Below are 55,392 nucleotides of genomic sequence, written 5' to 3'. Positions count from 1 at the left end.
GCCATCGGGGTCAACTTCTTGAACCAAGATTCGGAAAAAACGCTGTTCGTCACGTTCGACCCAGAACCGGGACAGACGCTTGACGACTCAATCGCGGCTGCTGAGATCGCCGAGACGTACTTTATGGAAGACCAGCCTAACGCGACCGACGTCCAGTTCACGGTCGGTGGCGAAAACCCGCTCAACCCGGGGAATAACAAGCAAGGGATCTTCATCGTCCAGTACGACCCGGACACAGAAGACTTTGCCGACGTCAAATTGGCAGACATCGAACAATTGAACGAACTTGCCTCAGGCGGAGAATGGAAAGAACAAAACTTCGCCGGCGGTGCCGGAACGAGCGGTGTGACGTATAACGTCTACGCCAACTCGCTCGAAGATCTTGAAGCGATTGTCCCGACATTCATCGAGACGATCGAAGAAGAGACGGACTACGTCCGCCAAGCGACGTCTGATCTTCGTGAGTCATACGTCCAGTACACGTTCAACGTCGATCAACAAGCAGCAGCTGAAGCTGGCGTCTCGGCCGCTCAACTCGCTCAAACGATCGGTCAGTTCCAAGCACAGGCCAGTCCGCTCGCCAGTGTGACGATTGATGACAAACAGCTCGACGTCATCATCCCGACGGAACAAGTCACGTATGACAGCATTGAAGACTTGCAAGCGCAAGAAGTGACGACGCCGTTCGGGCCGCGCCCAATCTCAGACTTCATCGAAGTCGAAGAAGGCACGACGCCGGACACGCTCGTCCAGCGCGACGGCAAGCTCCTTGCTACCGTCAGCGTCGAACTTAGCACGGACAAGGCGACGGAAGCGTCGACCGCCATCGAAGAACGTGTCTCTGACATCGATCTCCCGACGGGCGTCTCGTATGATGTCGGCGGCGTGACAGAACAGATTCAAGAATCGTTCACGCAGCTCGGCCTTGCGATGCTCGCAGCCATTGCCATCGTCTACTTGGTGCTCGTCGTCACGTTCGGCGGTGCCATCACCCCGTTCGTCGTATTGTTCTCGCTCCCTTATGCGATCATCGGCGGACTCGTCGCCCTCTTGATCACGGGAGAAACGATTTCCGTATCTGCTTTGATTGGTGCGCTCATGTTGATCGGGATCGTCGTCACAAATGCGATCGTCTTGATTGACCGCGTCATTCATAAAGAAGAAGCCGGTCTATCGACGCGTGAAGCGTTGCTCGAAGCAGCCGGTACGCGACTTCGTCCGATTCTCATGACGGCGCTCGCGACAATCGGTGCCTTATCACCACTCGCTCTCGGACTCGAAGGCGGCGCACTCATCTCGAAAGGTCTCGGTGTCACCGTCATCGGCGGACTCACAAGTTCGACGTTACTGACGTTGCTCATCGTCCCAATCGTCTATGAGTTCTTCGCTCGGTTCCGCAAGAAACAACAAGCATAATTCAAAAAGAGATTTGACCGAGAGCCGGTCAAATCTCTTTTTGTTGTGTTCAGTAACATTGCATGATCATTTCGGTCTCCTCGAATCGTTTGGCCTGAAGCGCCTCTGTCGGAATCAAAAAGTAGAGGATCCCGACATCGCCGAACATGATATCGAGCTCTTCTGTCGAATCCATTTGGAAGAGCAGGAACGGCCGCTTGAAGCGGTCACCATATGTGTCCTGAACCTCTTCGAACACATCATTTTGAATAGCGTTCGGATGACCGCCGATTGCGTGAAATTCCTCATCGTCAATCAGCTCTTCGAACGCCTCGAACTGATCGTCATTCAATAGATGGGCGAGCACATCAACGTTCGGTGCGTATGATTCATCAAACGAGACTGCCCGTTCGTTCAGCGCCTCTCCGACTTTGACACGTTCAAGGTCTGTGTCTTCCGTGTACACAACACGCCAAAGATGACGTTCGTCCGTGTCACCCCACGGTTGTTCTTCCATATCGTAAAAGAAAGACAGCAGCCCTTTTTTTGGAAGCGCCTCGACCGACTCACAGCCGGCAAAGTCGCTTAAGCGAAATTGCGCCAAAAACGTCAAGTTCTCTCCAGGATGGTCCGACCCGATCGGTAAATCTGGATAACCGCCAAATTTCGAGTGGCCGATTGCAACCTCTTCTCGTGTCGTTCGAGGCACCATACTCAAATTGATTCGTTGTTGGAACGCGTTCAAGACGTCTGCCCCATGTTTGATTTGATGTTCTTGAATGAACCGTTCGACTGCCGTTTGTTCCATAAATACACCTCATTTGTTAGTAGTGAGCTCATTATACCACCCCGAACATACGTACCCATAATCTTTTTTGTCATAGCCTCCATCTTGACCTAGATGATAAAGTTTGAGAGAATTCATACGTTTTGAATGTATATGCGAAAGGATGAATCACATGCAACGTCTTATCAAATGGATTATCGGCCTTTCGCTCTTATTTGGCTTGAGCGCGCTCGGGAATTGGATCGTCGCCGTGCTCGCTTTAAAAGTGCCAGGGAGCGTCATCGGCATGGTCCTGTTACTGCTCTTATTGATGACCAAGATCATCCGCGTCGAATGGATCGAAGATAGCGCCGGCTTCTTGACGAAGCACCTCGCCTTTTTCTTCATCCCGATCGCGGTCGGGCTCATGTCGTATAGCTCGCTTTTAAAGGCAGAAGGCGTTCCGCTCTTCCTTGCCTTGATCATCAGCATGACGATCGGCCTCGTCGTGACGGCGCTCGTTTCCGGAAAACACGGTGAGGCGTCATGACCGTCTTCTGGATATTGATTACCATTGCCGTCTATATGTTGAGCCGGAAGCTGTCATTCAAATGGGCGTCCCCGTTCACGAACGTCGTCTTTTTGAGCACGCTCACGCTCATCTTGTTATTGCTCGTCTCTGGACAGACGTACGACACGTATGCGCCGGCGAAAGATGCGATCACGACACTGCTCGGGCCGGCGACAGTGGCGCTCGGTTTGCCGCTCTATCGCAACTTGCCGATCCTGCTCGCTCGGGCTAAACGAGCGCTCGGTGCCATCGTGCTCGGGACGTTATCAACGATTTTCGTCGCTGTCGGTCTCGGGACCGCACTCAAGTTGACGGATCACGTCTTGCTCGCCTTGTCCGTCAAATCGGTGACCTCGCCGATTGCGCTCGAGCTGGCACGACAGTTACAAGGTGACGCCGCGCTCGCCGCTTCGGTCGCCGTCGCCTGCGGCATCCTTGGCGCCATGCTCGGCCCAGTGATTTTATCTATGTTCAACGTGACCGACCCGTTCACGCGCGGACTCGCCCTCGGGACGATCAGCCACGGCATCGGGACAGCCCAAGCCGCGACCGAACATCCGCTCTCAGGCGCGACCGGTGGTGCCGCAATGGGACTGACCGCCATCTTCACGTCGTTTTTGTTGCCGTTGTTGCTCCCTATCCTTTTCTAATGCCAATCGTTCAAAATATTTCATAATATGTGACATCTCATATTATAAGTGAACTACTCACCACTTATTTGCTTCGCAACTTGAAGTGGGAGCTTCTTGGGAAGACCATGCTTTTACCAGCCACGGTTGTGGACCAAGCGCGTCGGGCAGTCCCTGCCCTGAAGGTTTTCAGTCGGCAAGGCGCAACAGGTTGAGGCTCGCGTTGACGTCGCGGTCATGGAGCGCCCCGCATGCGGCGCATGTCCATTCGCGGACGTCTAGCTCCTTCCTGCCGCCGTTCTCGCCGCAGGCCGAACAGACCTGGGTCGAGGCGAACCACGGGTCGGCCTGGATGAGTGTCCGTCCATAGAACCTAGCCTTATATTCCAATTGGCGGACGAACTCCCCCCATCCGGCATCCCCGATCGACTTCGAAAGGCGGCGGTCCTGCATCATCTCCCTCGGCTTCAGCGTCTCGACCACGACGACTTGGTTCTCGTCGACGATGCGTCGCGACAGCTTGTGGAGGAAGTCGTGCCGTCGGTTCTTGACCTGCTCGTGCTTCTTGGCCAATAGGAGCCGTGCCTTCTCGCGGTTCCGGCTGCCGGGCTTCTTGCGGGACAGCGCGCGCTGCGCACGTTTGAGCCGCGCCTCGGCCTCGCGCAGGTTGCGCGGGTTCGGGATCTTCTCCGTGACGAGCGCGTCGTTCGTCGTGTAGGACGCGCGCGCCTTCCGTTTCGACTTGAACACCGGGAAGCCGGCCGTCCCGGCGAAGAACTTCGCGAACGCCGCGTCAAGGTGAAGCTTCGCGTTCGCGAGCGCGAGGCTGTCCTCGAGCAGCTTGTTGTAGACGAACCGGGCGCAGCCGATCGTCCTGACCAGGAAATCGGCCTGTGCCGCCGTCGGATAGAGCCGGTATTTATAGCCCTTCAGCATGTCTGTCCCTCCTTCACACCCGGCGTCAGGATGATTCTCTTCCCATTCCGATACCCGCGGCGGGGGAAGGGAATCATCCTGACGGAATCAAGAACTTATGTTCGTAATTATGTCACATGGGTGCCCAAGAGGTTTATGTACGGGCGATTCATCTCCCACCTACGTTGGGCCTCGCCCCAGACGCTTAGAGGTGGGAGAATTCTCGCTTAATGATGTTAAAGAAGACGGTTGCTTTCTTTTTTGAAAAGGAGGAAGGACAATGAAACGTGTACAAGGTGGAGTCGCGCTTGTGACGGGCGGTGCCGCTTAAACGAATCGGAAAGCCGGCCGACGTCTCGAACCTCGTCTTGTTCCTCGCCTCAGACGAGTCGAGTTACTTCACGGGCGCCGAGTTCGTCATTGACGGCGGTGTCATCATCCAGTAAACGATGGACAGGCGCTTCGGTCGCCTGTCCATTTTTCAAACAATTTTGATACTTCTCCAAACGGTTCCCGTGCTACACTAAAACGGATGAGAAACGATAAGGGGAGGTATTTTTATGCAAGCAAAATTGATTGAACGCTTGATGACGTATGCCAAAATTGACACGCAATCTGACTTTACGAGTGAGACGACGCCGTCGACGGCGAAACAATGGGATTTGATCCGCCATCTCGAGGCCGAACTGAAGGCGATTGGGCTCGAGGACGTCGAGACCGACGAGTACGGCTACTTGTTCGCGACGTTGCCGAGTAACGTCGACCATGACGTGCCGACGATCGGGCTGCTCGCTCACGTCGATACGGCGACCGATTTTACCGGCACAAACGTCAATCCGCAACTCGTTGAACATTATGCGGGTGGCGATATCGTCTTGAACGAGGCACTCAATGTTATCTTGTCACCGCGTGACTTCCCCGAACTTGATGATTACGTCGGCCATACGCTCATGACGACGGACGGGACGACGCTGCTCGGTGCCGATGATAAGGCCGGCATGGCTGAAATCGTCACGGCGGTCGAACACTTACTGGCGCATCCGGAAATCCCACACGGACCGGTCCGGATTGCGTTCACACCGGACGAAGAGATCGGGCGCGGCCCCCACAAGTTCGACGTCGCCCGCTTCAACGCCGACTTCGCCTACACGATGGACGGCGGTCCGCTTGGCGAACTTCAGTATGAGAGTTTCAACGCCGCCGGAGCGACCGTCACGTTCCACGGCACGAACGTCCACCCGGGCAGCGCCAAGAACAAGATGGTCAACTCGATGAAACTGGCGATGGCGTTCCATAACCGCCTTCCGGCCGACGAGGCACCGGAGCATACGAGCCATTACGAAGGATTCTTCCACTTGAACGGATTCTCGGGTGATGTCGAGACGACAGTTCTCCAATACATCATCCGCGACCACGACCGGACGAAGTTCGAAGCCCGGAAAGTCTTGCTCGAGAAACTTGTCGCCGAATGGAAACAAAAATACGGCGAGGCACGCGTCGACTTGAAGATGGACGACCAGTACTACAACATGGCCGAGAAGATCGAGCCGGTCAAACACATCGTCGACACCGTCGCCGACGTCATGCGCGAGCTCGGGATCGAACCGGTAATCGAACCGATCCGCGGCGGGACCGATGGCTCGCAACTGTCGTATATGGGTCTCCCGACGCCAAACATCTTCACTGGCGGCGAGAACTATCACGGCAAGTTCGAGTACGTCTCCGTCAACAATATGGAAAAAGCGACACACGTCATTATCCAGACGCTCCGCACGTTCGCCGAACGCGCGCGAGCATAACACATGCGCCTCCAATCATTCTCTTCTACACTAGAGACATTGGAGGCGATTTTTATGAAGCATACGTTTCACATGAACCTTGACTGGACCGGCGGACGTAACGACGTCGGCACGATCGAGGCCGAACGGTTGAAGACGCAAATTTCGATTCCCCCGGAAATGGACGGACCTGGTATCGGGACGAATCCCGATGAGATGCTCCTCGGAGCTGCGGCGACGTGCTATATCATCACGCTCGCGGCCATGCTTGGACGGAGCGATCTTTCCCATCAAGGCATCACGATCGACGCCGAAGGTATCGTCGACGTGACGAACGGCGTGTTCACATACGAGACGATCCGTTATAAAACCGTGATCAACGTCCGCGCTGCGGCGACCGACCGGGATATCACGCTCGTCGAACGGATTGCTAAGAAAGCTAAAGACGGCTGTATGATTTCACGCGCCTTGGCCGGCAACGTGACGTTCGAGCTCGACACGACGGTCGTCCGCACGGGCTGACGATGTACCGGTTTGAACGACCGTTAAAAGAAGGGGTGATCGTCAAGCGGCGCAACCGCTTCGTCATGGACGTGTTGCTCGATGACAAGATTGTCGCGTGCCACTGTCCGGTCACAGGGCGAATCGGTGATCTCGTCTTCGACGGTGTGCCTTGCCTCGTTTCGGCGGCAAACAATCCGCGACGCCACACTGCTTTCACGGTGGAAGCCATCTCGATTGACCGGGACAAGCGCTGGATCGGCATCCATCAAGGACGGGCCAACGACTACGTCGAACATCTCTTGAAAGCGGACGCTTTGCCGGTCTTTCCGTCTCTAGAACGTGTCGAACGTGAAATCGTGTCAGGCGGTTCACGCCTCGATTTCAAAGTCGATGCAGTCTACATGGAAGTGAAAACACCGCTGACGGAACTGTTCGTGACGCCGCTCCCTCGCTTTGAAGGAAACGCAAGGAAAACCCCTGTCGAGACGAAACGGTTCATCCGTCATCTTGAAACACTGACCGCGACGTTGCCACAAGCAGGACGGGCCGTTTTATTGTATGTCTTTTTATATGATGCGCCTGTCTTCACCGGCAATCCGAAGCGGAGACACGACGAGAAGATCCGCCGGCTGATCCGTGACGCGATCGCGGACGGGTTCGAAGTCTGGCAGTTGAACTGCGAAGTCACCATAGAAGGCATCACCCCGCTGCGCTGTCTCGAGACGACACATCACTTCAAATAAAAAAAGCCATCCTGCGATGACTTTCATTGCAGCAAGAGCGGCGTGACGTACGCCTCGATGACAGCGGAGACAGCGAGGAGCGGGACCGCGATAAATAAGAACGTCTTGATCCCTGCGAGCAATAGCGCTTTGAACGTGACGTCCGTCTCTTTTCCTCGTAACTTCTTCCATACATGACGGTTGAGCGACAGTCCCATCGCCGCCCCGAGCAGAATCGCCGAGATTTCGGTGACGCCGTGCGGTAAAATCCCGAGAACGAGCACTTTAATGACCGACTCGCCCGTGAAACCGACGAGCATGGCGACGAGACCGATGACGGCGGCGTTGATGACGACGAACACATATGGGATGAAGAGTGGGATCATCCCGAGCAAGAAGGCGAGCAACGTGACACGTGTATTGTTCACGAACAAGGCGATCATCGCGTCGCGTGCGCTCGAGTCGAACGTCAGCCCGCTCGCTTCAAACGATTCGCCGAGTTGGGCTAAAATCTCGTCGACTTGTTCGGCCGCGACGAACGTGCGGAATAACCAATACGAGACGACGCCTGTCACGAAGAACACGAGCAACAGTCGGACGAAATCTTTGCGGTAGTAGTCGTTCCACGCCTCGCGGATCGATAGTGATGTTTTCATGAACGATTCCCCCTTATCCATTCATACGAATCCGTTCCACATTTGTTTCATATTTACCCGCGACTGCGCGTTTTTAAAAAACGTGATACAATACACGTCGTAAACAAATCAGAAAAACGAGGTATTCTATACATGATTACAGTAAATAACGTAAGTCTTCAATTCGGTGGCCGTAAGTTGTTCGAAGACGTGAACATCAAGTTCACACCAGGCAACTGTTACGGCTTGATCGGCGCGAACGGTGCCGGTAAATCAACATTCTTGAAAATTCTTGCCGGTGAGCAAGAGACGTCAACGGGTGACGTCAGCTTCTCACCTGGCGAACGTCTCGCCGTCCTTAAACAGGACCATTATGCGTACGAAGACCAGGCTGTGCTTGAAACAGTCATCAAAGGCCATGAGCGCTTGTATCAAGTCATGAAAGAAAAAGATGCAATCTATATGAAAGAAGATTTCTCTGACGAAGACGGCATGCGTGCCGCTGAACTCGAAGGTGAATTCGCTGAGATGAACGGTTGGGAAGCCGAGTCGGAAGCCGCAACCGTGCTTCAAGGTCTTGGCATCACTGACGCGTCGCACCATAAACTCATGAGCGAGCTCACGGGTGGCGAGAAGGTCAAGGTACTCCTTGCCCAAGCGTTGTTCGGTAAGCCAGACATCTTGCTCCTCGATGAGCCGACGAACGGACTTGACATCAAAGCGATTCAATGGCTCGAAGAGTTCTTGATCAACTTCGAGAACACTGTCATCGTCGTTTCCCACGACCGTCACTTCTTGAACAAAGTTTGTACGCACATGGCTGACCTCGACTTCGGTAAGATTCAACTGTACGTCGGGAACTACGACTTCTGGTACGAGTCGAGCCAACTCGCATCGCGCATGGCCAACGACCAGAACAAGAAAAAAGAAGAGAAGATCAAAGAGCTCCAAAACTTTATCGCCCGTTTCAGCTCGAACGCCTCGAAGGCGCGTCAAGCGACGTCGCGTAAAAAGTTGCTCGATAAGATCACACTGGACGACATCCGTCCGTCATCACGCCGTTATCCGTTCGTCGGTTTCTCGATGGAACGTGAAATCGGAAATGACGTCTTGTACGTCGACAACGTCTCGAAGACGATCGACGGTGTCAAAGTACTCGACAACGTCACGTTCTCATTGAACAAGATGGACAAAGTCGCTTTCGTCGGTCGCAACGACGTCGCCATCACGACGCTCTTCAAGATCCTCATGGGTGAGATGGAGCCAGACACGGGTACGGTCAAATGGGGCGTGACGACGATCCAGTCGTACTTCCCGAAAGACAACTCGGAATACTTCGAAGGCTCAGATAAGAGCATCTTGGACTGGTTACGCCAGTTCTCGCCAGCTGACGAGTCAGATACGTTCCTCCGTGGTTTCCTCGGCCGTATGCTCTTCTCTGGCGAAGAAGTCATGAAGAAAGCGTCTGTCCTCTCAGGGGGAGAGAAAGTTCGTTGCATGCTCTCGAAGATGATGCTCTCGAACTCGAACGTGCTCGTCCTTGACGATCCGACGAACCACTTGGACCTCGAATCGATCACAGCGCTCAACAACGGACTCGAGACGTTCAAAGGCGTACTCCTCTTCAGTTCACATGACCATCAGCTCATCTCGACGATTGCGACACGCATCATCGAAGTGACGCCGAATGGGATTGTCGACAAAGAAGCGACGTACGACCAGTTCCTCGAGAACGAATCGCTTCAACAACAAGTCGAATCACTTTACCAAAACGCATAATAAAAATCGATCGGCGCGTGCGCCGATCGATTTTTTTATTTGACTTCGACTGTCTCCATGACGTGTTCATGGATGTCGTGTCCTTTCGTCACATGGACTTGGACGTTGTACGTACCGGTCTCCGGGAACGTATGCTCACCCGCATAGCTTCCGTTTTCCGTTTCCTCAAGCTTCACCCAGTCGTGCTTATCCGCACCGTCTTTGAATACTTCAAGTTGAACGTCCGCACCTGTCAGCACCTCATGGTCAATTTCAACGTTGACGGTGAACGGGCTCGCTTCATTCGCCGTCACTTGCTTTGGATCGAGTGTGATATCGGCCCCGGCGTGTTGGTGATGGTCTGTTTCAGCCTCGGCTTCGGCTTCTGTTTCTGGATGACCGACCGTCACCTTCGCTGTCGGCATCGTGTGCATTGCCCGCGCCGTCACGTGGACTTGGACCGTATAGACCGCTTCATCCGCAAACGTTGCTTCCGTCTCATAGACCCCGTCTTCTGTGAGCGAAGCTTTCATCATCTCGCTCTCTTCTTTGGCGCCGTTCTTCCACACTTCGAACTTGATCTCGTCCGCATCATCGACCCCTTTGCCGTCTTGCGTGACGCGAACCGATAACGTGACCGCTTCATCTATTTCCGCTGTCGCCGGTACGTTCAATTCTGCTTCGACGGGTTCCATCGACTGCACCGTCTCCGTCGCATTGTCCGCCTCTTCTGTCCCGCATGCCCCAAGGACGAACAGACCGATTATTCCTGTCGCCATCCCGATTCGTTTCACTGTTTGTCTCATTATGAATCCCCCCTAGTTAATCGCTTACACGTTTCACACATTGTTCATGATATCATCCTTTTTCAAGAATTGTGTGAGGATTTTGTGATATTTACCACGTCACCTGCTCATAAATTGAACACAAAATTTGAGAGTCATTATCCAAAAATTCCTTTGCCTATTTTTAGGATTATCACGTGTTCACCACCAAAACGGGGTATATAAAATATATACACAGCTCAATATATGGAAAGCCTTGACACCAAGATACATACACCAAGAATGGAGGCGAAAGGAAAAATGAAGAGCAAATTTGTACGGTTATTGATGGCTTTGTTGATCATGCTGGCACCGTTAGTCACCTATCCAAAATCAGCTGATGCCGCTGCTTCGAAGTTCATAACGAGCGTGAACACGACGAGTAAAGTCGTGGCGTTGACGTTCGATGACGGAGCGGATGGTGCGAATACGAACAAGATTTTGGACATACTTGCCAAGAACAACGTCAAAGCCACTTTCTTTTTGACTGGAACCGGCGCCAACCACCATCCTCAATACATTAAAAACATCGCAGCTAAAGGTCACCAAGTAGGTAACCACTCGTACAGCCACCCATACTTCACCCAGTTGACCGCCACTCAAATGAAGACCGAACTCGACCGTACCGAAGCAATTGTTAAATCACTGACCGGTAAAACGACAAAACCGATCTTCCGGGCTCCGTTTGGCGCCGTGAACAGCGCCGTCTTGAGCGGTGTCGGCGCTGCCGGCTACGCTTATACGATCCAATGGAACATCGATACGATTGACTGGAAAGGACTCACTGCTAGCCAAATCAATACGAAAGTCCAAACGAACATCAAACCAGGATCGATTGTCCTCATGCACACCGGTGCTGGTGCGCCAGGCACACCGCTCGCCTTGCCGACGATGATCTCGCAACTGAAAGCAAAAGGCTACAAATTCGTGACAGTTTCCCAATTGCTCGCTTACCAATCTACTTCAACCTCTAAAACGTATACTGTCAAATCAGGCGACACGCTCTATAGCATCGCTCGGGCTTACAACGTCACAGTCGCTGCACTCGCTGCCGCCAACAAGATCACGAACTACAACTTGATCAGTGTCGGTCAAGTGCTCGTCATTCCAGGAACAAGCGTCACGCCACCCCCAACGACGACTGTCAAATATACGGTAAAAGCAGGCGATACACTCTACAAGATTGCGACACTGTACAAAACGACCGTCGCCAAAATCGCTGCTGCCAATAACATCACCAACATCAACCTGATCAGCGTCGGTCAAGTCCTGGTCATCCCAGGAACAACCGTCACTCCTCCGCCAGCGACGACCGTGAAGTATACCGTCAAGTCAGGCGACACGCTCTATAAGATTGCGACGACATATAATACGACCGTCGCCAAAATCGCTGCCGCCAACAACATCACGAACATCAATTTGATCAGCGTCGGTCAAGTGCTCACGATTCCACGCTGAGCAAGTGTAATGTATGAAACTTTTTTATCAAACGCCTCGTAAATGGAAATTAAGAATGATTCATCCATTCATTGAGGGGAGAAATTGAAATGGGACGAACGATGCTACGTCTTGGAATCGAAACAGTAATCGGAATCGGGTTATCTACCGTTATCTTCTTTACTGTGATTTGGCTAGGTTATTCCGATGCGCAAACGACCGGAGATCCGATCACATTCGCTAATATCGAAATTTTTCGAGTGACGAACGAGAACGAAATAGCGAATAACGAAAATATGACTTGGATTGGAATTGTGATCACGGGTGCTTGTGTCGCATTGGTTGAGACGTATCGTTCTCTTCGAAAGAATCGGTATGCAAAAACAGCCGCATAAAAAAGATGTCCATCGGCCTCGATGGACATCTTTTTTATGCACCGAGACACTCATCGACCATGGCGACCGCAACATGCGGGTCGTTGACACCGTGGACGAGGACCCGACCATCTTTGAATAAGAGCATCCGGTGACCTCGCCACCGCCATTCTAACGTGAATGGCGTCTTTTTCATTGTGATGTCAGCGCGCTCAAGTTGGTTCGCGATCGGCTCAAGTCCTTCGATGGACCGACGAACTTGAACAACGTCACGTCCGCATAGAAGAGCCGTCTGTTGCCGGTTCGAGACGAGACTCGGATACTCGTTCTGTTGGCACGACGGACACGCCGCGTCGACAAGCCGTTCGACATCGAGTCGTTGCGACTGATTTTCCCATAAGTCCTCAATCAAAAGTCGACGTTCCAATTTCTCATGTCGCCCCGTCAAATATTTCAACGCCTCGACAGCTTGCCGGCTCGCGACGTGGTGGACGATTGGCGCCACGACTCCGGCTGTCGCACACGTCTGCCCAGCGAGCGGCAAGTGGCGCATGAGACAGCGGAGACAAGGTGCCTCACCCGGCAATACGGTATAGTTCATGCCATACGCCCCGACGCAAGAAGCGAACAAGAACGGAATGCCTCGCTCGAGCGCGAAATCGTTCAACAACAGACGTGTCTCGACGTTGTCCGTCGCATCCAAGACGAGGTCGACGTGAGGCAAGGGACGAAGCCAGTCCCATGAGACGTCGGCGATGTGCGCGTCGATTTCAACGTCTCCGTTGATTGCTCGCAACCGCTCAAGCGCAGCGATTGCTTTCGGCGTCTCCGCTGTCGCGTCTTGTTCCGTATACAGCGTTTGCCGTTGCAGGTTCGTCACTTCCACATAATCCCGGTCGACGATGACGAGTGCGACACCGGCCCGAACGAGCTGATCGGTCACAGCCGCACCGAGCGCGCCGAGACCGACGACAAGTACGCGCTTTGTCATCAGTTCCGCTTGCCCGTCCGCCCCGATTCCATGAAAACGGGCTTGCCGTGCATAACGTTCCGACAGGTGTGTCATCGGATATAGTCTCCTGACTTCCCGCCGTGCTTCTCAAGCAAGTAGGTCGGTCCAATGACGATGCCTTTATCGACGGCTTTCGTCATATCGTAAACGGTCAACGCCGCAATCGTCGCGGCCGTCAATGCTTCCATCTCGACACCGGTATCACCTTTTGTTTTAACGAATGATTCGATGATGAGATCGGTGCCATCCCATTCAAACGTTAAATCAATTTTCTTCAAGGCGAGCGGATGACACATCGGGATGATTCGGCTCGTCTCTTTGGCGGCCATGATTCCGGCTACTTGTGCCACAGCGAGGACGTCACCTTTCTCAAGCCCGCCGTTTGTGATGAGCTGTTTGAGCGAACTGCTCAATTCGACTGATGTCCGGGCGCGAGCAGTTCGCGTCGTTTCTTCTTTTCCTGATACGTCGACCATCCACGCTCGTCCCTGTCCATTCATATGCGTCAATTCCATCGTGTCACCCTCCACTCACCATCGGGATCACAGCGACCGTGTCGCCGGCCTCGACCACATACTCGTCAGTCTCATAGCGTTCGTTGACCGCGAACATGAGACGCTCTGCACCCGACACGCCCCTGTCCGACAATCCTTTGCGCAGGGAAGCGATTGTTTGCGGAGCGGGAACTGTATAAGATCGAACTGACAATTCTTCTGCCACGTGGGCAAAACATAATACTTTAATCATTTAAGCGTCACTCCTTCCGGGCGTCCAGGCTGCTGTTCTTTTTGATCTCCGATCCATTTCGTGCCATCCGTCCAGTGCTCCCGTTTCCAAATCGGGACAATTTCCTTAATTCGTTCGATTGCGTACCGATTCGCCTCGTAAGCGTCGGCGCGGTGGGCCGAGCTTGTCGCAATCACGACTGCTTCTTCCAAAATATCGAGCTGGCCAATTCGGTGATGAATCGCAGTTAAAGCGCCAGGCCAACGCTCATCGACTTCTTTCGCGATTTGTTCGAGCATTTTCTCGGCCATCGGCACGTAGGATTCGTACTCGAGTAGTTCGGTCTGTTTCGTTCCGGTCATCTCCCTTACCGTTCCGATAAACAGGACGACGGCCCCGACGTTTCGGTGCCGGACCGCTTCGTAGAGTGCCATCGGCTCGAGGGGACGTTCATTCACTTGATACCAGTTCATATGCCATCCACCCTTCCACCGAACTCATCAAGTGATTCCGGTCTTTCACGGAATCACCGATTGCGATCACATTCGTCAAGTTGACCGGTTGTTCAAAACCTTCTCGAACGAGTACCACTTTCGGATAGTTTTTCTGCTTGTAGCCTTCAATGAGCAGCACATCGACGTGCGCTTCATACCAATTCACGAGTAATTCAAACGTGTCGACGGCTTTCCACTCGATGAACGTCCCGTTCTCACTGATCACACTCGATAACACGGCTCCGGCTAGGGCGTGGCGATGCGAGTCAGTCATTGGCAGGTCGAGCGCCCCTCCATGTCCGTGGTGTTTGATCACCCCGACACGGAGCCCCGTCGCTGACAACCGTTCTGTCAGCTCGGAAACGAACGATGTCTTTCCGCTATTTTGATAGCCGACCACTTGCAAGATCGTCAAAGTTGATCGATGATTCGACATCGTACCATGTCCCCTTTCTGAAATCCTCTCGTCCCGCCCGGTAGATGGATCAACGCGTTACATGACGCGAGTGAGGAGACGATACCAGACTTATCTTTTCCGCTCGGATGAACGACCGCGTGTCCGGTCGAATCAATCGTCACATGGGCACGTACGAACCGGTCGAACGGATTCGGTTTCGAAAAATCAACACCGAGTTCCGCCTGTACGACCGTACGCTCGGCTTGTCCATATAGCGTCTTCATATATGTCCCGACAAACAATTCCGTACCGACGAAGCAAGCGGACGGATTCCCGGATAACCCGAACAACAATCGGCCTTCGACGTTCGCGACCGTCGTGACGGACCCCGGGCGCATCCCGACTTTGTTGAACAATACAGACGCACCGAGTGCTTCGTAAACGTCCGGTAAGTAGTCAAAATCTCCGACCGACACTCCACCCGTCGTGACGATGGCGTCACTCGTGTGTAGCGCTTCTTCGATCGCATGTTTCGTCGCGGGAAACGTATCGGGAAGAATCCCGCCATATACCGCTTTCCCGCCGAGCGCCTCGATCTGAGCAAGAATCATATAGGCGTTGGAATTGTAAATTTGACCCTCAGCTTTTCTCTGCCCCGGTTCGGCGAGTTCATCCCCTGTCGCGAACACGGTAATCCACGGTTTTGTGAACACCTCGACCCGCTCGTAGCCGAATGTCGCGAGCAAGGCAATGATGCCGGGGTTGATACGGGTGCCACGATTCACGATATGAGCCCCGGTCGCCACGTCTTCCCCACGATAGGAGATGTTTTTATCTTGGACAGGACGCTTGAATGTTATTCGTTGTTCATCCGCCTGAACGATTTCGAGCATGACGACCGCGTCTGCACCGTCTGGGATTTTAGCACCCGTCATGATGCGGATGGCGTGACCGTCTAACAGCGGTGGGCCGACGTGCCCCGCTCCTTGCACGTATTGAACGGACAAGGTCACCGGCTCGTCACGGCTCGCTGACATCAAGTCGACAGCTCGGACCGCGAAGCCGTCATACGGCGATTTATCAAAGGCTGGGACGTCATGCGTCGCGATGAGGTCCGTCGCGAGAATACGTCCATTCGCCTCATGCAGCATGACTGTCTCTATTGCGGGCTCACCCGTCGCTTCTCGGACGAGTGATATCGCTTCATCGATTGCGAGCGGTTTGCGAAACAACGTCGATACCTTCTCCATCAGTCCACTTCCTTCCGTAGCACCGCCGCATATTCGCTCGGTGTGTTCACATTTTTAAACCAATCCCGTTCATCAAACGTGACGATCGTCGCGGCTGCTACATGAGGCATGACCGCCCGCTCGCCTCGTCTTAACGCGTCTTCAATTCGTGGTAACATCGACCGCGGATACAAGGCGATGAGCGGATGCAGTCTGTCGTCCGCAACAGCGACAACCGGGCGACCATCTCGTTCTAAGGCGAGCCGCTCATATACTTCTGAAGGAAGCAGTGGCGTGTCACACGCACAGACAGCGTACCAGTCGTCAGGCTTTTGACGCATCACGGTGACGATGCCGGCGAGCGGTCCCATGCCTCGCCATTCGAAAGTATCTTCAAGCTGATAATCGTCGGTCACCATGCCAGCTGGTACGACGCTCCATTGTGCTGTCGTCGTCGAGACGAGCGTCTGCCTGGCTCGTTCTTCAAACGAGGCGCCTTGATAACGGGCCTGCCATTTCGGAGATCCGAACCGGCGCGACCGGCCCCCTGCCAAGACGATTCCAATCATCGCGTCGCTTCCCAGACGATGTGCGAAAGTTCAGGTAAAATCAATCGTGTCATCGCCAAATCGACGGCTCCGCGTGAACCTGGCATCGAGAAAATGATGGTATTTCCAATGCGTCCAGCCAAGGCCCGTGACAACATCGCAGCCGGACCGATGTCTTCCGTGAAGCTGACATGACGGAACAACTCACCAAAGCCGACCATTTCGCGGTCGAGCAGCGGCCGGATCGTTTCAATCGTGACGTCACGTTTTGTAATACCCGTACCGCCGGTCGTCAAGATGACGTCCATGTTTTCGTCGACCATTCGTTTGACGGCCGCTTCGATTTCTGTCGCATCGTCCTTTGTGATCTCACGATATGTGACCGTGTGCGCGTTCTCTTTTAATAACGTGCAAATATGTTCGCCAGACACGTCCGTATCGAGCGTGCGTGTATCTGAAATCGTTAAAATGGCTGCCTTGACGCTCTTCATGTTTTGATGTGCGTGATTGTGTGCTTGCATGTCTCTATCCTCCGATATAACTCATTTCAATACGATTGCGTGTCCGATTCCCTGTCCGTGTTCGCTCTTCTGAATAACGGTCGTCGCGTACTTCCCACACCATCTTCAGTGTCATGGCGATGAGATCATCGCTCGCCCCGCTGCGGAGCAGTTCACGAATATCAGTCCCGTCTTCAGCGAAAAGACACGTATACCATTTACCGTCACTCGACAGGCGGCCTCGCGTACACGTCCCGCAGAACGGTTGACTGACCGATGAGATGAAACCGACTTGCGCTCCATCGGTGTAACGGTAACGTTGTGCGACTTCTCCTAGTGATTCAGGTGCAAGTGGTTCGAGTAATCCATTTCGTTGTTTCAACACCTCGAGAATCGATTCAGAAGAAACGACATGCTCGACGTTCCACTCGTTCGCCGTGCCGACGTCCATGAATTCGATGTATCGGAGTGTGATGTTTCGCTCTTTGAAATAAGCGGCCATCGGCGCGACTTCGTGATCGTTCCATCCTTTTCGGACGACCATATTCACTTTCACTTCAAGACCTTGCCGTTTCGCCTCATCAATGCCACGGAGGACTGCCTCCGGTGACGTGCCCCGACCGTTCATCATCCCGAACGTCTCGGGCGACAAGGCATCAAGACTGACGTTAACCCGGTCGAGCCCGGCTTGTTTCAATACTTTAGCCATTCGCTCCAAGTAGACGCCGTTCGTCGTCAAACCGATCGTCTCGATTGTCGTGACGGTGCGGAGGCGGCGAATCAACTCATCAAGATTTGGCCTGAGCAGCGGTTCGCCCCCAGTCAAACGAATTTTTCTCACACCATGTGGCGCAACGATGCGAACGAACCGCTCGATTTCATCAAACGACAACAGCTCATCTCGTTTTAAGAATTGATGGTGGCGGAACGCCTCTTCCGGCATACAATAGCGGCAACGGAAGTTACATTTATCAATAACCGAGATGCGTAAATCTTCTAACGGTCGTCTCCGTCGATCAGTCCATGGTGTCATCATGATTCATCCTCTCTGTCAATCAACGACAGAAGGGACTATCAAAGTCCCTTCCTCGGTTGTCAGCGAATCGGTTTTTCAGCCCCGCTTCGCAAGTAGTAGTAAATCGTGGTCGCGATCGAAATCGCATAAAGTCCGAGCATGACGAACAGCGCACCGTTGAATGAGCCGACGAGTTCAAGCGACCAACCGAACATCTTCGGAATGAAGAACGCTCCATATGCCGCGAATGCTGCCGAGAACCCGACAACGGCTGGTGTTTTCGTCGCCACGAACACGTGGGGGATCATCGCGAACGTCGCACCTGAGTTGAGGCCGGTCGCAATGAACAAGACGACGAACGACAAGAAGAACATCGTCAAGTTGTTGTTCGTGATGGCCATGATGACCGATATCGTCCCGAGCGCCATGATACCGAACACGACGAGCGTCACCTTGGCCGCTCCGACCTTATCGCTAATCCAGCCTCCAAACGGGCGCGAAGATGCGCCGAGGAACGCTCCTAGAAACGCAAGCGCCATCAAATCCGATTCAGGGAATTTCAACTTCAAAATCATCGGGAATGCTGCCGCATAGCCGATGAACGAGCCGAATGCAGCGGTATAGAGCAACGTTTGAATCCAAAAATGCTTTTCTTTGAATACACTCGCCTGATCACGGAGCGACTGGCGTGCGGTCGGTAAATTATCCATAAACCAATACGCACAGAGAGCCAACACAATCGTCGGGACGACCCAGAGGAGCGCGGCGTTTTGTAGCCAAATCTGTTGACCGGTCTCCGTCACAAGCGCGTTCCCACCGATGAACCCGAAAATACTTGTCGTAATGACGAGCGGAGTAATCAATTGAACGAGCGAGACACCCAAGTTTCCGATACCTCCGTTAATGCCAAGCGCCGTTCCTTTTTTCGCTTTCGGATAAAACGCACCGATGTTAGCGTTTGAAGAAGAGAAATTCCCACCTCCGAGGCCACAGAGGGCGGCTAAAATCATGAATATCCAATAAGGTGTGTTCACGTTCTGGACAGCGTAAGCGATGCCGAGAAGCGGCAACAACAGCACCGACGTCGAGAAGATCGTCCAGTTCCTTCCGCCGAATATACTGTTCGCAAACGTATAGAAAAAGCGCAACGTCGCCCCGACGAGTCCAGGTAGTGCGGCCAATGTGAACAACTGACCTTGTGTAAAGCTAAACCCGATTGAATTCAATTGAACGGCCGCGACCGACCACATCTGCCAGACGATAAACGCGAGTGTCAATGCCGGGACGGAGACGAGCAAGTTCCGATTGGCCACTTGTTTTCCCGTCCCTTCCCAAAACCCTGCATCCTCTGGCGTCCACTCGGCGAGCGCGTGCGATCCTTTGTCTAATTGTTGCATTGTCTATTCCTCCTCTTAACGGTTCAATTCGTACCCTAATCCCATCCTATCGACCCCCCTATAAAAAAAGTGTGCCTTCTTTCACACTTATTTCGCATTTTGATAGTTTTAATTGCCCTGTCATCAATCTGTGACAATATCTTCTTCTTTTTGTTTCTGTGACATTGAACACAGAAAATCCCTCCCCGATTCCTTACGATAAGGAATAGAGGAGGGATGAAGATGTCACATCTGATTCAAATTCAATGCACACCAGAGGTTCGACTGGCGCTGCAACCATATTTCTATAGTCAAGACGGTGCCCACGTGTTTCGTGTCTTCGGCACGTCGATTGCCGAAACTACGTTTACAGAGGACGGGATCGAGCTGACGTTTCCACTCGAAAGCCCGATGGAAGAGCTAGAGGCACTTCACAACTTGCTCGTTCGAATCGATACCCACCACGACGTAACGATTGAGGATTCAAAAGCTGTCATTGGCTATTTAAGAGACGGGACGACGGTAACCGTCTACCGCCAGTTCAAACGCTGGCTAGACTTTTTAGCAGCCGCCCGTGTCCGTTCGATGGAAGGCGTCGTCGTTGAGGTCCGCGCAAACGGCGTCAAACTTGCCGAAGGTGTACTCCGGTCTTACGAACTGGTTGAAGACGGTGCGTTTTATGTATCGGCCTGCACAATCGAGGCCGACGGATTAGAACATTTCGAAGGCGAGCTAGCGCTTGCCGCCGTCATGTGATCAATCGATGACACAGACCGAGACGGGACAGTCTTCACAATGGTTGAGTAGCTTTAACCGTGCTAGGTCATGGATGATGATTTGACGAGACGGCAACGAGATGACGCCGTCTTGCGCGAGCTCGTTCAACATACGGTTCACGCGTTCACGCGATGTGCCGCAATAGTTGGCGAGCTCTTGGTTTTTGAGTTTCAAATCGATGAGAATTCCATCTTCCACTTCAACCCCGTAACTGTTCGCCATCCGAATGAGCGTCGAGTAGAGCGCTCCCTTTTTCCCGTTCAATACTAAGTCTCGGAATTTTGTATGTTGCTTCCGCATATGTTCATTGATCATAATCATGAACTCGCGAACAAACTCAGGATTTGACGATAAAATCATCGTTTCAATCCGGTCAATTTTGACGGCATAAATCTCGCTATCCTCTAACGCTTTCGCGTTGAATAAATATCTTGGTTCGATCGCGAATAGCGTCAATTCTCCGCAACAAGCCTCCGCACTCAAACAACGTAACGTCAACTCTTTCCCGTTCTCGGTCAATTTCGAGATTTGGATCAGCCCGCTTTTTACAATATAAAATTCAGACGCATCCTCCTGCTCCCGAAACAAGAAACCATTTTTTGGAACATGGATGATCCGATGGGCCAATTTTTTCGTTTCATCGAGCACCATCGTTTTACTAGAGTGAGTCATTTCCACCGACCTTCCTAAAAAAAAACTGTGCAATTTAGAAGCTTGACTTCATTTTAAACACAAATACCTTTGAAACGCAATCAACATTTGGAAGCGCTTCAAAGGGAAGGTTATTATTTATCACTATATTCAATTTTCTTCCAATACCGATATAACAATATAATCAAGCCGACATTTATAATGGCGATGCTCATGAATAGACGCATCGAGGCGTGGTCATACACCATATAGCTTTCGATTGTATATTGAAATAGAACCATATTCGTTGCCAATAAAATGACAAGACCGATTAAACTCCATACTTTAGGCCCCATGATGAATCTCTCTTCCGACCGCAAAGATCTTCCCGTTCTCGATCTCAAGCAAGATTTTAGGAAGTTCTCGCTGTGGCGGTCCTGACTGCGGTTGACCGTCGACGCTAAAATAACCGCGGTGGCATGGACATAAGAGCACGTCTTCTTCTTCCACATAGAACACCGGACACTGCAAATGCGTACATTTATTATTATAGGCGACAAATTCGCCGGTCTTCAAATGGACGAGAAGTGACGGTTCCGTGCCTGGATATTCGAATTCAAGCGATTTTCCCTGTTCGAGCGCCTCGACCGTCGTGATGAACTGACGGTCGGTTCTCGGCTCGCTGCGGACGAAAGTTGCGATATTGAACGGGATTGTCGCGAGACCGAGCGCGATGCCGGCACCGAACGTCGACTTGATGAAGGCGCGGCGATTCAATTTCACATCGTCAGCTCGGCTCAAGTTATCAACGAGTCCGGATAATCGTTCCCGGTCTTTTGGTTCTTTTGACATAAGTCATCTTCCTTTCTTCCTCAGTCGGAATAGACGCCAAAGAATTCAGGGACGTAATTCCACTTATCGTCTTGGGATGGTTTTTTCCCTTCAATCATGTTCATTTGCACGCGCTGACGGCGCAATTGCATCATCTCGTCATGATCGATGAAGCGAATCGCATCCGACGGACAAACAGACGCACACATCGGCGCGATATCATGTTTTGAGCGGTCATAGCACATGTCACACTTGTACATCTTGTTCTTCTCAAAATCGAACTTCGGAATCCCGAACGGGCAGGCGAACGTACAGTTGCGGCAGCCGATACATTTTTCTTCCGAAGCGGACAACACGACGCCTTCTGGCGTGATTTGAATCGCATTGGCCGGGCAGACCTGGGCACAGGCCGGATTTTTACATTGCATGCAGATCATCGGGAACGTCTGACGGCTCTCCGAGAAATCGATGTAGTCAACGTAGTTCCGCTCGAGCCCATCGTGGTCCCCGCATTCCCGACAAGCAGCTTGACAGGCCCGACAGCCGATACAGCGTTCAAATTCTAAATACATGACCTTATTCATTTTGTAGGAACCTCCTCATCCATGATGTGACAGCTCGTCGCAATCGCATGGTCCGCCATGAACGGCACGCTCGAACCGAGTGGAACCGTCAACGGGTTAACGTGCAGCGGGGTATTAGCCGGCAATTTTTTCATTTTAACCGCACATACTTTGAATTCGGGCATGCGCGACATCGGGTCAAGGCACGGATTCGTCAATTGGTTGATCGCGAGCTCTTTGCCCCAGTGGTAAGGGACGAAGACCGTGTCTTTTCGAATCGCTTTTGTTAAACGTGCTTCGACGATCATGGAGCCTCGGCGTGTCTTCAATTCGACTTTGTCGCCCGTTTGAAGACCATAGCTTGATGCGAGCTCAGGATGAATCTCAACGAACGGCAGTTTTGACATCGTGCTCAAGAAATCGATGCGTCGTGTCTGGTTCCCCGTAAGGTAGTGGAAGACGACCCGACCTGTCGTGAGCGTGACCGGATATTCTTCATTCGCGTATTCTCCCGCCGGACGATACGTGACAACCGGTAGATTCGCCTTCCCGTTCGCCGTCCCAAATCGCTCTTTAAACATCGTCGGCGTACCTGGATGATTTTCGGACGGACACGGCCAGAACACGCCGTATTCGTTGTCGATCCGATCCCACGTGATACCGGAATAATCAGCCGGTCCGCCTTTCGTGGCGATCCGGAACTCTTCCCAAATCTCAAGCGGCGTTTCGTACGGGAAGTATTGTCCACGGCCCATTCGTTCAGCGATTCGTTTCATGATTTCCCAATCTGGGAGCGACTCTCCGAGCGGCTCACGGACTTTTCGAATCCGAATCACTCGTCCTTCTAAATTCGTTGTCGTCCCTTCATCTTCCGCCCAAGAACAAGCAGGCAACACGACGTCCGCGAACTCACAAGATTCAGACATGAAGAAGTCACTGACGACGAAGAAGTCAAGCTTGTTGAAACTGTCCCAGACGTATGGAAGGTTCGGTGCCGACACGGCCGGGTTCGAGCACATGAGATGCATCGCTCGGATCGTCCCAGCTTGAATTTCATCAAACATCTCGAACGCGGAAACGCCTGGTTTCGGCATTTCGGAAGGATCGATGCCCCAGACCCCGCTCACATATTCGACCGCTTTCGGGTCGGTGAGTTTGCGGTATCCTGGCAACAAGTCGGCTTTTTGTCCGTGCTCGCGCCCACCTTGTCCGTTGCCTTGTCCGGTCATCGTCGCAACGCCAGAGGCGAATTTCCCGATCATGCCACGCAGAAGTGCCATCGATGTGTAGAGCGATACGTTGTCGACCCCTTTTGACTGTTGCTCGACACCACGAGCGAACAACATGACTGATCGTGGGCTCTTCCCATAAATATGACCAGCTTTTTCAATTTTTTCGATCGCGACCCCAGTCACTTCGCTCGTTCGTTCGAGCGACCAGTCCCGGACCGACGCCTTCAACTCTTCGTAGTTATCGCAGCGTTCGTCTACGTAAGCTTGATCGACGTAGTCGTGTTCGACGAGGAAGTTGAGCAACCCCATCGCGAGCGCCGCATCCGTTCCCGGTTTCAAATCGAGGTGGACGTCGGCCACGCGTGCCATCGGAATCTCGCGTGGGTCGGCCACGATGATCTTGGCCCCTTTATCTTTTGCTTTCCAAATATGTTGCGTCGTCGTCGGATGACATTCGGCGATGTTCGAACCGGCGACGAAGAACGTGTCGACGTGCTCAAACTCGGTCCACGGCAGCGTCGCCCCGCGGTCGATCCCGAGCGTCTTCAAAAATCCGCCGGCAGCCGACGACATACAGAAACGTCCGTTATAGTCGATGAACCGTGTCCCGAGCGCTACGCGAGCATACTTCCCGACGAGGTAACACTTTTCGTTCGTCATCGAGACACCACCGAAGACGGAAACCGCATCTTTTCCATGCTCCCGTTGGATCCGTTTGAAGTTCTCTTCAATCACGTCGAGCGCTTCTTCCCATGTCGCTTGTTCGAACTTTCCGTTCCGTTTGATGAGCGGTGTCAAAATGCGGTCTGGGTGCTCGATCGTCTGATAGGCAGTGACCCCTTTCGGACAAAGCTTTCCTTTGTTGACCGGAAAATCATAGCGGGGTTCAACCCCTTTGACGGCCCCAGTCTTCTCATCGACGCGAATGTGCATGCCGCACTGCATCCCGCAGTAGCAACAATGGGTCGTAATCAATTTCTCGCCCGGTTTGATTAAATTTTGTACTTCTGGCGACGTTAAAAAGTCACTCATCGTCTTCCCCTCCATAGAACGTTTCCGCTCTTCGTTTTGAAAATCCACTGACGTGATAGCCGTTGATCGTTTGAAGCGGATAATGCATTCCGTCACTTCCAGACCGTCCTAACGCCGAATCGAGACGGGCCCGACGACGACAGGAATGACAGAGATCTTGGACCGTGTGTGCTTCGTCTACTTTCACGAGTTGGTCCGACCCTTCGAGCAATTGTTTCACTTGTTCGATCTCTTCATGCGTACCCATCGGTTCTCCGCATTTAACGCACAGGTGTCTCATCTTTCGTCTCCTTTGGGCGCCCGAATCCCGGCATCGACATGCCCGTGTTCGTATCGACCGGGTGTGTCGGCAACTGACCGTTCATTAAATTCAACTGCATCTTCACGCGCATCGAACGGCGACACGGTTGGCAATAGTCAGACAGCTGTGTCCCATCTTGCAAGCCGAGCTGGATCGTCTGCGCTTGTAGGATGGCCTGGACGTCCTCGACTTGATTGTCCGTCGCATAGCGTGTGCCACATCCGGCACAGACGCGTGTCTCGTCCGCTTCGACTTCCCGATAGTTCATCGGTACACTAGCAGCCATCGGGCGGACCGGTAAGTGAAACAGCTTGCCGAACGGGAAGTAACATAAAAAGATGATGACCGTCAATTGATGGAACAAGGCGAGCTCATGATGGATAAATCCACCGAAGAACACGTACGAAACAGTTAATAACAAACCCGATACAGTAACGATCAGCAACATGAGGAGCGGCAAGATATCAAACTCGAACCGCTGTGTCACTTTTACGTCTTGATCGTTGATGCGGCGATAAAGCGCCATGAGCACCCCGACTAAAAGCATGAGCGCGGTGATGTTCAAGCCGTTATAGACCATCTCGGCGAACAGCCCGTGAGCGGCCATCTTGATCGTCGGAATATTAAAGACGACGATTTGATACGTCTCGATGTCGATCAAATCAAAACGCATCCATTGGAACGTCAAACCGAACGTGATGGCGAACGATCCGAGGCATCCCCAAGCGATTAACATATGCTGGGTCCAGCGGTACCATCCACGCTCCCAAATAAATTTCTGCAAGACGATGTTGTTGACCGTCGTCGCGGCAATCGCTTTACTGGCACGCTTCTTTTCTGATTTCATCTGTTTGAGACTTCGCTTCAACACTTGCGAGGTGGCCGGCCGGGCAAAGAATAACGTCAACCGGACGACCATCCCGATCATACAGATGACGGCGGCAATGTAATAACCAAACAACGCCATATCCACATGCTCAAATCCTGCCGAGGCAACCCACGTCGAGAGCACCAAGACGGTAAATCCTACGAACGACCACTTCGCAGCGGTCGAATAAAAATGACGATCAGTCATATGTGTTCCCCCTTCTCTTTCCGAACGACTTCATAGTTTCATCATAAAGATGACATCTAGACTTAACTGTTACTTTTTTCACAGATAAGCGATTCGAGACGTGACAGAATAATGAACGAAGGAGGCGCACGCTATGAAATCTTCTATTAAAATATTTTTGTTTCTGACCATCACGGCCATGCTCGTCGTCTTTTCCATCGGTTTCGTCTTCGCCAACCGGGCGACGACCGAACCGGACGTCGAAGGCTATGTGATCGAAGTGAATGAATCTGACCGCACCGCCCTCATCATCAGCGGCATAAGTGCGGACGAGGCAAAACTAACCGCTGATGCGTTGTTCGCACGAGCCGAACCTGAAAACGTGAGCTGGTTCAAATTTCAAGTGAAGGCAACGTTCGAACAGATCGAGGTCGGCGACCACGTTCACATTTGGAAAAAGACCGGTCCGAGCATTCTCAACACTCCGAACCGATCTTATGTGAAAAAAGTCGACGTGCTCGACTAATATTGACGCTTTCCGTAACGTTCGCTCAGCCACAAGACTAAAAACGCCAGGCCGACCAACCATCCGCTCCAAATGAGCGCTTGGGTCATGTCCCCGTTTAACGTGGCCATATAAATCGCCGTGGCGAGCGTCATCGTCTCGCCCGGAATATTCCCAGCAATCATCATCGTGATACCAAATTCCCCGATCGAACGGGCAAATCCGAGGACGAATCCGCTCGTCAAAGCGGGTAAAAGAAGAGGAATCGTGACATACGTGAACAGTTGACGTTCCGTTCCACCGAGCACGCGACCGGCCTCGTACCATTCCGCATCCAACTGTTTTAACCCGAGCCTAATCGTCTGGTAGACGAGCGGGAAAGCCGCCAAGGCAGAGGCGATGATGTTCGCTTGTTTCGTGAACAAGATGGTAACCGGCAACAGTCCACCGATCCCGTTGTTGCCAAGAACGATCAACGCGTATAAACCAATCACGGTCGGCGGCAAGATGAGCGGCAATAAAAATAGCGTCTCGAGCAACCATTTCCCTTTAAACTGGCAATGATGCATGAGATAGGCGGCCCAGAACGCGAGGACGAAGGCAAGCATCGTCGCGATAAACCCGACTTCGAAAGTAAGTTGCAGTGGGGACTGCGTCATTTAGAAAACCCCTTTGCTAAAAAAATCGCTTGAATATCGTCATCGAATAAACGCTCATATACGTCACGCACATATGGACCATGCGTCAAACGGACAGCCGGATAGGAGATGATGCCGGTCGCTTCAAGCGAGACGGCTTGAATCGCTGCGACACCTTCCGTCAGCTCTGTTTTATACACGAATCCCCCATTCGCATCCCCTTGCTCGACGAGCGTAAGCACTTGTCTCACGTTTTGGGCAAAGATAATCCGAGATTTCACCTGTCCCCATACTTCCGCTTCATCCAACGCCGTTTTCGCATAACGGCCTGCCGGAACGTTCACCGGGTCTCCAATGACGATTCGGGCGCACAACTCCAATTCCTGCCACTCACTCGTGCAACTTTTTCCCTTTGGGGTCACAAACCACAACTCGTTTTTCAAGAACGCATCCCGGTCTAACACGGGCACCTGCAACTTGTCGACATCCTCCTCACTAGCGGCTAAAAAGATGTCAGCCGGAGACCCGTGATTGATTTGGGATCGTAAGGCGCCACTCCCGTTCGTGACGACGCGGATGTCGACGTCGCCGAGTTCGGCTTCAAGTTGTCGTTCCACATGCTCTAGGACTGGTCCTAAACTCGCCGCCGCTAAAATCGTCACGGTCTCGTCATGGGCGCCAGAAGGACTTGACCAGATTTGACTCAATAACAGGACGACCGCTACCCCGACGATGACTCCACTCACCCGCTTCATGATTGATCACTCCTTTGCTTCTCCTTTATCGTAGCGATTGACTCGCGTTCCTTCTGTATCAAATGTCACAAAAATACACCTCCACGTGATGGAGGTGTAAATTGTATCTGTCAGACAAGCGTACGTGCACGCGGGAACAAAACATTGTTCTCAAGGTGAATGTGTTCGAACGTATCTGATTCTAGTGCCTCTAGACGTTGGTAGACGAGTCGATACGTCCCACACGCACCTTCAGGCGGCGTATAGTCGTTCGTAATGTGACGAAGTTCTTTCAAAATGTCACCGGCCGCTGCATGTTCCGACTCGAGCGCTTCTAAAATGGTCATAATCTCACGTTCCGTCTCAGCCGTCGGTGCCGACTCATGTCGAAGCAACATCGGGAAGTCTTCCATCTCTTCTTTGACGATATGCTGTTCAAGCTCCACTTTCAATTGATTGAACAACTGATGGATGCGTCCAAGGTGTGGATGGTTTTGTCCATGCACGCGGAATACTTTCGTCACATATGGTGTGAGCTGTGGCAATTCATCCGTCAAAAATTGGTGATGCTTATAAATAATATGCTCAATCAATTCCGAAGACGAAGCTGCATCCCAATCGATGCTCGTTTCGTTCATCTCCTGTTTGCGTCGATAGAGCGCGTTGACTTCTTCTAAAATATCTTCCGTCGATCGTTTCGACTTGTCTGTCGCTTCAGCGAGCGGTCGATTGCCGCCGCAACAAAAATCGATTCGATTCCGTTTAAAAATGTCTGCTGCTTGCGGGCATTGCTTGACGATTTCAGATACGTGCGTGTCGCTCGTGAATGTTTGTGTCATCTGTCATAACCTCCATGTTCGTTTTGACATGTTCAGCGTAGCAAGCGTTCAACTTTAAAAATGTGAAATACGTCACATTTAAGCAACTAAAATCGCCTCGTTCCATATTTAGACACACAAAAAAAGCCCCTTTTTCAAGGGGCGTTCGTCAATGTGATGGCGTTTCAAACTGTTCCGCCTCGGTCGATCCAGCGAGCGCGGTCGTCGACGACTGTCCGCTCGAGATGACGAGTGAGACTTCATCGAAGTAGCCGGTGCCGACTTCACGCTGATGGCGCGTCGCCGTGTAGCCGTGTTGTTCGGCCGCAAATTCGGCTTGTTGTAACTCAGAATATGCTGCCATCCCACGATCTTTATAGCCGCGGGCGAGCTCGAACATGCCGAAGTTGAGCGAATGGAACCCGGCGAGTGTGACGAATTGGAACTTGTAGCCCATCGCCCCAATCTCTTGTTGGAACGTCGCGATCTCGTCGTCAGACAGCTTCTTCTTCCAGTTGAACGAAGGCGAACAGTTGTAGGCGAGCATTTTTCCAGGATACTTCGCATGGATTGCGTCCGCGAACTGGCGTGCTTCTTGCAAGTCCGGTTCCGACGTCTCGCACCAGACGAGATCGGCGTAAGGTGCATAGGCGAGACCGCGGGCGATCGCCTGCTCGATGCCGGCCTCGGTCCGATAGAAGCCTTCCGGCGTCCGGTCGCCGACGATGAACGGATGGTCAATCGGGTCGATGTCACTTGTGATCAAGTTGGCCGCATGCGCGTCCGTCCGGGCGACGATGATCGTCGATACGCCCATGACGTCTGCTGCTAGGCGCGCCGCGATCAAGTTTTTCACAGCCGTTTGCGTCGGGAGCAATACTTTACCGCCGAGGTGACCACACTTTTTCTCCGAAGACAGCTGGTCTTCTAAGTGGACACCGGCCGCACCAGACTCGATCATCGCTTTCGTCAGCTCGAAGACGTTGAGCACACCGCCGAACCCAGCTTCCATATCGGCGACGATCGGCGCGAACCAGTGCGTATCCCCTTTCCCTTCCGCCGTTTGAATCTGATCGGCCCGTTGCAGCGCCTGATTGATTCGCTTGACGACGCTCGGTACCGAGTTGGCCGGGTACAGGCTTTGGTCCGGATACATATGCCCTGATAAGTTCGCATCAGCAGCGACTTGCCAGCCGCTTAAGTAGATGGCCTCAAGCCCCGCCTTCACTTGTTGGATCGCCTGATTTCCGGTGAGCGCCCCGAGCGCGTGGACGTAATCCCGTTTGTGGAGCAGGTCCCACAGACGTTCCGACCCTTTCGTCGCGAGCGTATGTTCGATCAAGACCGATCCACGAAGCTTCATGACGTCGTCGACTCCGTACGGACGCTCGACCCCGTCAAACCGTTCCGACTGAAAAACCTTCTCGAGTTGCATGCGTTGTTCATTCATTGTTATTCCTCCTGTATTATATTAGTGTTGTTTTAATTCAATTGTTATATAACAGGTGTTGCAAACTTAATCCAAGTAGGCGCAGCATTCGAGTGCCGACTTGAACGTCGAATGTTCCATCCCACAACTGCGGCAGACGTTTTCCTCGTCCCGCTCTTCTGGTTTGCGGAATACGACGACTTCCTCGACCGGTTCTTTCATGATTTGGAGCGAACCGTCCGTCCGATCGAGCACGAGGCGCATCAAGTCGTTGCCATACACGAATGCGGTATTGGCGAGCGTCGCTGTCGACTCTCCAGAGACGATGCGGCGGACGACCCAACGTTCGATTAACTGTTCGCTTTCGATTTTTTTCGTTGTCATGATGATGCTCCTCCTTTTAAGTTCAATTCAAGTGTCGACTGTGTCAAAAATTGACGGCGGCGGCGATGCAAGATCGGTTCCGTGTACCCGCTTGGCGAATCCGTTCCTTGGAACACTAAGTCTTTTGCTGCTTGATACGCGATCGAGTCGGTCACGTCCGGCGTCATTGGCCGGTAGTTCGGGTCGGCCGCGTTCTGCTTGTCGACGACTTCAGCCATCCGGTACATCGTCGCTTCGACTTGCTCACGCGTACAGACACCATGATAGAGCCAGTTGGCCACGTGTTGGCTCGAGATGCGGAGCGTCGCCCGGTCCTCCATCAACCCGATATGGTGGATGTCCGGCACTTTCGAGCAGCCGACACCTTGCTCGACCCAGCGGACGACATAACCGAGCAGCCCTTGCAGGTTGTTCTCGAGTTCCTCCCTCACTTCATCGTCTGTATAGACGCGTGTCGTGAGCGGAATCTCGAGCAGGCGTTTCCGTTCGCTGTCGATATCGAACGGCCGTTGCACCAACTCGCGTTGGACACGGAACGCATCCACTTGATGGTAATGGAGCGCGTGGAGCGTCGCGGCCGTCGGCGACGGGACCCAGGCGGTCGTCGCGCCGGACTCAGCATGGGCGACTTTCTCCCGCATCATGTCGCGCATCTTATCAGGCATCGCCCACATCCCTTTGCCGATTTGGGCTTGTTGATAGAAGTCGGCCGCGAGTCCGGTCAAGACGTTCAAGCGTTCGTAGGCATCGAGCCAAGCCGACGTCTTCATCTCGCCTTTCTTGCGCATCGGCCCGAACGTGAGCGACGTATGGATCTCGTCACCGGTCCGGTCAAGAAAACCGGTGTTGATGAAGACGATCCGCCCCTTCACGCGTTCGATGCAGTTTTTCAAGTTGAGTGACGTCCGTCTCTCCTCGTCCATCACACCGACTTTGAGCGTATGGCGCGGCAAGTCGAGCACGTCTTCGATTGCGTCGAACAAGTCGTTCGTGAACGTGACTTCCTTTGAACCGTGCATTTTCGGTTTGACGATGTAGATCGACCGTTCCCGCGAGTTCCGTTTTGAGTCGAGGTGACGGCTCGCGATCAGTGACGTGAAGATGCCGTCGAGAATTCCTTCCGGTACTTCCCTTCCTTGATTGTCGAGCATCAAATCTGTCGTCATCAAGTGACCGACGTTCCGAATGAACAGTAAGGAACGTCCCGGCAGCACGACGTCTCGTCCGTTTCTGCCTGTGTAGCGGCGGTCTTCATTCAGCTGGCGCTTGAGGGGTTTGCCGCCTTTCGTGAACGTCGCTTCGAGTGTGCCGTCCATCAGCCCGAGCCAGTTTTTGTAAAGGTGGACCTTGTCCCGAGCGTTGACGGCTGCGACCGAGTCCTCACAGTCGACGATGGCCGATAAGGCAGACTCGAGTTCGATATCGGTGAGCCCTGCCCCATCCGTGCGGCCGATCGGATGGTTCCGGTCAAATTTCAGTTCGGCGTGGAGGCCGTTATGGACGAGCACTAAGCTCGTCGGACTGTCCGGATTCCCGACGTAACCGACGAAACAGTCATTGCTGAACGGGACGTCTTGTCCGTTGATGATGACGTATGGTTCATCGGCGCGAACCGCGTATCCTTCCGCGTCCCGGTGCGAACCCGTTAGAAGCGGGAACGTGTCGTCGAGGTATTGTTTGGCGTAAGCGATGACCGCTTCGCCCCGGACCGGATTGTAGCCGGCCGACTTCGTTTTTCCGTCCGCTTCATCGATGACGTCCGTTCCATACAGCGCGTCATAAAGACTTCCCCAGCGTGCGTTCGCCGCGTTCAGGGCATAGCGTGCGTTGTCGAGCGGGACGACGAGCTGTGGTCCGGCTTGCTGTGTGATCTCCGAATCGACACCCGAGACGTCGATACTAAAATCAGGGACGACCGGTTCGATGTAGCCGATCGATTGGAGGAAGCGCTCGTAGCCGACAAGGTCAAAGTCTTGTTTCTGTTCGCTGTACCACTTCTGTAACAGTCGCTCAAACGACTCCCGTTCGTGAAGCAACGCCTCGTTTCGAGGAATGAACTCGTCTAGTATGCGCTCGACTCCTTGCCAAAACTGATGCCCCGTCTCTGCTCCTGGCAATACATGAGCCGAGACGAAGTCGAGGAGCTCCTGATGTACGCGATAAGTTCCTACTTGTGTATACTGTTCCAAGCCTTCACATCCTCCCGTATTTGTTGTTATATATCAGTTGACTTTAATATAGACTATTATATAACAGTTTGGCAACAGGTTTTTTAAAACTTTTTATTTGGCGGCAATCGAAAAACACGTTAGGATGAATTACATGACCCATCAATGATTGAGTCATCAATTAGTTAAGGAGGGTTATGGATGCGCGAATCTTGTTCGCCTAGCGACCAAATTCTCTACAACGTCATCACTGTACAAAAAGAACTCAGCCAGCTGTTCGATACCGAAATGGATGGACTGAGCCTGACCCGATACGATATTTTGAGCAACTTGAATCACGTCGGTCCACTTCGCCAACGCGAGCTGCAACAGCGCGTCGATGTCGATCACGCGGCCATCACCCGTCACTTGAAACAACTCGAGACGCAAGGGCTGATCGCTCGTGAACGATGTCTTCAAGACAATCGCGTCATCTACGTCGACTTGACTGAGCTCGGTCGCGACAAAATTGCACATTGGACCGAGCAAAAGAAGTGCTTATCGGACCGACTTTTTGTAAACATGAAGGTAGAGGAGCAACAACATTTGCTCGACCTGTTAAATACGTTACAACACAACATTCAACACGAAAGGAAGACCCTAATATGAACACGACAACACAGAAAGACTTTATGGAGATTGTAAAAGGACGCCGTTCGATTCGCGTCTATGACGAGAGCGTCAAAATCTCGAAAGACGAAATGACACAAATCCTCGAGGAAGCGACGACAGCACCGTCTTCGCTCAACCTTCAGCCATGGCGCTTCGTCGTCATCGACAGCGCCGCCGGAAAAGAGACACTCCTCCCGCTCGCGAGCTTCAATAAGCGTCAAGTCGAGACGTCATCGGCTGTCATCGCCATCTTCGCCGACTACCAAATGGCCGACTACACGGAAGAGATCTTCAATTCGGCTGTCGAGCGCGGCCTGATGCCTCCTGAAGTCCGCGACCGCCAAGTCGACATGATCAAAGGCATCTTCAAAGACGCACCGAACGAAATGATCAAAGACAGCATCTTGCTCGACTCAGGCCTCGTCGCGATGCAGCTCATGCTCGTCGCCCGTGCCCACGGCTACGACACGAACCCGATCGGCGGCTACGATAAGAAGAATATCGCCGAAGCGTTCGGTCTCGAGAAAGAACGCTACCTCCCGGTCATGCTCCTCTCGATCGGCAAAGCCGCGGAAGAAGGTTACCCGTCGGTCCGTTTCCCAATCGACCGCATCACAGACTGGAAATAAGCAAAAGCTCAATCGCGTCGAGGCGATTGAGCTTTTTTTCATCCGATGTATTTGACGACCTCGTTGAAGTCGCGACGCGTCTTCGGCGCGAAATCGCGAGCCCGGTAACCGAACGCGACCATGGCCGAGAGCGACCAGGCCCCGCGTTCCATGACACCTTCTGAAATCAACAGTTCATCAATCTGTTGTTGGTTGAACCCTTCGATCGGACATGAGTCGATCCCGATTTGGGCTGCTGCCGTCATCATGTTGCCGAGCGGGATGTACGTCTGGCGCTTGATCCACTCTTGGAACACTCGCTCGTCGTCTAACAGACGATAATCTTGTTCTTGGAACTCCTGCACTCGTTTGATTCGGAGCGCATACTCGTCCTCGGTCCGTCCTTGGACGCCCGTGATGATGTGGCGCAGATAGTCCGAATCATAGCGCATTTCCTGCGGCGTCCGGGCCAAAATCAAGACGAAATGGCTCGCCGTCAACGCTTGTCCTTGAGCACCCCACGTGTTGTCCTTAATTTTTTGAAGTAAATCTTCGCGACGGACGACGACGAACTGCCACGGCTCGAAGCCGAATGAGCTCGGTGACAACCGTCCCGTCTCCAGGATAAATTCAAAGTCGCTTTCATCAATCTTGCGGTCCGCGTCGAACTCTTTCGTCGCTTGACGCCAACGGTACGCTTCTAAAATATCTTTTTTCTTCACTCAAATCCACTCCCCATTACCAAGATGACTCCATCATATCAAATCGATAAATGAGAAACCGTTCATGAAGATTCTTCAGCGGCAATCGGACGTCTTGGACGTAACGGAACGGTGTCTCATCATTCAAAAAGTGTAAATAATCGTCGGACGGATAGTAGAGGATGATATCGACCGGACGCGGCGAGAGCTCGACCGAGTCGAGGATGTTGGCAACGACTTGGCGGAACACTTGAACCGAGAACGGGTTGAAGAAATAAAATCGGTTCGCCTCAGGTGGGATCATAAACCGTTCGGCATACGCGCACTCGAACTGGACGCTCCCACGCGACCGATGCTTCTTCGTATAGTTGACCCAGTTTTGAAGCGCCTCCTCGTGATAGCCCCCATCCATCTCGACCCCGATGGCGCGGACACGGAACGTGTAGGCGAGATAAAACGGCAACCTCCCTTTCCCGGATCCAAAGTCGACGACCGTGTCCGTCGGCTCGAGCGGATAGGCGTCGCGCAACAAGTCGAGCGCAGCATATGGGGTCGGCTCATAGCGATGGTATTCGACCGAGGTCGGGAAGCCTTGCTGAGGCTTCACCGTCTCGATTTGTAGCAGTCGTTCATATTGTTGTTCAGTCATGAAAGTGTCCCTTCTTGATTTTTTGGAAGAATGAATCATGCAACGCCTCGGCCAAGTCGATTTCGCGATCAAGGTACGGCTGACGCGACATCCAACCTTCCCCGGCATAAAGTGCCAGTGCGACGAAACCACTGCCGAAGACGACTGCCGCGAGCGGACGGCCGTCAAGGAACGCATATAGGCAAATCATGGCGATGATCGTGACGCTAACCCGCAACATCCAATGGCTTCGCCTAATCTGTAACTGATACTGAGTCCACATATGGAGCCAAGCGATTAGGAGAACCGACAAGAAGAATGACAAAATTGAAGCATGTGTCCATCCCCAATCGACGAGCACCGGCCTAAACAACGAAACGACCACACCATATTTAATGATCAGCTTAACGATATGATAGGACAGCGAATAGCGCTTCAACACCTTGATGAGCGCATCGCCGGTGCTTCGCGTGACATCTGCTCGTTCGACCCAAATGAAAAACGTATCGCTGACGACAAGGAGCAGGAAGAGCACCGCCCAAACGAACGCCGAAACGTCGCCGACCCAATCAAGACCACCTTGCCAGAACAAGATATACTGATAACCGAGAAAGAAAAAGAGCGGAAATACGACGTACAATCTGAGCCGCCACGTTTTCCAATGCTTGGCCGCATGGTCGATGACGCGTCGCTTCAATAAATACCGAGCTGTCATCGCACGGCCACATGTTCAACCATTTCAAACAACGTCTTGCTTACCGATTTAATCGAGTCGCGCAGCTGTCGTTTCGCCGCTTCCGTCTCAAAACCGGCGTTCCCGATATGAACATCCATGTGAACCTCCTCGCGACCGATTTGCATCATTTGGCATGGTGCGCTAATGTGGATAAGCATGTGTTCTTCTCTATCTATCATACCATGCCCCAAACATAGCCTTGACAACAAAATCCCCCGTAAAGGAGTAAGTACTATGCAACATTATCTAGCCATCGATATCGGTGGAACGAGTATCAAATACGGAGTCGTCCAAACTGATGGGACACTTCTGTCGAACGACCACGTCCCGACCCCTAAGACGTGGAAAGCATTTCTCGAACAGATCGATGCAATCGTGAACAACACGCAAGCCGCGGGACCGATCCAAGGAATCGCCTTTAGCGCTCCAGGCGCCGTCGATTCGTCGACCGGGGTGATTCACGGCGTTACCGCCCTCCCCTACATTCACGAACAGCCTTTCCTCGAGCCGTTTCAAGACCAGTACAACTTACCCGTCACCGTCCTAAACGACGCGAACGCGGCAGCGCTCGCCGAAGGATGGACCGGGGCCGCCGCTTCTTTGAAACGTTATGCGACAGTCGTCATCGGCACGGGTGTCGGTGGTGCTTTTATCGACTCGAACGAAGTCATGGTCGGTTCACACTTCCATGGCGGCGAGTACGGCTATTGGATTCTTGACCCGAATGCCCCCCACCCGGACGGCACGTGGAGTAAAGTCGGTGCGACGGCCGTTCTCGTGAAGCGGTGCAGTGATCGCCTCGGACTGCCCCTCACCGGCAAAGACGTGTTCGACCTTCAATCGGACTCACGTATCCATGAGGAACTCGAAAACTTCTATCGTTGGAATGCGATCGGACTCTACAATCTCCAGTTCGGGCTCGACCCGGAACGGATTTTGATCGGTGGCGGCATCAGCCGGCGGCCTGAAGTCCGTGACGGCATCAAGCGTCACCTCGATGCGCTTACGGATTCGTTCGGTACGTTCCGGATCGACGTCGAGACGTGCGCCCACTTCAATGAGGCCAACTTGATCGGTGCTGTCCGTTTCCACCTTTTAACGAACTAAAAACAGGGTTTCCATCACCGCTTGGTGAAGGAACCCTGTTTTCTATTGTCTGATGCGGTCCTCATGCAAGTGGTGATACACCTCGTCCCGGATCGCTTGGAGCGTCCGATCATGAACAATCACGTGGGCGCGAATGATGCGGTTCGTCCGCTCATCGATTTTCCGCGTCTCTAGATAGCGATCTAAGATCGGTAAACTGAAGTCATCGATTGGCAAATACGTAATCGGGATCACTTCCTGTCCCGATTTAACGGAGACTTGTATCCCGTTCACGTCAGGAAAGAAGTGCGACTCGTAATACGGCTCGATGATGAGCTCGTCTTTCATCGCGTCCCTTACTTCGGGGATTGTCGTCGGTAAGGCAATAAAGTACACCATCTGATCAAACGAGAACGAGACGTCTTGTAACGAAACGTGCAATGCCGCCGCCTCACGCTTGGCGATGTGACATAAGATGAATAGATAGCAGTACCGGCTCGACAGCAGTATGGTCCCAACAAAGGCGACCACCATCATCATGACGCTAAACTCGCTCATAGCGCTACCCCTTCCCAGCGACAGACTTGATTTTTCCCGCGTGACTTGGCCGCATAAAGCGCCTGGTCCGCACATTCAATCAACTGTTCGACCGTCTGATCACGAAGCGTATGCTTCGAGGCGACGCCAAAACTGAGCGTCAACTGCCCACCCGGTTGTTGATTCCCGTGCGTGAATGTTGTACCGAGCACGGCTGAACGAATCGTTTCGGCCACGTGCGTCGCTCCGATCTCATCGAATCGCGGGAGCAAGACGACAAACTCTTCGCCGCCGAAACGATACGCCATCTGTTCGTCGGGTACACTTCGGCGAATGACGCTCGCGAGTCGCGTCAACAGTTCGTTCCCCGCCAAATGACCGTTCGTATCGTTATAATGTTTGAAGTGGTCGATGTCCATGACGATGAGCGACAGTTCGTCTTCATCACATTCGCGGAACAATACATCCAAATCTTGCTCGAACGAGCGATGGTTCTTCAAACGAGTCAGTCCGTCACGGAGCGCGAGCGTCTCAATCCGTTGATAAAGCGTCGTCTGATGCAACGCAAGCGATGCCTGTTCCGCGATGGGCCGAACCCCATCGATTTTTTGAGGGGTGATCGGCTTCTTGTTGACGACGTTATCAATGACGAGCAATCCGTACGGGATACCTTGATGATGTAACGGGAAGATCGTGCACTCATCCATCTGTAACTCTGTATGTAATAGTCGTAGGACCGCATCATCGGTGATGCTCGCATAGACGTGTTGCGGTCGGCCCGAGTCGAGCGTCTGTTTAAACACATGATTGGAATTAAATGGGAACGTCATTTTGCGAATTCGCTCGTTCAATTGCTCGTCTTGCGTCGAGTCCGTCTCTTTCTCGTCAATCAATCGTTGAAGGTCATAATGTTGCCGTGTGATTTCTTCCCAAATTTGGTACCCTTCCTCGGGATTCATCGGTCCCGTCCCCATGACGCCGTAAATGCTGTCTTTTTCCGGGTCGGCAAAAAAGATGATCGAGCGGTTGAAGCCGAGCCCATGACCTGCCGTCACCGACGTCAAAATCGTCTGTAGGAGACGGTCCGGGTCGAGCGTATCTTGCATCGTGAAGCTGACTTCACGAAACACGTTCAATTGACGAGAGCTTGTCGTCAACATCCGTAACCGATCCGATCGTTCCCGTTTCAATTGTTTAATATAACCGAACAAGAGCGCGGCACCGAGTCCGAAAAAGATATAACTGAGCAACAACGGAAACGATAAGTCTCCTGATTGGCTATAGACGAGCAACCAACCGACAAGAATCGCGGTCACCATGCCCGTCCATTGAAAACAGATGAGGCCGGTCGCGATGAGCAGCAACACCGACCAATGTAAATCATAAAAGTCGAACAGAATCCCATGCCAAATCACGACAAGGCTACTCGCCCCAACGAGTAGCCAACGGTTCAAAGATGGGGTCGTCATCAAGCGCAGTACGTTGATGACGAGTGTGATCAGGACGATGCCAACAATCAATAAACCGTATACCATCGCTACCCCTCATTTCGTCAATAATCATCTCTACACGTCTATTATAGAGCGATTATTCAAACGTGGGACAGTTTTCGCCCAATTACTGACCAAACTTTTAAGTTTCTTGAAAGATTTTCCAATAGACTTCAACGTTTGTTTTACATCATTATTTCGTGTACTTTAGCACAGTAACGTGAAATGATGGAAGCAATTAACCGAATCAAGTGAGGTGGAAACCTAATGGATTTTTGGATAGACACGCTCTCATCGATCGGGACGTACATGCTGATCGCTGCCGGTGTCAGCGTCGCGATCATTTTGTTGCGGAAAATCACGAAGTCATAACAAAAGGCGGCCACGGCCGCCTGTTGTTATTCAAATAAAATCCGTTGCATCCGCTCCGGTGCCGCTAAAAAGTCGCGCATGACCCGGACGTGTTCGAGTTCATCGAACGTCGTCGGCGCGAGCCCCGCCTCGACTTCCAAAATCGCCGCGTCCGGATACGACATGAGAATCGGTGAATGGCTCGCGATGATGAATTGGCTCCCGGCCTGCACGAGCTCATGCATCCGGGCGAGCATCGTCAATTGACGCATCGGCGACAACGCGGCCTCCGGCTCGTCTAAAATATAGAGGCCCGCGCCCCGGAAACGGTGGAGCATGAGCGACAAGAACGCTTCCCCGTGCGACTGCTCATGGAGTGAGCGACCGCCATACGATTCGTAAAATCGTTCAGGGTCTGGACTCGATCGCGCTATTTCGTCCACGTAACTCGATAGCTGATACGCCGTCTCGGCCCGGAGGAAAAAACCGTCCTTCGGGCGATACGCACTACGAATCGGGCGTAACGCCTCGAACAGCGGGCTATGCGTCGACTCGGTCTCAAAGCGGAACGTCGTCGCCCCGCCTTCCGGATTGAATCCGGCGGCAATCGCCATCCCTTCGATCAACGTCGACTTGCCGCTGCCGTTTTCCCCGACTAAAAACGTAACCGGCTTCGTCAACGTCAATTCGTCAAACGCTTCAAAAATCGGGAGCGAAAACGGATACCCTGGCGTTTCGATCCGATCTCGTTCTAAGCGGACACCTCGTAAAAATAAGTTCAATCCCATTCGATCCAAAAAATCGCCCCCTCGTTTGATTCGACCCCGTAATTGAGTTGCTGCGCTTCAAGCAACAACTTGTTGATGGCGAGTCCAAGACCGTGTCCGTTCGACCGATCACCTTTGACGTACATATCCCATACGCTCGCACGCATCCTATCATCGAGCCCCGGACCTTGATCCTCGATCTCGAGTCGGTTTCCGACAATTCTGATTGTGATGACGCCACCGTCGGGACTCACCTGGTAGGCGTTATGAAGAAAGTTGGACAACACCCGTTCCATCGCCGTTTGATCGGCTTGTAGCGTGACTGCTTCGAGTTCGAGTTGGACGGTGACTTGTTTATGCCGGAACCAGTCTTCCATTCGTGCCACCGTCTCACGAACGAGTCCGTCCAATCGGATCGGCTCGATTTGGAGCGGCAGACTTCGTGACGATAACTTCGAGTACTCGAGCATCTGCGTGACGAGACGATCGATCCGGTCAACTTCTTCGGTCATGCTCCGTCCTGTCGATGAGACGTCTTCTGGCTTGACGACGCCGAGCTCGAGCATCTCTGCCTCGTTGCGAACGATAGCGAGCGGTGTCCGCACGTCATGTGTGACCCCAGAGATGAACGTCTTTTGCAGCGTCTCTTTTTCTTGAAGCGCACGATTCATCTGATCGACCGCTTCCGTCAAATCACCGATTTCATCGTCTGTGACCGGCGGCAAGTTGATCGTGTGTGTTCCTGCCATGATCGCCGTTGCCGCTTGTTTCAATTGGACGAGCGGTGACGTCAAGCGCCGCCCCATCCAATACGTCACGCCTATCGCCGCGACGAGGGCGAGCAGGAAGCCACTCCCGAGAATCATATAGATTTGACGGAACTGGGGATTCGCTAGCGGCGCATTCGTATACGTCACGATTTGAATGTCTCCTTCTTCTCGTAAAAACGTCAAGAGACGCGTCCCGTTTACGCTGACTTGATCGCGTTCCACCAATGCGTCCGGGTTCAGCGTCGGTGTCATCTGTCGCCGCATCCGTCCGCCTCGGTCAAGATCGATCGGTTCGCCGTCTTGAAACACGAGGACGTTGAGCTGTCCCGGTATGCCTCGCCCTTCAGCTAACGCGTCATAGACGATGTCCGCTTCACGCTCGAGCTGGGCGTAGCTTTCCGTCTCGGCAAAGCGGCCGATCAAGAGCGACGTGAGCCCGAACGTGAGCACGGCCATGACCACGAGCGGGAGAATGGCGGTCCACAACAACTTTTTCATCAACCGGTTCATCACACGTCCTCCAATCGATAACCGACCCGATGCACCGTCTTCAACTGCCGTTTGATCGTCTTGGACTTGTCGCGGAGCTGTTTAACGTGCGTGTCGACCGTCCTCGTGTCACCGACGAACGTATAGTCCCACACGTCGTCGAGCAATCGGTTCCGGTCAAGCGCTTCCCCGATATGCTTCATGAAATAGAGCAGCAGTTCGTACTCCTTATTGGCCAATCGAATCGGTTTCCCGTCTTCCGTCACCGTCCGTGATTTTTCATCAACTTTCAGATCACCGAACACGATGCCATCCGTCTGCTTGACGAGACGCTTCAATCGAATCTCGAGCTCCTTCAAGACGATCGGTTTGACCAAATAGTCGTCAGCACCGAGCTCAAGACCGAACACCCGGTCATCGGCTTCCCCGCGTGCCGTCGTCAACACGATGGCCGGCCGCGGCTGAAGTGTCTGTAATCTCGGAATGAGCGTCCACCCTTCCCCGTCCGGCAGGCGAACGTCGAGCAGTACCGCATCGAACGGCTGATCAAGCAGTCGTTTCGCCTCGGCGAGTGTCCTCGCCACGCTGACAGTAAAGCCCGCGTACGTCAAAAAACGGGCCATCCCGTCCGCTAGCTTCTGTTCATCTTCCACTACGAGCACGTTCATCTGTATCGCCTCCACTCCCATTATATCGCATCAAGAAAGCATCCCATCGTTTCCCAAATACAATTTGCAAAAACCTTGCAACTCCCTCACAACTTGCCGGCGGGCAAGATCTACACTTGAGGTAGTAAAAGGAGGAGATACACATGAAATCATCAAAATTAGCACTCGCTTTGGCCGGCCTGCTTGCCGTCTCGGGCACAGGCGTCTACGCAGCCACGAACGAGACGACGACAACTGAAACGACAGAATCGACGGAAGCTTCGACGCAATGCGAACGCGGTGAACGCGGCATGTTCGGAGACCGGGCAGCCGGACAAGCGGCGTTGCTTGAGGCGCTCGGTTTGAGCGAAGCCGAGGTCGAAGCGGCACGTGAAGAAGGACAGTCGCTTCCTGAGCTCGCGGAAGAGAAAGGCATCACGGTCGACGCATTCATTGACGCGATCATCGCCTCACACGAAGTGAAACTTGATGCAGCGGTCGAGAACGGTAATTTGACGCAAGCGGAAGCCGACGCGATTTTAGCTGAACATGAGGAGCGATTCGCCGACGTGACAAGCTATGACGATCTAGACATGCAAGGACCGGGAGGCAGAGGTCGACACGGTCACGGATCGCATCACGGTGGCCAATTCGGTGGTCCAAACCAAGACGACAATACACCTTCAACAGATGACAATGTAGAAAATCAGAGTACAAATTCACTGTAAGCAAAAAGGCAACCAGAGATGGTTGCCTTTTTAGATAAACAGCAATAGCAGCGCATAACCGGCAAGACCGATGGCAAAGGCACGAAAACTGCTGTCACGCTCTTCGGGTAACTCTTCTTTCATGACGTTCAAGATGATGCCACCGGCCAAAAAGGCGACAATCATCGACAGCGTGACTTCATGAAGCGCTGAAAACGCCCCAACACTCCAGCCGACGAGCACCGCGAGTGAAAGCAACAAACGTCCCCGCTCGTCATATAACTGTTGATGGTGGTGTCTCAACCCTTGATCGACCGTGATGAAATGAATCCCTAACGCGAGAAAGTAGAGCGTCATCGCCCATATCGTGTCGAACTCACTCTCTGCGAGCACATACCCGATGCTAAAATTGTAAAAGATGAACAGCGCCATATGAATCCAAAACACGCTTCCTTCATCTCGTTTTTTCATTTGGGATGCCAATCGCTCCAATCCGTAAAAAACGGCCAAACCGAACATACTAACGATGAGGATATGATTCTCGATCGAGGCGAACAGACCGCTCCCGAGATGTCCTTCGAGCTCGCGTTGGTATTCATTCAGTTCAGGCAAGAGATGCAAGAACACGTAAGCGACAGCGACGCCACCGGCGAGCGACAAGAAGCGGCTCCGTGGCGTCTCGCGCACGTGAATCAGTTGACCTGAAAAGTAGTGGATCAAGGCAAATCCGATGGCAAACAACAAACTTAACCAAAACATCTAGTCCACCTCCGACACATTACCCGACAGCCGGACGTTTCGTCATGACTCTCGGTCCTTGGTCCTTACCCGAGCGCTTAAGGTCATACACTTTTTAGTCTCCACGTTCGGCGCGTTGCCGTGCCCGAATCTCTTTTTCAACACGACGCAACGCTTTCTTCGAGCCACGCTCAAAATCATGCGCCTCTTTGCGCTCTCGATAGTCTACGAACAACGTCTCTAAGTCATAACCCGCCGGATAGAGATCAACCGCCTGCGCTTCAAGCCGGACGCGTCGCAACGGATGGTCGCTGAACGTCCCTTCTGCATAAACCGTGACATGTCGCCCAGAATCGTCCGTCGCATAGACGAGCCCGACTTGATTCGTCTCGAGTAACCGGACGCGATCTCCTTTTTCAAATTGCTGGATCAGTTCCGGTTTCGCATTCACCACTTCTTGTGTCAGCTTCGAAGTGTCGACGAGTGTCTGGTCATATACTTTTTCTGTCATATAACGTGACGCCTGTTTCAAAATCGCTTCGGGCAGCTTCATTTTCCGGGCAATGAACAACGCGTTGCTGTCACCGGACTGACCGATCAACAACCGATACTTCGGCTCGAGCGTGTCTGGGTCGAGCTGCATCGCCGCGTTCATGAAGTCCGGATGCGCCTCGGAATACGCTTTGATTTCCCCGTAATGGGTCGAGGCGACGACGAGGCAGCCGCGTTTGTACGCCTCTTCTAAAATCGCGATGGCGAGCGCCGCCCCTTCGTTCGGTTCGGTCCCACTCCCAATTTCGTCAAATAAGAGCAACGACCGTTTGCCGGCCCGCTGCATGATCGTCGCCACGTTGTTCATGTGGGCCGAGAACGTGCTGAGGGCAGAACCCATGTCTTGATTGTCACCGATATCGACGAACACGTCGTCAAACGTCGAGATGTCCGTATCGGGATGAGCCGGGATGTGCAGACCGCTCATCGTCATTAAAGTAAGCAAGCCGATCGTCTTCAAGACGACCGTTTTCCCGCCGGCGTTCGGTCCGGTGATGATGAGTCCGCGGTACGTCTCGCCGAGCGAGAAGTCGAGCGGGACCGCCCTATCAAGCAACGGGTGCCGGACTTGTCGCAAACGAATTTTCCCGGTCCCGTTCACGCGTGGCGAAATTCCTTCGATCGTCTGGCTATACTTCCCTTTGGCAAATACCATGTCGTACTGGGCGATAACGTCGAGCGTCGTCTCAATCGCCGGTAACGCTTCGGCCACCATACCGGTCAGCGTCGCGAGCACTTGATAGATTTCAACCGCTTCCTCGGTCCGTTTGACGGCGAGTTCCGCGTTCAGCTTGCTGATCGCTTCCGGCTCGATGAACACGGTCGTCCCCCGGTTCGACGTATCGATGATCGTCCCGGCGACTTTATGTTTGTACGACGTCTTGATTGGGATCGTGAATCGGTCCTGCTTCTTCGTCACAAACGCGTCTTGAATCGCTTCACGGTTGGCCGCGCTCTTCAAAAATTTAGTCAACCGCTCCTCGATCCGTCCTTCGAGAATATCGATTTGCTTCCGAGTCCGTTTCAGTTCTTTTGACGCCTCATCGACGACGCGTCCGGCCCGGATCGACCGAACGATTTCTTCTTCGATCGAGCGCCTTTCACTCATCTCGTCCGCGTACAGAGATAACAACGGTGCAAAGAACGTCTGCTCGGCCATGAATCGTTTCAGTTTGCGGGCTCCGCGGAAAAATTCAGCGACGGCTTCAAGTTCACCCGCTTCGAGTTGGATGCCACGACTGATTTTCCCGATGAGCGGTTCCATGTCGGACACCCCGATGAACGGGACGTGCGACGAGGCGTCTAGGATCGCTCGTGCCTCCGACGTCTCTTGCAGTCGTTTCTTCACCGTCTGTAGATGGCTCGTCGGTTGTTGATTTCTGAGCAACTTGCGACCGAACCCGCTGATGCAGTAGCGTTCGACTCGTTGGATGAGTTCAATATATTGTAGTTTTTCTAACGTTTGTTCGTTCATGGTGATCTCTCCTTAAAATAGGGTGGAGATACCGCGCAAACAAAAAGCGTCGGTCGATGACGACCAACGCAAAAAGACAGACCGGTGTCTGGCAGTTTATGATGGGCGGTATCCGTAACAGAACATGAAGGCATGACAAAAACACGCGTCATCCTACGTTTTTCAGTTCGTTAGGCAGATACGACCTCACTCATCAACATGCAACACCTTTCACTTAAGATTCGTCTTCACTATACAACAAATTTCAGAATAAGTACATTTTTTAGACAGCGCTTACAAATTAGGTCTTGTCTTCTTTTAGATAGCGTGCTATGTTGAGACAGAAGAAACAAATATTGATCACATGTGACTGATTCGATCAGGCATGGGGTAAGACGAAAGGCTCACGCCACCCGTCTATACTCCATGCCTGTTTTGTTTTTTCACAATCATTTTCGCAAGGAAAGGATGAAGTGAACATGTTATTGAATAAGTGGATGAAGAGACATACACTGACACTTTATGCACCCATGGAAGGAGACATCATTCCACTTGAGCAAGTGGCCGACCCCGTCTTCAGCGAGAAGATGATGGGCGACGGAATCGCCATTAAGCCGACAAACGGAACAGTCGTCGCACCGGCTAATGGAACGATCGTCCAAGTCGCACCGACGAAGCACGCCATCGGCATCCGGACGGAAGACGGAGCTGAGATTTTGATTCACGTCGGACTCGACACGGTCGAACTTTCAGGAGACCCGTTCACAGTCCACGTCACTGTCGGTGACCATGTTGACGTCGGACATCCTTTGTTGACAGCGGACTTGAAGCGGATTCATCAAGCCGGGAAGGACACGGTCACTCCGATGATCGTCACGAACGGAAGCGACTTACCTCACCCCTACTCGTTCCACGCGGGCGGGCCCTCGCTTTCCGGAAAGACTGTCGTCGCTCAAGCGGAACAATGACTCCTCGATAGGAGGACACATGTTAAAAATCAAAAAAATCTTAAACAACAACGCGGTCATCGTCTCAGACGAAGGTGAAGAAAAGATTGCCATCGGACCAGGCGTCGCCTTTAAAAAAGGGCGCAACGACATCGTCAATCCGCATAAAATCGAAAAACTATTCGTCATGTCGGAAAACGATAAGTTTCAACAGCTCTTAAGCCGCATCCCGGTCGACCACTTCACCATTTCCGAAGAAATTATCACGCATGCGGAGAAGCGGCTCGAGACGACGTTCAATGAGCACATCCACGTCGTCCTGACCGATCATATCTCGTTTGCCATCGAGCGTGAGGAAGAAGGGATCTCGCTTCGGAACAAGCTGTTGAACGAGATCAAAATCTTGTATCGCAACGAATATGAGATCGGGCTCTGGGCGCTGCAACTGATCGAGGACAAAATCGGGTTGAAGATGCCGAAAGACGAAGCGGCCTTCATCGCGCTCCATATCCATACACTCAAAGTGAAAGGAGGTGATTTGCGCAAGACGGTCAAACAGACGACGATCGTAAGAGACATGATTCAATCGATTTCACGACGACTCGACCTATCTATCGAAGAAGATGACTTATCCTATCAACGCTTATTAACCCATTTACGATTTGTCATGGATCGGGTCAACCATTACGATCATCACACGATCGACGAGGACATGCTTCAGATGATTCAAACAAAATTCTCGTCTGCTTACGCGTGTGCGTCTGACGTCGCAACTGAAATGGAAAACTTATACGGCATCGTCTTGCCCGAGTCAGAGCTTGGTTACATCACGCTCCACATTCAACGCCTGCAAGATCAACACCATCAAAAAGGAGGACATTTACAATGATGAACTTTTTACAACGTCTCGGACGTTCGCTCATGTTGCCGGTTGCGGTACTTCCTGCAGCGGCCATCCTCATGGGCATCGGTTACTGGATCGACCCGGTAGGCTGGGGTTCTGAAAACATCGCCGCCGCCTTCCTCATCAAAGCCGGTGCAGCCATCATCGATAACATTCCAATTCTCTTCGCTGTCGGGGTCGCCCTCGGTATGGCGAAAAACCGTGACGGCTCAGCCGCTCTCAGTGGTCTCGTCGCTTTCCTCACGGTCACGACACTTTTATCAGCAGCAACAGTCGCATTATTCCAAGGTGTAGACGTCGAAGCCGTCAACCCGGCGTTCGGCAAAATCGCTAACGCGTTCGTTGGGATCTTGTCAGGTCTCGTCGCCGCGTCCATGTATAACCGCTTTAGTCACGTTCAGTTACCTGACGCCCTCGCCTTCTTTAGCGGCAAGCGTCTCGTCCCAATCATGACGGCGTTCTCGATGATTCTCGTCTCGGTCGCACTTTACTTCGTCTGGCCGGTCGTCTACACAGGACTCGTCGGATTCGGTGAAACAATCTCTAAAATGGGAGCAATCGGTGCTGGACTTTATGGATTCTTCAACCGTCTATTGATCCCGACAGGTCTTCACCACGCCCTCAACTCGGTATTTTGGTTTGACGTTGCCGGCATCAACGATATCGGTAACTTCTGGTCCGGTGAAGGTGAGAAAGGGATCACTGGACGCTATCAAGCTGGATTCTTCCCGATCATGATGTTCGGTCTCCCGGCAGCAGCCCTAGCGATGTATCACACTGCGAAAACGAAACGTAAAAAACAAGCGGCCTCGCTCCTTCTCGCCGCAGCGTTCGCTTCATTCTTCACAGGTGTCACGGAACCGCTCGAGTTCTCGTTCATGTTCCTCGCACCAGTTCTTTACCTTGTCCATGCTGTGTTGACAGGCGTGTCACTCTTTATCGCTGCCACATTCCAATGGACGGCCGGGTTCGGCTTCAGTGCCGGTCTCGTCGACTTCGTCCTCAGCTCACGGCTACCGCTTGCGAACCAGCCGTATATGTTGCTCGTCCAAGGCCTCGTCTTCGGTGCCATCTACTACACGATCTTCCGCTTCATGATTGTCAAACTTAACTTGGCAACGCCAGGTCGCGAGTCGGACGAAGAGGTTGATGCAGTCGCGACAGAAACAGCGCCTGAAGGTGAAACGAAAACGGCACCAGTTGCAGCAGGTGGTCAGTACTCTGCGATGGCAACCATGATTTATGACGGTCTCGGTGGTGACCAAAACGTCACCGGTATCGAATCGTGTGTCACACGTCTCCGTGTCGACGTCAAAGACATGGACACGGTCGATCAAACGCAAATTAAGAAAGCGGGCATCCCAGGAATTAAAGTCGTCAGCCCGAACCATATTCAAGTCATCGTCGGGACGAACGTTCAATTCGTCCTCGAAGAGATTGAAAAACTCCGGAGCAACCGCGCCGGATGACGAACGAAAGCCACCTCGCTATGGAGGTGGCTTTTTTTACATGCCTCGTAGTCGTTTGATGCGTTCTTCCGGATTCGGGTGTGTCGAGAACAGCCCGCTCAGCTTTTTCTTCATAGGATCCGAAAAATAAAGTGATGCCGACGCCCGTGACGCCTCTTTCACTGGCGTTTTGACGTTAGCGATCTTCTCGAGCGCCGAAGCGAGTGCGTCCGGGTTCCGCGTCAGCTCGGCTCCGCTCGCATCAGCCAAAAACTCACGATTTCGCGAGATAGCCAGGTTGACGAGCGTTGCGATGATCGGGGCTAAAATCAACAGGACGAGCCCGACGATCATAAAGATCGGATTTTGGTTGTTGTCCCGCCGTCCACCGATACTTCGGAAAAACAGCATCCGCGAGCCGATGTCACTCATGATGGCGATGACGGAGACGAGGGCGAGCGTCACCGTCGCCAGGCGGACGTCATAGTTTTTAATATGCGCGACCTCGTGGGCGATGACACCTTCGAGTTCTTCGCGGGTCAACTGATCCATTAAACCAGTCGTCACGGCGACCGCCGCCTTCTCGGGTTTGAGCCCGGTCGCGAACGCGTTCGGTGACGGGTCATTGATGATGAAAATCCGTGGCATCGGGACACGGGCGACCATCGCCATGTTCTCGACCGTGTGCCATAAGAAACGATGTTGTTCGACCGATGTGATCTCTTGGGCGTGATTCATCTTCATGACGATATTCGTGCTCGACATGATGACGATCCCGATGTAAAACAACGAGAACACAGGAGTGAAGATGAGCCCCGGGAGTGGATCGCCATAGTTCAAATACGAGATGACGACCCCGACGGCTAAGACGAGGAGGACGAATCCAGCCACGATGAACACGGTTTTAATCTTATTCTTGCGGATTTGTTCATACAGAATCATCGTCGCCACTCCAATCCATTAGAATGAGACGCGAACGTTCTCGCGTTCTTCTTCGCGCGCCTCGAGCATGTCGCGTTTTTCGAACTTATGGACAGAAGCGATGATGTTCGTCGGGACCGATTCGATTTTCGTATTATATTTCATGACCGTATTGTTATACAGCTGTCGCGAGTAAGCGACTTTATTCTCTGTCTGGGTCAACTCTTCTTGTAGCATCAAAAAGTTCTCGTTCGCTTTCAAGTCCGGATACGCCTCGCGCAGCGCAAACAAGTTTTTGAGCGCACCGCTCAGTTGATCGTTCACTTCCATCTGTTCCTGACGGCTCGTCTTCGAGCCAAGCTGGTTCCGTAGCTCGACGACTTTCGCAAGCGTCTCTTGTTCATGCTTCGCATACCCTTTCACCGTCTCGACCAAGTTCGGGATCAAGTCGTAGCGGCGTTTCAGCTGAACGTCGATCTGCGCCCACGACTCGTCGACCCAGTTTCGATATTTGACAAGTCCGTTGTACATCGAAAAATAGATGACCGCCAAGACGACGATGATACCAATTGCGATAATCCAACCCATTTCAACACCTCATTTCATGATTTACTTCTGTATTAATTCCCTTTCGTCGTATACCATAAGCATAACTTAAGTAATATGTAGAAAATGGTTCATATCTACTGTGGGTTCCCTCACGAATTCATGCAAAGGAGTGTCACAATGTCCGTTCCTACCATCGTTGTTGCCGTGAAAGCGGTAATTGTGCAAGACGACCACCTCCTCATCATCAAACGGGCAGCCGATGACGAGGTCAATCCCGGCACATGGGAGCTCGTCGGCGGTAAACTTGACTTTGGCGAGACGCTCGAACATGCCCTTGAACGAGAAGTATTCGAAGAGTCCGGTTTGTGTGTCGCGGTCCAACAATTGTTGTACGCTACGACGTTTTTGACCGACCCGAATCGCCAAGTCGTCATCATGACGTACTTGGCTCACCCGATCGTGACAACCGTCACCCTCTCCGAGGAACATAGTGACGCCAGATGGGTAACGGCTGACGAAGCACAAAAGTTATTACATCGTCCAATTCTTGACGATCTGGATTCACATGACGTATGGGCCTTTCTTCAACCAAAAATGATCAACTGACAGGAGTGCAAATCATGCTTGTGACTGACCTCGATTCACGATTGGCGGAACTGTACGACGAGATGGTGTCGCTCCGACGCCATTTTCACCAATATCCCGAACTGTCGTTTGAAGAACAGGAGACACCAAAAACGATCGCCACTTATTTGCGCAAGCTCGGCCTCGAAGTCCGCGAAAGCGTCGGCGGCAACGGCGTCGTCGGACGCATTCGAGGCGGCAACGGACCAACCATCGCCTTCCGGGCCGACTTTGACGCTTTGCCGATCCAAGACTTGAAAGACGTGCCGTACCGCTCAAAAGTGAACGGTTCGATGCATGCGTGCGGCCATGACGCCCATACGGCGACACTGCTCGTGCTCGCCAAAGCCTTGAGTGAGACCGACCTGCCGGGAGACGTCGTTCTCATCCATCAGTTTGCGGAAGAACTCGCGCCCGGAGGAGCCAAGCCGATGATCGAAGATGGCTGCTTGGACGGCGTCGACTACATCTTCGGCGCTCACATCTGGACGCCGCTCCCGTACGGCACGATCGGGGTAAAAGCAGGTCCAATCATGGCCGCAGCCGACCGCTTCGAGCTGACGATCAAAGGGAAAGGCGGCCACGGCGCGATTCCGCAACATACGGTCGATGCTGTCATGGTCGGGGCGAACGTCGTCGGTCAGTTGCAACAAGTCATCAGCCGTCGCACCGATCCGCTCGAACCGGCCGTCTTAAGCGTCGGCACGTTCACCGCGGGCCAGGCGTTCAACGTGATTGCTGACGAAGCGAAGTTATCGGGGACAGTCCGAACGTTCACGCTAGAAACACAAGAACGGATCATCACAGAGATGGAGCGCACCATTTCCCACGTCTGCGCGGCGAGCGAGGCGACGTATGAGCTCGAATATATCCGCGGCTATCCTCCCGTCATCAATCATTACGCCGAGACGGAGCATGTTCGCCAAAGTGCAGCTCGCGTCGTCGGTGAAGCCGGCGTCATCGAGATGTCTCCACTCATGGTCGGAGAAGATTTCGCCTACTACATGCAACATGTTCCCGGCAGCTTCTTTTTCGCCGGGGCCGGCAATCCTGAAGTCGGCGCCGTCTTCCCTCACCACCATCCTCGCTTTGATGTGGACGAACGGGCCATGCTAAACACCGCCCGCGTCCTCATGCGCGCAGCGTTCGAAACATGGAACACACAAAAAAACGAAGACTGACGCCCTAAGGCATCAGTCTTCGTTTGGCGTTTCTGACAACATCGACACGAGAACTTGGTCGACACGTTTCCCGTCCATATCGACGACTTCGAAACGTAACCCGTACGCCTCGACGATGTCTCCGCGTTTCGGGAAGTCACCGAGCGAGTAAATGACGAGCCCTGCTAGCGTGTGGTACAAATTACGGCCCTCATCGAAACGGTTATCTCGAATCCCGAACGTTCGTTTCAAATCTTCAATCCCGAGCAAGCCATCCGCCAAGTACGTCCCGTCCGCGCGGCGGACCACTTCCGGCGTCTCTTCTTCAATCATCACTTCCCCGACAATCTCTTCTAGTATGTCGAACAACGTGACCATACCGAGGAAGCCACCGTATTCATCGAGCACGAACGCGATCTCAACGCCGTTCTTTTGCATCATCTGCAGCACTTGGCTGGCCTCGCGTTGCTTTGGCACGATGAGCGGCTGCTTGATGCGTTTTAAAATTTGTGACGGCTCACGCAACGTCGCGAGCGTTAAAATATCACGGACATCGATGTAGCCGACGAACTCGTCGAGCGAATCGCGTCCGACTGGAAGTTTGTTGTGTTTACTCTCATAAATCGATTTTTTAATATCGTCCATGTCATCCTCGAGGTCGACCCATTCGAGCATCGTCCGCGGCTGCATCAGTTCATAGATCAACTGGTCGTGGAAAGCGAAGACGCGCTCGACTTGTTGCACTTCTTCATGGGCGAACGCCCCTTGCTGCGCCCCTTCGAACAACAACTGTTTAATTTCGAGCTCGGTCTCCCCACTCGACTGTTCTGCTTTCAAGCCGAGCAATTTGAACAAGAACAGTGTCGATTTCGATAAGATCCAAATGAACGGTCGCATGACTTTGCTGAACAAATCAAGCGCCGGAATGATTGACATCGTCACCTGTTCAGGTGACACGAGCGCAATCCGTTTCGGGACAAGTTCTCCGATGATGAGCGACAAATACGTGATAATCGTGACGACGACCACATAGCCGACCGTCGGTGCGTACTGCGCGCTCATTCCGAGCTGTGCAAATAGTTCAGCGAGCGGTGTTGAAAAACGCGCGCCCCCGTAAGCCCCGTTGATGATTCCGATCAATGTGATCCCGACTTGGACGGTCGACAACAGGTCTGTCGGGTCTTTTGAATGTTTGAGCGCAATCTTGGCGCTGCGTTTACCTCGATTCGCCTCAACTTCAAGTTTTGCCGGTTTCGACGAGATGAGCGCGATCTCTGTCATCGCGAACACCCCGTTCAACACGATCAAAAATATGACGATCATTAAATCAATTACTATGGAAGAATCCACTTGTTTCATCACCTCTACGTATATTTCGTACGACTCCATCTCATCATATCAGACATTCATTATCCACCTGTACCCGTTTTGCTCACAAAAAAAGCCACTTCATTGCGAAGTAGCCTGTTCCGTCGCTTGACGATCGATTGCTGCCGCCTGAGCTTGTTTGAATACAATCACGCCTAGTAGCAAGATCATCAACCCGATGATTTGGCCTGGTGACAGTGATAACCGCGGCATTCCGAACGCTCCGAAGAGATCGACGCCGAGTGCCCAAATCAACTGGGACACGAGAATGATCGAGACGGATAATGTCGGGCCGAGTAGTTGGATGCTGCGCATCACACAAAATACGACACCGACACCTAGCAAACCACCGAGCGCATAAATCGGTGAAATGTCGAACACGCCGCGGATGTTTCCGCCGAAAAGTGCAAGCGGGACGAGCGAGCCGACGAACCCGACGATAAAGACGAGCACGGTCGTCGCCCAAGCTCCTAAATACACGTTCATTTTGGCATTGACCGCCGCTTGTACACTGATGAACGCGCCAGCCACCGCTGAACAAATGATTCCTACTAACATGAACTGCCTCCTTATTCATACACCATGCCATTGGCACGTTCGTTTAATCGTTTCGCATCGAGAATCGTCACTTTCGTCCGACTCCGTTCGACGAGTCCCTCGTCCGCGAACGCTTGCAGCGTCCGATTCAAGTGGCGATAGCTCGTCCCGAGCCATTCGGCGACTTCCTTCCGTTTCAACTGACTCATCTCTTGTTGGAACAACTCATTTCCTGACGCACTGAGTGAGACGAGATAGCCTGCTAACCGCTCTTCAAGCGTCGACATCAGATGATTCGAGGAGGCGTTCGCCTCAATAAATAACTTTTCCGACACCCCGCGGAGCAGATGTTCCGTGAACTCGATCGTCCGGTTATGCGTCCGCAGCGCTTCAAACGGGATGCGCAGACACGTGACCGCCCCTACAGCTTCGACCGTATGCAGGACGTCCCGGCCGCTGGCGTACTCAATATCGCCAATCAAAGACGGCGCCGTCTTCAACCGCAAGAGTCTCAGTTTCCCTTCCTCGCTCAACGTATAAATTTTGACGCGTCCCTCTAAAACGACGAACAACGACTCAATCGTTTGATCGTTCGCACACAACATCGCACCGGTTGGAAATGTCACAATCGACGACGCCGCGAGTGTCTCCGTTGAAAAAAGATGGTGCCAGTTAAGGCGTGTTAACGCAGCTTCAACCCCCATGTCACCCCTCCTCACGTGAATGTGTAAATCCCGATACCGACAACCATCAAGGCGAGTCCCATGATCTGACCTTGATTGACAGGCTTCTTCTTCACCCCGAACCAACCGTTCAAATCGATAAGGAACGCCCCGATCAATTGGGCGACGAGCAACACGCAGATTGCCCACGTCACACCGAGTCGCTGGATGGCCGTCAGCTCTCCAAAGACGACGAAGACGCCAAACAACCCACCTAAACTGTAATACCATGGCACACGCCGGAACGCCGTCATGTCTGCATCACGTTTGAACGCATAAATGCCCAAAGCGAGTATGAGTCCGACAAAGTGGACGATCGTGACGGACAACCAGGCCCCGACTGCGTAACCAAGCTTTGCGTTAAAGATGCCTTGTAACGCGATGAACGTGCCCGAGAGTACTGCAAAAATGATTCCCATACTTACCTCCTATTCTCCTCGTCTGACTGTACGCGAGAATAAAATGCTTGAAAAGGACATATGTCCAAAAAAAGAACAACCTAGGTCAAGACGAGGGCACTGAAAAACTTCAAATAATTTTGAGCAGAGGAGCGTCATCCCGGATGGGATGGCGCTCCTCTGCTTTCATTGCCCTTCAAGC

64 protein-coding genes and 1 pseudogene (1 of these 65 only partly in view) are annotated in these 55,392 nt (G+C 52.7%); 21 read left to right on the top strand and 44 right to left on the bottom strand.

Annotation, left to right across the window (positions count from 1 at the left end; genetic code table 11):
- Positions 1–1,416: the 3' end of an efflux RND transporter permease subunit gene (locus KNP77_RS11300; protein WP_214890837.1), read on the top strand. The gene continues 1,728 nt to the left of window position 1, outside the view; the window shows 1,416 of its 3,144 coding nt (coding positions 1,729–3,144); its start codon lies beyond the left edge, outside the window; its stop codon occupies positions 1,414–1,416.
- 49 nt (positions 1,417–1,465) lie between these two features.
- On the opposite strand, the gene KNP77_RS11295 is transcribed toward KNP77_RS11300, so the two are convergent.
- Positions 1,466–2,203: a YwqG family protein gene (locus tag KNP77_RS11295; protein ID WP_131505138.1), complete on the bottom strand. Its 738-nt coding sequence runs from the start codon at positions 2,201–2,203 to the stop codon at positions 1,466–1,468.
- A 151-nt stretch (positions 2,204–2,354) separates the two neighbouring features.
- Between KNP77_RS11295 and KNP77_RS11290 the strand changes: the two genes are divergently transcribed.
- Both KNP77_RS11290 and KNP77_RS11285 read left to right on the top strand, forming a co-directional pair.
- Positions 2,355–2,711: a CidA/LrgA family protein gene (locus KNP77_RS11290; RefSeq protein ID WP_070328372.1), complete on the top strand. Its 357-nt coding sequence runs from the start codon at positions 2,355–2,357 to the stop codon at positions 2,709–2,711.
- A complete protein-coding gene (locus KNP77_RS11285; protein ID WP_070328373.1) occupies positions 2,708–3,382 on the top strand; it encodes an LrgB family protein in 675 nt (224 codons plus the stop codon). The genes KNP77_RS11290 and KNP77_RS11285 overlap by 4 nt, the downstream gene beginning before the upstream one ends.
- A 168-nt stretch (positions 3,383–3,550) precedes the next feature.
- Here the strand turns inward: KNP77_RS11285 and KNP77_RS11280 are convergent, their stop codons facing one another.
- Positions 3,551–4,297: an RNA-guided endonuclease TnpB family protein gene (locus tag KNP77_RS11280; RefSeq protein WP_214890835.1), complete on the bottom strand. Its 747-nt coding sequence runs from the start codon at positions 4,295–4,297 to the stop codon at positions 3,551–3,553.
- A gap of 299 nt (positions 4,298–4,596) precedes the next feature.
- On the opposite strand from KNP77_RS11280, the pseudogene KNP77_RS11275 reads away from it, so the two are divergent.
- The 4 genes and pseudogenes from KNP77_RS11275 to KNP77_RS11260 all read left to right on the top strand — a co-directional run.
- Positions 4,597–4,722, top strand: a pseudogene (locus KNP77_RS11275) (SDR family oxidoreductase); the annotation flags it as partial.
- A 114-nt stretch (positions 4,723–4,836) separates the two neighbouring features.
- On the top strand, positions 4,837–6,075 hold the full coding sequence (gene pepT / locus KNP77_RS11270) for a peptidase T (protein ID WP_214890828.1): 1,239 nt from the start codon (positions 4,837–4,839) through the stop codon (positions 6,073–6,075).
- 54 nt (positions 6,076–6,129) lie between these two features.
- Positions 6,130–6,576, top strand: coding sequence for an SACOL1771 family peroxiredoxin (locus tag KNP77_RS11265; protein WP_070328116.1), 447 nt, complete (start codon positions 6,130–6,132; stop codon positions 6,574–6,576).
- A 2-nt stretch (positions 6,577–6,578) separates the two neighbouring features.
- The gene (locus KNP77_RS11260; RefSeq protein WP_214890826.1) at positions 6,579–7,301 is read left to right on the top strand and encodes a DNA/RNA nuclease SfsA; all 723 of its coding nucleotides are present in this window, start codon (positions 6,579–6,581) and stop codon (positions 7,299–7,301) included.
- Positions 7,302–7,324: 23 nt separating this feature from the next.
- On the opposite strand, the gene KNP77_RS11255 is transcribed toward KNP77_RS11260, so the two are convergent.
- A complete protein-coding gene (locus tag KNP77_RS11255; RefSeq protein WP_214890823.1) occupies positions 7,325–7,936 on the bottom strand; it encodes a stage II sporulation protein M in 612 nt (203 codons plus the stop codon).
- A gap of 132 nt (positions 7,937–8,068) precedes the next feature.
- Between KNP77_RS11255 and KNP77_RS11250 the strand changes: the two genes are divergently transcribed.
- Complete coding sequence (locus tag KNP77_RS11250) at positions 8,069–9,694, top strand: ABC-F family ATP-binding cassette domain-containing protein (RefSeq protein ID WP_070328113.1); 1,626 nt, start codon at positions 8,069–8,071, stop codon at positions 9,692–9,694.
- 35 nt (positions 9,695–9,729) lie between these two features.
- On the opposite strand, the gene KNP77_RS11245 is transcribed toward KNP77_RS11250, so the two are convergent.
- Positions 9,730–10,479 (bottom strand): FixH family protein, encoded by a 750-nt coding sequence (locus KNP77_RS11245; RefSeq protein ID WP_131508107.1) that lies wholly within the window; start codon positions 10,477–10,479, stop codon positions 9,730–9,732.
- Positions 10,480–10,800: 321 nt separating this feature from the next.
- Between KNP77_RS11245 and KNP77_RS11240 the strand changes: the two genes are divergently transcribed.
- Positions 10,801–11,955, top strand: coding sequence for a LysM peptidoglycan-binding domain-containing protein (locus KNP77_RS11240; RefSeq protein WP_251139050.1), 1,155 nt, complete (start codon positions 10,801–10,803; stop codon positions 11,953–11,955).
- 89 nt (positions 11,956–12,044) lie between these two features.
- Positions 12,045–12,329: an LlsX family protein gene (locus KNP77_RS11235; protein WP_214890819.1), complete on the top strand. Its 285-nt coding sequence runs from the start codon at positions 12,045–12,047 to the stop codon at positions 12,327–12,329.
- 34 nt (positions 12,330–12,363) lie between these two features.
- Here KNP77_RS11235 and KNP77_RS11230 read toward each other — a convergent pair whose 3' ends face one another.
- From KNP77_RS11230 to KNP77_RS11185, 10 genes are read right to left on the bottom strand one after another with little or no spacing between them, the layout of a single operon-like run.
- The gene (locus KNP77_RS11230; RefSeq protein ID WP_131505135.1) at positions 12,364–13,374 is read right to left on the bottom strand and encodes a ThiF family adenylyltransferase; all 1,011 of its coding nucleotides are present in this window, start codon (positions 13,372–13,374) and stop codon (positions 12,364–12,366) included.
- The gene (gene moaC / locus KNP77_RS11225) at positions 13,371–13,835 is read right to left on the bottom strand and encodes a cyclic pyranopterin monophosphate synthase MoaC (RefSeq protein WP_131441220.1); all 465 of its coding nucleotides are present in this window, start codon (positions 13,833–13,835) and stop codon (positions 13,371–13,373) included. Before moaC ends, KNP77_RS11230 begins: the two co-directional genes overlap by 4 nt.
- Positions 13,836–13,839: 4 nt before the next feature.
- Positions 13,840–14,067, bottom strand: a complete 228-nt coding sequence (locus KNP77_RS11220) for a MoaD/ThiS family protein (protein ID WP_035385838.1) — start codon at positions 14,065–14,067, stop codon at positions 13,840–13,842.
- Positions 14,064–14,519 carry a molybdenum cofactor biosynthesis protein MoaE gene (locus KNP77_RS11215; protein WP_214890810.1) on the bottom strand — a complete coding sequence of 152 codons (456 nt, stop codon included), beginning with the start codon at positions 14,517–14,519 and terminating at the stop codon, positions 14,064–14,066. The genes KNP77_RS11220 and KNP77_RS11215 overlap by 4 nt, the downstream gene beginning before the upstream one ends.
- A complete protein-coding gene (gene mobB / locus KNP77_RS11210) occupies positions 14,497–14,976 on the bottom strand; it encodes a molybdopterin-guanine dinucleotide biosynthesis protein B (RefSeq protein WP_214890808.1) in 480 nt (159 codons plus the stop codon). Before mobB ends, KNP77_RS11215 begins: the two co-directional genes overlap by 23 nt.
- Entirely contained in the window at positions 14,952–16,187 is a 1,236-nt protein-coding gene (locus KNP77_RS11205; RefSeq protein WP_214890806.1) for a molybdopterin molybdotransferase MoeA, read from the bottom strand. The genes mobB and KNP77_RS11205 overlap by 25 nt, the downstream gene beginning before the upstream one ends.
- A complete protein-coding gene (locus KNP77_RS11200; RefSeq protein WP_214890804.1) occupies positions 16,187–16,735 on the bottom strand; it encodes a molybdenum cofactor guanylyltransferase in 549 nt (182 codons plus the stop codon). The genes KNP77_RS11205 and KNP77_RS11200 overlap by 1 nt, the downstream gene beginning before the upstream one ends.
- On the bottom strand, positions 16,732–17,235 hold the full coding sequence (locus tag KNP77_RS11195; protein ID WP_070328105.1) for a MogA/MoaB family molybdenum cofactor biosynthesis protein: 504 nt from the start codon (positions 17,233–17,235) through the stop codon (positions 16,732–16,734). The genes KNP77_RS11200 and KNP77_RS11195 overlap by 4 nt, the downstream gene beginning before the upstream one ends.
- A gap of 4 nt (positions 17,236–17,239) precedes the next feature.
- On the bottom strand, positions 17,240–18,250 hold the full coding sequence (gene moaA / locus KNP77_RS11190) for a GTP 3',8-cyclase MoaA (protein ID WP_016507982.1): 1,011 nt from the start codon (positions 18,248–18,250) through the stop codon (positions 17,240–17,242).
- Between the two features lie 59 nt (positions 18,251–18,309).
- Positions 18,310–19,626, bottom strand: coding sequence for an MFS transporter (locus KNP77_RS11185; protein WP_131490561.1), 1,317 nt, complete (start codon positions 19,624–19,626; stop codon positions 18,310–18,312).
- A gap of 222 nt (positions 19,627–19,848) precedes the next feature.
- Here KNP77_RS11185 and KNP77_RS11180 point away from each other — a divergent pair, with 222 nt between their 5' ends.
- Positions 19,849–20,361, top strand: coding sequence for a hypothetical protein (locus KNP77_RS11180; RefSeq protein WP_251139049.1), 513 nt, complete (start codon positions 19,849–19,851; stop codon positions 20,359–20,361).
- On the opposite strand, the gene KNP77_RS11175 is transcribed toward KNP77_RS11180, so the two are convergent.
- From KNP77_RS11175 to KNP77_RS11145, 7 genes are all read right to left on the bottom strand, one after another.
- The gene (locus KNP77_RS11175) at positions 20,362–21,054 is read right to left on the bottom strand and encodes a Crp/Fnr family transcriptional regulator (protein WP_070328101.1); all 693 of its coding nucleotides are present in this window, start codon (positions 21,052–21,054) and stop codon (positions 20,362–20,364) included.
- A gap of 113 nt (positions 21,055–21,167) precedes the next feature.
- On the bottom strand, positions 21,168–21,368 hold the full coding sequence (locus tag KNP77_RS11170; RefSeq protein ID WP_070328100.1) for a hypothetical protein: 201 nt from the start codon (positions 21,366–21,368) through the stop codon (positions 21,168–21,170).
- Entirely contained in the window at positions 21,358–21,864 is a 507-nt protein-coding gene (locus KNP77_RS11165; RefSeq protein ID WP_070328099.1) for a QcrA and Rieske domain-containing protein, read from the bottom strand. The genes KNP77_RS11170 and KNP77_RS11165 overlap by 11 nt, the downstream gene beginning before the upstream one ends.
- A 20-nt stretch (positions 21,865–21,884) precedes the next feature.
- The gene (locus tag KNP77_RS11160) at positions 21,885–22,427 is read right to left on the bottom strand and encodes a 4Fe-4S dicluster domain-containing protein (protein ID WP_070328098.1); all 543 of its coding nucleotides are present in this window, start codon (positions 22,425–22,427) and stop codon (positions 21,885–21,887) included.
- A complete protein-coding gene (locus tag KNP77_RS11155) occupies positions 22,424–24,670 on the bottom strand; it encodes a molybdopterin oxidoreductase family protein (RefSeq protein WP_214890800.1) in 2,247 nt (748 codons plus the stop codon). The genes KNP77_RS11160 and KNP77_RS11155 overlap by 4 nt, the downstream gene beginning before the upstream one ends.
- Positions 24,663–24,917 carry a hypothetical protein gene (locus tag KNP77_RS11150; protein WP_131441229.1) on the bottom strand — a complete coding sequence of 85 codons (255 nt, stop codon included), beginning with the start codon at positions 24,915–24,917 and terminating at the stop codon, positions 24,663–24,665. The genes KNP77_RS11155 and KNP77_RS11150 overlap by 8 nt, the downstream gene beginning before the upstream one ends.
- Before the next feature lie 13 nt (positions 24,918–24,930).
- Positions 24,931–26,046, bottom strand: a complete 1,116-nt coding sequence (locus tag KNP77_RS11145) for an MFS transporter (RefSeq protein WP_070328095.1) — start codon at positions 26,044–26,046, stop codon at positions 24,931–24,933.
- 133 nt (positions 26,047–26,179) lie between these two features.
- Between KNP77_RS11145 and KNP77_RS11140 the strand changes: the two genes are divergently transcribed.
- Positions 26,180–26,551 carry a DUF3221 domain-containing protein gene (locus KNP77_RS11140; protein WP_214890798.1) on the top strand — a complete coding sequence of 124 codons (372 nt, stop codon included), beginning with the start codon at positions 26,180–26,182 and terminating at the stop codon, positions 26,549–26,551.
- On the opposite strand, the gene modB is transcribed toward KNP77_RS11140, so the two are convergent.
- From modB to KNP77_RS11110, 6 genes are all read right to left on the bottom strand, one after another.
- Complete coding sequence (gene modB / locus KNP77_RS11135) at positions 26,548–27,189, bottom strand: molybdate ABC transporter permease subunit (protein WP_214890796.1); 642 nt, start codon at positions 27,187–27,189, stop codon at positions 26,548–26,550. The genes KNP77_RS11140 and modB overlap by 4 nt on opposite strands.
- The gene (gene modA, locus KNP77_RS11130; protein WP_070328092.1) at positions 27,186–27,923 is read right to left on the bottom strand and encodes a molybdate ABC transporter substrate-binding protein; all 738 of its coding nucleotides are present in this window, start codon (positions 27,921–27,923) and stop codon (positions 27,186–27,188) included. The genes modB and modA overlap by 4 nt, the downstream gene beginning before the upstream one ends.
- Before the next feature lie 110 nt (positions 27,924–28,033).
- Positions 28,034–28,741, bottom strand: a complete 708-nt coding sequence (ric, locus tag KNP77_RS11125) for an iron-sulfur cluster repair di-iron protein (protein ID WP_070328091.1) — start codon at positions 28,739–28,741, stop codon at positions 28,034–28,036.
- 148 nt (positions 28,742–28,889) lie between these two features.
- Positions 28,890–30,170 (bottom strand): isocitrate lyase, encoded by a 1,281-nt coding sequence (gene aceA, locus KNP77_RS11120; RefSeq protein ID WP_070328090.1) that lies wholly within the window; start codon positions 30,168–30,170, stop codon positions 28,890–28,892.
- A gap of 66 nt (positions 30,171–30,236) precedes the next feature.
- Positions 30,237–30,533, bottom strand: coding sequence for a hypothetical protein (locus KNP77_RS11115; RefSeq protein WP_070328089.1), 297 nt, complete (start codon positions 30,531–30,533; stop codon positions 30,237–30,239).
- Positions 30,530–32,722: a malate synthase G gene (locus KNP77_RS11110; protein WP_214890787.1), complete on the bottom strand. Its 2,193-nt coding sequence runs from the start codon at positions 32,720–32,722 to the stop codon at positions 30,530–30,532. Before KNP77_RS11110 ends, KNP77_RS11115 begins: the two co-directional genes overlap by 4 nt.
- Positions 32,723–32,902: 180 nt before the next feature.
- Between KNP77_RS11110 and KNP77_RS11105 the strand changes: the two genes are divergently transcribed.
- Complete coding sequence (locus tag KNP77_RS11105; protein WP_070328087.1) at positions 32,903–33,349, top strand: MarR family winged helix-turn-helix transcriptional regulator; 447 nt, start codon at positions 32,903–32,905, stop codon at positions 33,347–33,349.
- On the top strand, positions 33,346–33,981 hold the full coding sequence (locus KNP77_RS11100; RefSeq protein ID WP_131441238.1) for a nitroreductase family protein: 636 nt from the start codon (positions 33,346–33,348) through the stop codon (positions 33,979–33,981). The genes KNP77_RS11105 and KNP77_RS11100 overlap by 4 nt, the downstream gene beginning before the upstream one ends.
- 38 nt (positions 33,982–34,019) lie before the next feature.
- On the opposite strand, the gene KNP77_RS11095 is transcribed toward KNP77_RS11100, so the two are convergent.
- The 4 genes from KNP77_RS11095 to KNP77_RS16100 are packed head-to-tail and all read right to left on the bottom strand — an operon-like array spanning position 34,020 to position 36,123.
- Positions 34,020–34,682, bottom strand: coding sequence for an NAD(P)H-dependent oxidoreductase (locus KNP77_RS11095; protein ID WP_070328085.1), 663 nt, complete (start codon positions 34,680–34,682; stop codon positions 34,020–34,022).
- A gap of 16 nt (positions 34,683–34,698) precedes the next feature.
- The gene (locus tag KNP77_RS11090) at positions 34,699–35,310 is read right to left on the bottom strand and encodes a class I SAM-dependent methyltransferase (protein WP_070328084.1); all 612 of its coding nucleotides are present in this window, start codon (positions 35,308–35,310) and stop codon (positions 34,699–34,701) included.
- Positions 35,303–36,004: an ABC transporter permease family protein gene (locus KNP77_RS11085; protein ID WP_214890786.1), complete on the bottom strand. Its 702-nt coding sequence runs from the start codon at positions 36,002–36,004 to the stop codon at positions 35,303–35,305. The genes KNP77_RS11090 and KNP77_RS11085 overlap by 8 nt, the downstream gene beginning before the upstream one ends.
- Positions 36,001–36,123 (bottom strand): hypothetical protein, encoded by a 123-nt coding sequence (locus tag KNP77_RS16100; RefSeq protein WP_285801022.1) that lies wholly within the window; start codon positions 36,121–36,123, stop codon positions 36,001–36,003. Before KNP77_RS16100 ends, KNP77_RS11085 begins: the two co-directional genes overlap by 4 nt.
- A gap of 136 nt (positions 36,124–36,259) precedes the next feature.
- Between KNP77_RS16100 and KNP77_RS11080 the strand changes: the two genes are divergently transcribed.
- On the top strand, positions 36,260–37,132 hold the full coding sequence (locus tag KNP77_RS11080; protein ID WP_161568109.1) for an ROK family protein: 873 nt from the start codon (positions 36,260–36,262) through the stop codon (positions 37,130–37,132).
- Between the two features lie 42 nt (positions 37,133–37,174).
- On the opposite strand, the gene KNP77_RS11075 is transcribed toward KNP77_RS11080, so the two are convergent.
- The 5 genes from KNP77_RS11075 to KNP77_RS11055 all read right to left on the bottom strand — a co-directional run bounded on the left by KNP77_RS11075 (position 37,175) and on the right by KNP77_RS11055 (position 42,183).
- Complete coding sequence (locus KNP77_RS11075; protein ID WP_214890784.1) at positions 37,175–37,669, bottom strand: hypothetical protein; 495 nt, start codon at positions 37,667–37,669, stop codon at positions 37,175–37,177.
- Positions 37,666–39,183, bottom strand: a complete 1,518-nt coding sequence (locus KNP77_RS11070; RefSeq protein WP_214890782.1) for a diguanylate cyclase — start codon at positions 39,181–39,183, stop codon at positions 37,666–37,668. Before KNP77_RS11070 ends, KNP77_RS11075 begins: the two co-directional genes overlap by 4 nt.
- Positions 39,184–39,536: 353 nt before the next feature.
- Positions 39,537–40,277: an AAA family ATPase gene (locus tag KNP77_RS11065; RefSeq protein WP_131490630.1), complete on the bottom strand. Its 741-nt coding sequence runs from the start codon at positions 40,275–40,277 to the stop codon at positions 39,537–39,539.
- A complete protein-coding gene (locus KNP77_RS11060; protein ID WP_131468920.1) occupies positions 40,268–41,536 on the bottom strand; it encodes a HAMP domain-containing sensor histidine kinase in 1,269 nt (422 codons plus the stop codon). The genes KNP77_RS11065 and KNP77_RS11060 overlap by 10 nt, the downstream gene beginning before the upstream one ends.
- Positions 41,536–42,183 carry a response regulator transcription factor gene (locus tag KNP77_RS11055; RefSeq protein WP_070328077.1) on the bottom strand — a complete coding sequence of 216 codons (648 nt, stop codon included), beginning with the start codon at positions 42,181–42,183 and terminating at the stop codon, positions 41,536–41,538. Before KNP77_RS11055 ends, KNP77_RS11060 begins: the two co-directional genes overlap by 1 nt.
- Positions 42,184–42,326: 143 nt before the next feature.
- Here KNP77_RS11055 and KNP77_RS11050 point away from each other — a divergent pair, with 143 nt between their 5' ends.
- Positions 42,327–42,890: a hypothetical protein gene (locus KNP77_RS11050; protein WP_131505126.1), complete on the top strand. Its 564-nt coding sequence runs from the start codon at positions 42,327–42,329 to the stop codon at positions 42,888–42,890.
- A gap of 30 nt (positions 42,891–42,920) precedes the next feature.
- Here KNP77_RS11050 and KNP77_RS11045 read toward each other — a convergent pair whose 3' ends face one another.
- Both KNP77_RS11045 and KNP77_RS11040 read right to left on the bottom strand, forming a co-directional pair.
- A complete protein-coding gene (locus tag KNP77_RS11045; RefSeq protein ID WP_214890780.1) occupies positions 42,921–43,628 on the bottom strand; it encodes a hypothetical protein in 708 nt (235 codons plus the stop codon).
- 94 nt (positions 43,629–43,722) lie between these two features.
- Positions 43,723–45,633: an endonuclease MutS2 gene (locus KNP77_RS11040; RefSeq protein ID WP_214890778.1), complete on the bottom strand. Its 1,911-nt coding sequence runs from the start codon at positions 45,631–45,633 to the stop codon at positions 43,723–43,725.
- A gap of 458 nt (positions 45,634–46,091) precedes the next feature.
- Here KNP77_RS11040 and KNP77_RS11035 point away from each other — a divergent pair, with 458 nt between their 5' ends.
- From KNP77_RS11035 to nagE, 3 genes are read left to right on the top strand one after another with little or no spacing between them, the layout of a single operon-like run.
- Positions 46,092–46,580: a PTS sugar transporter subunit IIA gene (locus tag KNP77_RS11035; RefSeq protein ID WP_236636585.1), complete on the top strand. Its 489-nt coding sequence runs from the start codon at positions 46,092–46,094 to the stop codon at positions 46,578–46,580.
- A gap of 19 nt (positions 46,581–46,599) precedes the next feature.
- The gene (locus KNP77_RS11030; RefSeq protein ID WP_131441252.1) at positions 46,600–47,448 is read left to right on the top strand and encodes a PRD domain-containing protein; all 849 of its coding nucleotides are present in this window, start codon (positions 46,600–46,602) and stop codon (positions 47,446–47,448) included.
- Positions 47,445–48,932 (top strand): N-acetylglucosamine-specific PTS transporter subunit IIBC, encoded by a 1,488-nt coding sequence (gene nagE / locus KNP77_RS11025; protein ID WP_214890776.1) that lies wholly within the window; start codon positions 47,445–47,447, stop codon positions 48,930–48,932. The genes KNP77_RS11030 and nagE overlap by 4 nt, the downstream gene beginning before the upstream one ends.
- Positions 48,933–48,968: 36 nt before the next feature.
- On the opposite strand, the gene htpX is transcribed toward nagE, so the two are convergent.
- Both htpX and KNP77_RS11015 read right to left on the bottom strand, forming a co-directional pair.
- A complete protein-coding gene (gene htpX / locus KNP77_RS11020) occupies positions 48,969–49,850 on the bottom strand; it encodes a zinc metalloprotease HtpX (protein ID WP_070328297.1) in 882 nt (293 codons plus the stop codon).
- Positions 49,851–49,871: 21 nt separating this feature from the next.
- Positions 49,872–50,420 carry a LemA family protein gene (locus KNP77_RS11015; protein ID WP_131465838.1) on the bottom strand — a complete coding sequence of 183 codons (549 nt, stop codon included), beginning with the start codon at positions 50,418–50,420 and terminating at the stop codon, positions 49,872–49,874.
- 138 nt (positions 50,421–50,558) lie between these two features.
- Here KNP77_RS11015 and KNP77_RS11010 point away from each other — a divergent pair, with 138 nt between their 5' ends.
- Together KNP77_RS11010 and KNP77_RS11005 are read left to right on the top strand one after the other, a co-directional pair.
- Positions 50,559–50,987: an NUDIX hydrolase gene (locus KNP77_RS11010; RefSeq protein WP_131490551.1), complete on the top strand. Its 429-nt coding sequence runs from the start codon at positions 50,559–50,561 to the stop codon at positions 50,985–50,987.
- Positions 50,988–51,001: 14 nt separating this feature from the next.
- Entirely contained in the window at positions 51,002–52,186 is a 1,185-nt protein-coding gene (locus tag KNP77_RS11005) for a M20 metallopeptidase family protein (protein ID WP_131470229.1), read from the top strand.
- A gap of 12 nt (positions 52,187–52,198) precedes the next feature.
- Here the strand turns inward: KNP77_RS11005 and KNP77_RS11000 are convergent, their stop codons facing one another.
- The 4 genes from KNP77_RS11000 to KNP77_RS10985 form a co-directional block, all read right to left on the bottom strand.
- Entirely contained in the window at positions 52,199–53,524 is a 1,326-nt protein-coding gene (locus tag KNP77_RS11000; RefSeq protein WP_071398783.1) for a hemolysin family protein, read from the bottom strand.
- Between the two features lie 90 nt (positions 53,525–53,614).
- Positions 53,615–54,091: a DMT family transporter gene (locus tag KNP77_RS10995; RefSeq protein WP_214890774.1), complete on the bottom strand. Its 477-nt coding sequence runs from the start codon at positions 54,089–54,091 to the stop codon at positions 53,615–53,617.
- A gap of 11 nt (positions 54,092–54,102) precedes the next feature.
- Entirely contained in the window at positions 54,103–54,774 is a 672-nt protein-coding gene (locus KNP77_RS10990) for a Crp/Fnr family transcriptional regulator (RefSeq protein WP_083274036.1), read from the bottom strand.
- Positions 54,775–54,785: 11 nt separating this feature from the next.
- Positions 54,786–55,211 carry a DMT family transporter gene (locus tag KNP77_RS10985; RefSeq protein WP_070328066.1) on the bottom strand — a complete coding sequence of 142 codons (426 nt, stop codon included), beginning with the start codon at positions 55,209–55,211 and terminating at the stop codon, positions 54,786–54,788.
- Between the last annotated feature and the right edge of the window lie 181 nt (positions 55,212–55,392).

Source organism: Exiguobacterium sp. s142, from assembly GCF_018618455.1.
Classification (GTDB): Bacteria; Bacillota; Bacilli; order Exiguobacteriales; family Exiguobacteriaceae; genus Exiguobacterium; species Exiguobacterium aurantiacum_A.
The sequence above is the reverse complement of the archived record's forward strand: the minus strand, read 5'-3'. Positions and strand labels throughout refer to the sequence as shown.

Coding starts and splice junctions, on each gene's coding strand:
- KNP77_RS11280 (WP_214890835.1), bottom strand. CDS start 4,297: ATGCTGAAGGGCTATAAATACCGGCTCTATCCGACGGCGGCACAGGCC.
- KNP77_RS11160 (WP_070328098.1), bottom strand. CDS start 22,427: ATGAATAAGGTCATGTATTTAGAATTTGAACGCTGTATCGGCTGTCGG.
- KNP77_RS10990 (WP_083274036.1), bottom strand. CDS start 54,774: ATGGGGGTTGAAGCTGCGTTAACACGCCTTAACTGGCACCATCTTTTT.
- modB (WP_214890796.1), bottom strand. CDS start 27,189: ATGACGCAGTCCCCACTGCAACTTACTTTCGAAGTCGGGTTTATCGCG.
- KNP77_RS11150 (WP_131441229.1), bottom strand. CDS start 24,917: ATGGGTACGCATGAAGAGATCGAACAAGTGAAACAATTGCTCGAAGGG.
- KNP77_RS11100 (WP_131441238.1), top strand. CDS start 33,346: ATGAACACGACAACACAGAAAGACTTTATGGAGATTGTAAAAGGACGC.
- KNP77_RS11170 (WP_070328100.1), bottom strand. CDS start 21,368: ATGGGGCCTAAAGTATGGAGTTTAATCGGTCTTGTCATTTTATTGGCA.
- KNP77_RS10995 (WP_214890774.1), bottom strand. CDS start 54,091: ATGTTAGTAGGAATCATTTGTTCAGCGGTGGCTGGCGCGTTCATCAGT.
- KNP77_RS11005 (WP_131470229.1), top strand. CDS start 51,002: ATGCTTGTGACTGACCTCGATTCACGATTGGCGGAACTGTACGACGAG.
- KNP77_RS11175 (WP_070328101.1), bottom strand. CDS start 21,054: ATGACTCACTCTAGTAAAACGATGGTGCTCGATGAAACGAAAAAATTG.
- KNP77_RS11050 (WP_131505126.1), top strand. CDS start 42,327: ATGAAATCATCAAAATTAGCACTCGCTTTGGCCGGCCTGCTTGCCGTC.
- KNP77_RS11290 (WP_070328372.1), top strand. CDS start 2,355: ATGCAACGTCTTATCAAATGGATTATCGGCCTTTCGCTCTTATTTGGC.
- KNP77_RS11105 (WP_070328087.1), top strand. CDS start 32,903: ATGCGCGAATCTTGTTCGCCTAGCGACCAAATTCTCTACAACGTCATC.
- pepT (WP_214890828.1), top strand. CDS start 4,837: ATGCAAGCAAAATTGATTGAACGCTTGATGACGTATGCCAAAATTGAC.
- KNP77_RS11015 (WP_131465838.1), bottom strand. CDS start 50,420: ATGGGTTGGATTATCGCAATTGGTATCATCGTCGTCTTGGCGGTCATC.
- KNP77_RS11030 (WP_131441252.1), top strand. CDS start 46,600: ATGTTAAAAATCAAAAAAATCTTAAACAACAACGCGGTCATCGTCTCA.
- KNP77_RS11140 (WP_214890798.1), top strand. CDS start 26,180: ATGAAATCTTCTATTAAAATATTTTTGTTTCTGACCATCACGGCCATG.
- KNP77_RS11010 (WP_131490551.1), top strand. CDS start 50,559: ATGTCCGTTCCTACCATCGTTGTTGCCGTGAAAGCGGTAATTGTGCAA.
- KNP77_RS11240 (WP_251139050.1), top strand. CDS start 10,801: ATGCTGGCACCGTTAGTCACCTATCCAAAATCAGCTGATGCCGCTGCT.
- KNP77_RS11060 (WP_131468920.1), bottom strand. CDS start 41,536: ATGAACCGGTTGATGAAAAAGTTGTTGTGGACCGCCATTCTCCCGCTC.
- KNP77_RS11075 (WP_214890784.1), bottom strand. CDS start 37,669: ATGAGCGAGTTTAGCGTCATGATGATGGTGGTCGCCTTTGTTGGGACC.
- KNP77_RS11200 (WP_214890804.1), bottom strand. CDS start 16,735: ATGATTGGAATCGTCTTGGCAGGGGGCCGGTCGCGCCGGTTCGGATCT.
- KNP77_RS11035 (WP_236636585.1), top strand. CDS start 46,092: ATGTTATTGAATAAGTGGATGAAGAGACATACACTGACACTTTATGCA.
- KNP77_RS11040 (WP_214890778.1), bottom strand. CDS start 45,633: ATGAACGAACAAACGTTAGAAAAACTACAATATATTGAACTCATCCAA.
- KNP77_RS11185 (WP_131490561.1), bottom strand. CDS start 19,626: ATGCAACAATTAGACAAAGGATCGCACGCGCTCGCCGAGTGGACGCCA.
- KNP77_RS11065 (WP_131490630.1), bottom strand. CDS start 40,277: ATGGGATTGAACTTATTTTTACGAGGTGTCCGCTTAGAACGAGATCGG.
- KNP77_RS11285 (WP_070328373.1), top strand. CDS start 2,708: ATGACCGTCTTCTGGATATTGATTACCATTGCCGTCTATATGTTGAGC.
- KNP77_RS11260 (WP_214890826.1), top strand. CDS start 6,579: ATGTACCGGTTTGAACGACCGTTAAAAGAAGGGGTGATCGTCAAGCGG.
- aceA (WP_070328090.1), bottom strand. CDS start 30,170: ATGAATGAACAACGCATGCAACTCGAGAAGGTTTTTCAGTCGGAACGG.
- KNP77_RS11155 (WP_214890800.1), bottom strand. CDS start 24,670: ATGAGTGACTTTTTAACGTCGCCAGAAGTACAAAATTTAATCAAACCG.
- nagE (WP_214890776.1), top strand. CDS start 47,445: ATGATGAACTTTTTACAACGTCTCGGACGTTCGCTCATGTTGCCGGTT.
- KNP77_RS11265 (WP_070328116.1), top strand. CDS start 6,130: ATGAAGCATACGTTTCACATGAACCTTGACTGGACCGGCGGACGTAAC.
- KNP77_RS11195 (WP_070328105.1), bottom strand. CDS start 17,235: ATGCAAGCACACAATCACGCACATCAAAACATGAAGAGCGTCAAGGCA.
- KNP77_RS11090 (WP_070328084.1), bottom strand. CDS start 35,310: ATGACTGAACAACAATATGAACGACTGCTACAAATCGAGACGGTGAAG.
- KNP77_RS11295 (WP_131505138.1), bottom strand. CDS start 2,203: ATGGAACAAACGGCAGTCGAACGGTTCATTCAAGAACATCAAATCAAA.
- KNP77_RS11245 (WP_131508107.1), bottom strand. CDS start 10,479: ATGAGACAAACAGTGAAACGAATCGGGATGGCGACAGGAATAATCGGT.
- KNP77_RS11205 (WP_214890806.1), bottom strand. CDS start 16,187: ATGGAGAAGGTATCGACGTTGTTTCGCAAACCGCTCGCAATCGATGAA.
- KNP77_RS11145 (WP_070328095.1), bottom strand. CDS start 26,046: ATGACTGATCGTCATTTTTATTCGACCGCTGCGAAGTGGTCGTTCGTA.
- KNP77_RS11000 (WP_071398783.1), bottom strand. CDS start 53,524: ATGAAACAAGTGGATTCTTCCATAGTAATTGATTTAATGATCGTCATA.
- KNP77_RS11080 (WP_161568109.1), top strand. CDS start 36,260: ATGCAACATTATCTAGCCATCGATATCGGTGGAACGAGTATCAAATAC.
- KNP77_RS11070 (WP_214890782.1), bottom strand. CDS start 39,183: ATGGTATACGGTTTATTGATTGTTGGCATCGTCCTGATCACACTCGTC.
- KNP77_RS11215 (WP_214890810.1), bottom strand. CDS start 14,519: ATGAACTGGTATCAAGTGAATGAACGTCCCCTCGAGCCGATGGCACTC.
- ric (WP_070328091.1), bottom strand. CDS start 28,741: ATGACACAAACATTCACGAGCGACACGCACGTATCTGAAATCGTCAAG.
- KNP77_RS11045 (WP_214890780.1), bottom strand. CDS start 43,628: ATGTTTTGGTTAAGTTTGTTGTTTGCCATCGGATTTGCCTTGATCCAC.
- moaC (WP_131441220.1), bottom strand. CDS start 13,835: ATGGAATTGACGCATATGAATGGACAGGGACGAGCGTGGATGGTCGAC.
- KNP77_RS11085 (WP_214890786.1), bottom strand. CDS start 36,004: ATGACAGCTCGGTATTTATTGAAGCGACGCGTCATCGACCATGCGGCC.
- KNP77_RS11235 (WP_214890819.1), top strand. CDS start 12,045: ATGGGACGAACGATGCTACGTCTTGGAATCGAAACAGTAATCGGAATC.
- KNP77_RS11115 (WP_070328089.1), bottom strand. CDS start 30,533: ATGACAACGAAAAAAATCGAAAGCGAACAGTTAATCGAACGTTGGGTC.
- modA (WP_070328092.1), bottom strand. CDS start 27,923: ATGAAGCGGGTGAGTGGAGTCATCGTCGGGGTAGCGGTCGTCCTGTTA.
- KNP77_RS11230 (WP_131505135.1), bottom strand. CDS start 13,374: ATGACACACCTGTCGGAACGTTATGCACGGCAAGCCCGTTTTCATGGA.
- mobB (WP_214890808.1), bottom strand. CDS start 14,976: ATGTCGAATCATCGATCAACTTTGACGATCTTGCAAGTGGTCGGCTAT.
- KNP77_RS16100 (WP_285801022.1), bottom strand. CDS start 36,123: ATGGATGTTCATATCGGGAACGCCGGTTTTGAGACGGAAGCGGCGAAA.
- moaA (WP_016507982.1), bottom strand. CDS start 18,250: ATGATGACACCATGGACTGATCGACGGAGACGACCGTTAGAAGATTTA.
- KNP77_RS11055 (WP_070328077.1), bottom strand. CDS start 42,183: ATGAACGTGCTCGTAGTGGAAGATGAACAGAAGCTAGCGGACGGGATG.
- KNP77_RS11250 (WP_070328113.1), top strand. CDS start 8,069: ATGATTACAGTAAATAACGTAAGTCTTCAATTCGGTGGCCGTAAGTTG.
- KNP77_RS11165 (WP_070328099.1), bottom strand. CDS start 21,864: ATGTCAAAAGAACCAAAAGACCGGGAACGATTATCCGGACTCGTTGAT.
- KNP77_RS10985 (WP_070328066.1), bottom strand. CDS start 55,211: ATGGGAATCATTTTTGCAGTACTCTCGGGCACGTTCATCGCGTTACAA.
- KNP77_RS11180 (WP_251139049.1), top strand. CDS start 19,849: ATGTCACATCTGATTCAAATTCAATGCACACCAGAGGTTCGACTGGCG.
- KNP77_RS11220 (WP_035385838.1), bottom strand. CDS start 14,067: ATGATTAAAGTATTATGTTTTGCCCACGTGGCAGAAGAATTGTCAGTT.
- KNP77_RS11255 (WP_214890823.1), bottom strand. CDS start 7,936: ATGAAAACATCACTATCGATCCGCGAGGCGTGGAACGACTACTACCGC.